This window comes from Streptomyces sp. NPDC126503 (genome assembly GCF_040302405.1).
Taxonomy (GTDB): domain Bacteria; phylum Actinomycetota; class Actinomycetes; order Streptomycetales; family Streptomycetaceae; genus Streptomyces; species Streptomyces gulbargensis.
Genome location: NZ_JBEORS010000015.1, coordinates 1 through 54543, shown reverse-complemented (window position 1 = coordinate 54543; position 54543 = coordinate 1). Strand labels below are relative to the sequence as shown.

Here is a 54543-nt window from a genome sequence, read left to right as displayed (position 1 = left end):
TAGGCCTGGGCCCGTTGGTACTCCGGATGACCGGTCCACTGTCCGAACTCACTCACCCGCAGCTTCGGGTCGCCGGCCGCGTCGCGTGCGCGGCGGATGCGTGAGGCCATCTGCCGTACGTCTGCCCGCGCCTTCTTGTAGGCCTGATGCTCGGGGCGGCCTTGGCCGAGATAGGTGGCCGCTGTCATCTCCAGGTCGGACACCAGGACGTCGGTGTTCTTCATTTCCTTCGCGGCCCATCTCAGCAGGGTCGTCAGGCGGGACACGGAGAAGTAGGGGTTACCGGGGCTGACCATGAGGACCAGGTGCTGCCGCCCGGCGAGGATCCGGGCGCAGCTGTCGCTGCTGGGATCCACCTCCACCAGGTCACCGTCCACGGCTTCCCCTTGTCTCACTTGCACGGCGCTTCTCACTCGGAGTATTGATTCTACTTCTCTGCGTGACGGCGGGCTCGGTGGTGACCGCCGTTACGGTTCGAAGCGGCCCTTCTGCCGACCGTCTTCCTGGTGCAGCAGGTGTCGGTGTCGCGACCGGCGCCCGGTGTGAGCGGGCGCCGGAGGGGGCTGTGGTGTTTGCGCCGCCTGCCGTAGCCCTCGCGTGCGGCCCTGGAGGGAGACGGCGAGCGTGAAGGGCATGAACAGGCATCCTGCGTCCGGCGCCACGGCAGCGGCCACCGCGTGCCGGCTCGCCTCCCGTACTCGGCCCGCTCGCCTTGACGGTCGCCGTGGACGGTAGAGGAGAGGCGACGGCGGCCGGTGAGGCAGCGGCAGGTCCGCAGCGCCATCCGCGGGCGCTGGAGACGCCGACGCTGGTGGTGAGCGCGCTGCTGTCCGGGCTCGGCGCGGTCATCGGCCTGGTGCTGATCACCAGTCTGGGCGTGGCCTGCAACACGGCCGTCATCGGTGCGCTGCTGGCGATGCTGCTGGGCCGTCTACCGATCGCGGCGCTGTCGGGGATGCGCAGTCGGCACCGGCAGAACCTGGTGCAGTCCGCTGTCTCCGGTGCCACGTTCGCCGCGGCGAACTCGCTGATCGTGCCGGTCTCGGTGCCGTTCCTGCTGGGCCGCGCCGATCTGGTGTGGCCGGTGCTGGGTGGAGCTGTGATCGGTCTGGCGGTCGACAGCTGGGTGCTGTACCGGACCTTCGACTCCCGGCTGCTGCCCGCGTCCGGCGCCTGGCCTCCCGGGATCGCGGCGGCCGAGACCATCGAGGCCGGTGACCGGGGCGGGCGCAAGGCGCGGCTCCTCGCGATCGGTGCGGCCACCGGGGTGGCGGGCAGTGTGTGCGGGTTGCCGATGAGCGCGGCCGGAGTCGCCTTCCTCGGCAACATGTGGGCCCTCGGCATGTTCGGCACCGGGCTTCTGGCCGCCCAGTACGCACCCGGTCTGCTGCGGATCGACCTCGCGGCTCTCTACATCCCGCACGGACTGATGATCGGCGCCGGGGCCGTGGCACTGATCCAGGCGCTGCTTCTGCTGCGCGCCCGCCGCGGTGACCACGATCCGGCCGGGCCGGCCAGGGATTCCCGGTACGGGAAGGTCTTCGCCGCGGAGGTGCGCACCGTCGACGACCGGCATCTTCGGCGCGGCCTGCGCCAGGGCCTGGTGCTGTTCACGGCCGGGGCGGCACTGGTGGCGCTGGCCGGGGGGCTCGCCGCCGACATGAGCGGGCTCGCCCTGGCCGGCTGGGTCCTGTTCGCCGGCACCGGCGCCCTGGTGCACCAGCTCATCGTGGGCCTGGCGGCGATGCACTCGGGCTGGTTCCCTGCCTTCGCCGTCACCCTGATCTTCCTGATCCTCGGACTGCTGCTGCACCTGCCTCCGACGGCGCTGGCGCTGCTCGTCGGATACGTCGCCGCCACCGGCCCGGCCTTCGCCGACATGGGCTACGACCTCAAGGCCGGCTGGCTGCTGCGTGCCGAAGCCGTGCCCTGGCTGCCGTTCGAGCACGACGGACGCCGCCAGCAGTACCTGGCCCAGCTCATCGGCTTCACCGTCGCCCTGACGGCTGTCGCCCTGCTGTGGCACCCGCTGTTCTCGCAGGGCCGTATCCCGCCCCTGTCGAAGGTCTACACGACCACGATCGAGACCGGCCTGGAGGACAGCGGCACCCTGGTGCGGCTGGGGGCGTGGGGGCTGTGCGGAGCCGTCGTCCAGTGGCTGGGCGGTTCCCAGCGGCAGCTGGGTGTCCTGCTGGCCACCGGCCTGCTGGTCGCAGCCCCCCAGGCAGGATGGCTGGTCCTCGGTGCCCTGGCCGTACGGGCGGTACACCGGGCCCGCATCCGGCGTGGCGACCACCTGGCCGCCACTCACCCGGACGACACCCTCGTCCTGCTGGGGGCGGGCCTGATCGCCGGAAGTTCGCTGTACGACGTCACCCGCCTGCGGGAAACTCTGTGATCACAGCCGGTAGTTTCTCGCCGCGGGCCGGCCGCACAGTCCCCGCAACGCCGCGCCATACGAGGTCGTGAAGGGGCCGGCCGGTGGGGGGAGCCTGACGCGTACGGTGTCACAGCAGCTCGAAATCCTCGAAGTCGAAGCCCGGGGCGACGACACACGAGACCAGGACCGGTTCGTCACCTGCCGGTTGTGCGGTCTGCCAGACGCCGGCGGGGACGAGGACCTGTGGCTTCTGCCCGTACTCGATGCCGGGACCCATCATGACGACGACCGCTTCCTCGGGAACAGCGTCGCTGCCGCCGAGCCGCAGGGTCAGCGGGCTGCCCCGGTGCCACAGCCACAGCTCGTCCGAACGCAGCCGGTGCCAACGGGAAACCTCACCGGGGTGAAGGAGGAAGTAGACGCCGGTCGCGAAGGCGCGAGGTCCCGCGAACCCCTCCGGAACCGTCGCCGACCCGGTCCGCCATGTGCGCCGGTACCACCCGCCCTCGGGATGCGGCTCCAGTCCAAGGTCCGTCACCAGACCGGAAATCTCACTCATGAGCGACCATCCTGACGCATGACGCCTCCTGGGCGGTCCTTCCCCGTGACAGACACGTCAGACGGCTGCCCCACCTCCTTCTCGGCTCCGGCCCCACACGCGCGGCAGACACAACGGGAGGGGCGGGGATTCGGTGGCCGGTTCGGGACCGTGCCTCGCTCGCGCCGCCGCTGCCGAGTACGCGCCGCGTAGTCGGGGCCAGGACCGGGTGGACGCCGAGCCGCCATGCGTGCGCCATACGGCACGGCCAGATCCGGCAGGAACACCGGGCATACGGCGCCGGGTCGGGGGTAGACGGCCGAGGTTGGCGGGGGTGCTTCGAACGTGAGGCGGTCTGGATGAACATGCTCGAACGCGGCGCGCGATCACGGCCGCTCGCGGGAAGTCCGGTGTCGGTCTCCGCTGCCTTCGAGGGCAGCGAGGAGATCGCTGTGGCCCGGGCCCTGGCCCGATCGTTCCTCGGCGAGGTCCAGGCGGTCGGCGCGGCGGAGGTGGGCGCCGGTGCGGTGGACGTCGTGCAGCTGGTGGTGAGCGAGCTGGTCACCAACGCCCGCAAACACGCCACCGGCCCCTTCCTGCTCACCCTGAAGGCCCAGAACGAGATCGTGGAGGTGACGGTCTGGGACGCCGAACCGCGCCTCCCCCTGCCCCGTCCCGCCGATCCGGGGCGGGTCGGCCAGCACGGGCTCGAGATCGTCATGGCCCTCTGTCGCAGCTTCGCCATCCACCGCGAACCCGTCGGCAAACGCATCACCGCCACCATCGGCCTGACGGACCCACTCGGAGACGAAACCGGCCGATAGAGCCGGTGAAGGGACCCTCCCCGCTCTCCTGGCCGGGGCGGCCGTGTGCCCCCGTACCCGCGGCCGGGGGAAGGGGATGCTCCCCATCCCCCTACCGGTGGCCTGGTCTGGGATGCCGGACGGGGCACTGTGGAAGGGGCGGACCTGTGGGATGTCCTGGCGAACGGTTGCGTCCCCCCGCCGTGCCGCCGGGTCCCGGCCTCCCCGTGTCTTCCGGCGAGTCGTTTGGTCAGGCGCCGCGGGGTGTGGCTGGACGGGTCGGTGAAGGAGGGGCGGGCAAGCAGGTGCAGCTCCTTCTGGTCGGGGGTCGGCCGCGAACCCGTCCGCCAGGAGCTTCGGTGTTCCGTAGATCCGTCCACCACGCGGACGGATCCGACCCCGCCCCCGGTCGCGTGTACAGGTCGCGGCCCCGGCCCGGCCACTCGTCCTTTGCGGGGCACGCTCGCAGCCATACAAAGGTTCGAGGCGGGTAGATGCCGGGCGTGAACGAGCCGACATCGCCGCGCCCGGAAGCCGAGGACCTGCTGACGGGGCTCAGCGTGGACAACCGCCGGCCGGAGCAGCCCGTGCTGCTGGACGGCTCCGGCGCCCCCATCCGGACCTGGCGGGAGAACTATCCGTACGACCAGAAGATCCGTCGCGCGGAGTACGAGCGGAACAAGCGGATCCTGCAGATCGAGCTGCTGAAGCTGCAACGCTGGGTGAAGGAGACCGGGGCACGGCTGGTGGTGATCTGTGAAGGGCGTGACGCGGCGGGTAAGGGCGGCACGATCCAGCGGTTCACCGAGCGGCTGAACCCCCGCGGGGCCCGGATCGTGGCCCTGGACAAGCCGACCGAGCGGGAGGCGGGCCAGTGGTACTTCCAGCGGTACGTCGCCCACCTGCCGGCCGCGGGCGAGATCGTCTTCTTCGACCGCTCCTGGTACAACCGCGCCGGCGTCGAGAAGGTCATGGGGTTCTGCACGCCCGAGCAGTACCAGCTGTTCCTGCGACAGTGCCCCGCCTTCGAGGCCATGCTCGTGGAGGACGGGATCCTGCTGATCAAGTTCTGGTTCTCGGTCTCGCGCGCCGAACAGCGCACCCGCTTCGCGATACGGCAGGTCGATCCGGTGCGGCAGTGGAAGCTCTCGCCCACCGACCTCGCCTCACTGGATCTGTGGGACGCCTACACCACCGCGAAGGTCGAGATGTTCCGCGCGACCGATACCGAGCACGCACCGTGGACCGTGGTCAAGAGCAACGACAAACGCCGCGCCCGCCTCGAAGCCATGCGCAGCCTGCTGTGGCGCATCGACTACGACCGCAAGGACGAGGCGGCGGTGGGACGCCCCGACGACCTCATCGTCGGGGCCGCCGACACCCTCCTGGAGGCGGGCGAGGAACCCACCGACCTCTCCCCCACCCCGCTCGCCGGTCCTCCCCTCGGCCCGGGCCTCCACCCCCACGACCCCGCTTCCTGAGCCGGGCGGGACAGGGCGGCCGGCTACAGCTCGTCGAGGTCGAGGGCCTCGGCCATCGCGCGGTAGCCGGCGTCGCCCGGGTGGAGGTGGTCGCCGGAGTCGTACGCGGGCAGCATCCGGTCCGGGTCCGCCGGGTCGGCGACGGCGCGGTCGAAGTCGACCACGGAGTCGTACGCGCCGGAGGTGCGGACCCACTCGTTGAACGCGTCGCGCTTCGCCTCGTTCTCCGGGGTGTCGTAGAACGAGCCCTTGATCGGCGTGAGGGTCGCGCCGACCACCTTGATGCCCTTGGCGCGGGCCTGGCGGATCAGTTCACGGTGACCGTCGATCAGCCGCTCGACGGAGACCTCCGGGGTCGGACCGCCGGGGAAGTCGGGACCGCTGCCGCCGATGTCGTTGATGCCTTCGAGGACGATCACGGTGCGTACGCCCCGCTCGGTCAGGACGTCCTTCTTGAACCGTTCGATGCCCTTCTCGCCGGCCCAGGTCGTGTCGTTGACGACCTGGTTGCCGCTGATGCCGTGGTTGAGGACGGCGCGCGGGGCGCCGGTGGCGGCGAGGCGTTCGGCCAGCTCGTCGGGGTAGCGGTTGTCGGCGTCCTGCGTGGCGCCGACGCCGTCGGTGATGGAGTCGCCGAAGGTGACGATCGCGTCCCGGCGGGGCGCCTTGCCGCCGAGGACCTCGACGCCGGTGAGGTAGTACCAGGAGGAGCTGGTCTCCCGGAACGCGGCGCCCGACACGTCGGAACGGTGGTCGCCGGTGGCGCGGTAGCTGGTGGCGCCGGCGGCGTGATGGAAGGTGGCCGGGCCGGTGTCACCCGCCAGGTGGAGAGTCACGGTGACCGATTCCAGGGCCTTGAGCCGCAGCGGCACGCCGTCACTGAGGACGGTGCCGCCCACCGGCACGGTGACGGAACGTCCCTGGCCGAACGTCAGGTGGCGCACCGTACCCGCCTGGACGGCACCGCCCTCGGCGGTGCGGGCGACCGTCGCTCCGGTGATGCGCAGCGGCGTCGTGCCGTAGCGGTTGGAGAGCTCGATCCGCGCGGCGGTGCCGCCGGCCGTGACCCGGACGACCTGGCGGACGGTGTGGTTCGAGAAGCCCTGCTCCGACCAGTTGGGGCCGAACGGCGCGCTCGGCGCCTGCGGCGAGGCCGCCCACGCGCCGCGCCAGGGGCCGGCGCCGTGGGCGGCGGGGGACGGGGCGGCGGTGGGCTTTTCGCCGGGCACGGCGGCCGTCGCGGTCGCCGTGAGGGGCAGGGTGGTGAGGGTGGTCGCGGCGAGCAGCGCGATGCCGGCGCGCCGCAGGGTGTTCGTGGTTCGCATGTCGGTCCCCGTGAGTTCGTGTCGTTGACGATCACTCATAAGCGGATGGCGAATCCGGTTATTCCTCGGGGAGTTGGAAAAGTTGGCCGGCCGACGGGACGGCGCGTGCGCGCGTACCGCCGCGGCCTGGTGACTCGGTCGCGCCCTCACCGCCGGCTGTCCGCCCCGGGCGGGCGCGCCACGCCTGCTCCCCCGTCCCCCGGACTCGGCGACCGGTCGGACGGGCCGGCCGCCAAGGAGATCAGCGGCTCGGCCAACTCGGCCTGACCGAGGGGCGGTCAGGCGGGAGACCGCCGCGTCGACGCGGGTGAGGGCTGGGCTGGGCGTTCCAGGCAGATGCCCTCCACGGCGCCCTCGAGGCGGACGCATTCAGTCCATTCGCAGGCGCGGTCGTCTCCCCATCCCGGCCGGCCGAGCAGGGCGGGGACCTTCTTTCGATCGGGCGGGCGGCAGGCTCGGTCGGTCGGCCAGTCGGTCGGTGGTCTCATCCGCCGAGGCCAACCGTCCGGTGCCCCGCCGCGAAACGGAGGCATCGGTCGGCCGTGGCACGATCGGAGCATGATCCAAGCGTGTCTGAACGGCGGGCGTACGGCACTGGACCACCCCCGGGTGCCCCTCACGCCGCAGCAGTTGGCAGCGGATGCCCGGCTCGTCCGCGCCGCCGGGGCTTCCTCCGTGCACCTGCACCCACGGGACGACCGGGGTGGGGAAAGCCTGGACGCGGACGTCGTCTCGGCCTCCGTGGGGGCGGTCCGCCGCGCCTGCCCCGGCCTGGAGATCAGCGTGTCGACCGGCCTGTGGATGTACGGCGGTGACGCCGCCGCACGCGAGCGCGCCGTGGCGGCGTGGGCCGCCGTCGAGCACCGCCCCGACGTCGTGTCGCTCAATCTGAGTGAGCCGGGCTTCGACCGCCTGGCCCGCGTGCTGGGCACGCTGGGCGTCGGCGTCGAGGCAGGCGTGTGGTCGCTCACCGATGCCGTACGACTACTCGAAAGCCCCGTCGCCGGCGCGTGCCGCCGGATCCTCGTGGAGATGATCGACCTCCCCACGGAACAGGCACTCGCCGAGGCCGACGCCGTCCTGCGGCGCCTGGCGGAGGCACAGCTCGCCGCCCCCGTTCTCCTGCACGGTGAGAACGACTGTGCCTGGCCGGTTCTGGACCGGGCCCTCGACCTCCGCCTGGAGACCCGCATCGGTCTGGAGGACACCCTCGCCGACCCGGACGGCCACGAGGTGGAGGGCAACGCCGCGCTGGTCCGCCACGCCGTCGAGCGTCTCGCTCGACGGACAGGCGCCGACTGACGCCGCGTCGCGTCGGGCGGATCGGCGTCAGGCGGCCGGCGGTACGCGGGACGGCACAGCGGAGGACGGGGGCCTGCCGACGAGCCATGACCGTCCGACGCGTCGGGACCGGTGGACGCGTCGTGACCGGTCTGCGGGGAGGTTCACGGCCGCTCGCGGTACGGCTCCCGGCCCCCTGGGGTCGGCTCCTTTCCGGCCACGGCCGCCCGGGCCCGTTGCCCCGGTGGCGGGCGAATGCTGAGGTCGTGCTGATCGCACAAGGGGGCACCATGACATCGGTGTTCTTGCGGTTGCTCGGCGGCATCGAGGTCCTGAGCGACGGCCGGGCGGTCGAGGTGGGCCACACGCGGCAGCGCTGCGTCCTGGCCGCCCTGCTCGTCGACGCGGGACGCCCGGTGACGGCGGACAGGCTGATCGACCGCGTCTGGGCGGACCACCCGCACCGACGCGCCAACGTCGCCTTCTACAGCTACCTTTCGCGGCTCCGCCGCGCGCCGGCCCACGCGCCGGATGCGGACATACGGCGGAACGCCCGGCCCGAGACGGTCGACCTCCACCACTTCCGCGCCCTGGTGTCCCGTGCCCGGGACACCGCCGACGACGAGCGGGCCATGAACGAGCAGGGCGGCTCGCGTCCGCCGGGAGCTTCGTGTGCGAGGGGTTCGGCCCACCTCGACACGGGACACGGCCTGCGGCGCGGTGCGCCGAGAGTCGAACAGAGCGGCCCTTGCCCGGAGGGCGGGGGGACGGGTCAGGCTCGGGCCTCCCTCGATCGAGTGACGTGATCACCGGTGACCGGACGACGTTGATCCGGCCATGAGGACGTTCACCGCCGCTCTCTCCAGGGCCGCACTCGCCGCCGCTCTCACCCTCGTCTGCGCCGCCACCGCGTCCCCCGTCTCCGCCCCGTCGCGGACGGGGAACGCCCACATCTGGCTCACCGTCACCCGCACCACCGCCGAGGGCGTCGCCCTCACCGGCGAAGCCTGGCTCGTCTGCCCCGGCCAGGGGAACATCGGCCACCACCCGCACCGCGAATCGGCGTGTACGGAGGTCGACACCGCCGACGGCGACTTCGACGCCCTCCCGGGCCTGGGCAGCGCCTTCTGCTCCAACGATGTCGTCGGCGTCGTCGCGACCGCGCACGGCTCCTACGAGGGCCGTCCGGTCCGCTGGGAACGCGCGTACACATCCGACTGCCACCTCGCCCTCGCCACCGGCCACGTCTTCGACTTCCCGACCGAGCCGAGCCGGACGTCCGTCCTTTGACGGGCAGGTGAGCGACGCCCGCGCGCACGGGTGGCCGGAAAGGGCGGCGCAGGTGGCGGCCGGGCCCGCCGGCCACGTGCCCGGCGGGGCGCTGTGTCAGATCACCGCGAGCCGGTCGACCAGCAGCTCCAGTCTGCGCCCCGCCTCCTCCGGCGGCAGCCTTCCGGCCCGGGTCAGGGTGGCCAGCCCGTGCAGCGCCGCCCAGAACACCTCGGTGAACAGTCCCGGGTGAACGCCGTCGCCGGCGACCTCCTCAAGGCTCTCCAACAGGGCGGCGAAACCGTCCTTCAGCGGTGCCGGAGTGTCCTCCTGCGCGAAGGCCAGACCGCCGTCGAGCTGGAACATGGCGTCGTAGACCGCCGGGTTGCGTTCCGCGAAGTCGAGATAGGCGCCGGCCAGAGCGGTCACCCGGGCGCGAGGGCCGTCCGCGGCGGCAGCCGCGGCCCGCAGCGCCGCGGCCATCTCGGCGGCGCCTTCGAGGGCGACGGCACCGATGATCTCGCGCTTGCCGCGAAAGTGGCTGTAGAGGACGGGCTGGCTGTACTCGATGCGCTCGGCGAGCCGGCGGGTGGTGACCGCGTCCCACCCCTGCCGCTCCGCGAGTTCGCGGGCCGTCGCCACGATGAGGCGCTCGCGGGCCGCTCGTTCGCGTTCCTTGCGTTCCTGTACCGACATGGCTCGATTCTAGCACTGCTAGACAATCGAGCGTCAGTATGGCTAGCGTTGCCTCATCACCTAGCAGCGCTAGATCCTGAAGGGGTCATCATGCTCGACGTACTCGAGGTGTTCACCACCGTGGCCGTGGGCGTGATGGTGGGGGTGGAGTTCTCCGTCGCCTTCGTCATCAACCCGATCCTCAACGCACTCCCCGGCGACAGCGGCCAACTCGGCCGTGCCCACGGGGGCCGGATGCTCGGCGCCGTGATGCCGGTCTGGTACATCACCTCGCTCGCCCTCGTCGCGGTCTGGGCCGTCGCCGGACGGCACCACCCCGGCACCGGCCTCGTGGTCACCGCGGGCGCCCTCCTGGCCGTCAGCGTGATCATGTCGGTCCTGCTGCTGGTGCCGATCAACAACCGGGGCAAGACGTGGACCCCCGAGAACCGGCCCGCCGACTGGAAACAGCAGATGAACCGCTGGGACCGCCTCCACTACGTCCGCGTCGCGGTCATCATCGCCTCGTTCGCCCTGCTGGTCACCGCCCTCGCCTGAGCCCCGGACCGACGCACGGGGGCCGTGCGCGCTTGCCGATGTGGCGCCCCCGACAGGCGCCTCGTCACACCTCGGCGGCAGGCGGGACGCCCCCGGCCCGGGGCTGAACCCAACCCTCGCGAACCGGGAGGACACCTTGACCTCAACCACAGTTGAGGGCCGAAGGTCGGGGCATGACCCCACACGACTCGAAGATGCTCCTCTTCCGGAACACGATGCGCATCACCGACGGCCACCTGGACGACTTCCGCGACGCCGTCTCCAAGGCCGTGGCCTTCGCGGAGCAGCACGGACCACAGCTGATGGTGCAGACCTTCGTGGACGAGGAACGCATGCGCGCCCACAGTTTCCAGCTGTACCGGGACTCCGACGCGGTCCGCCTCCACTGGAAGCTGGCGGACCCCTTCATCCAGGACGTCATGCGGCACTGCCGAGTGGAGCGCTTCGAGGTGTTCGGCGAACCGGACGCCGACGTCGCGGCGGGCGTACGTGCGGCGCTCGGCGAGCAGTGTGCCCTGACGTTCAGCCCGCGCATCGCCGGCTTCGTCCGCTTCCCCACCGGCCTGCGCGCCTAGTCCCGGCCGCCCTTCTCGGACGCGGCCCTCCTCACATGCCTGCGTCCCGCGCGTACCCGAATGGAAAGGCAGCGGCCTGACGCGAACCCGCAGGTCAAGTCCCCTCCTCGCTGGAAGACAGCGCGTCCCGCAACAGGGCCGTCGCGTCCCTCCGCGATGTGCCTCCGCCCGGACGCGTCCTCGCCGTACCAGCGCAGGTACCGCCTTTCCACGCCTCCGGAGTGAGGAACCCGCCAGGCGGTTGTCTGATTCCGTCCGTTCGGGGTACTCGCCTGGTCACGCGACGGGCCCTCCACGACCCGTCGTCACCGAGCAGTACGGAGCGGGAGGTGATCACCGTGTCGACCATGCAGCAGCCACCTTCGGTCGGCCCCGGCCGCAGCAGCCCTCACGGCGCCGACGAGCCGGTGAGTGAACTGGTGCAGCGGGCCTCGCATCAGCTCACGGAGTTGGTGCGCGGCGAGCTGAGACTGGCGCAGGCGGAGATGAAGGAGAAGGGCAAGCGCTACGGCAAGGGCGGTGGACTCTTCGGCGGCGCCGGAGTGGTCGGGTTCCTGATGCTGCAGGCGCTGGTCGCCACCGCCATCGCCGGGCTCGCGGTGGTGCTCCCGGTCTGGGCCGCGGCATTGATCGTCACGGCGGTCCTGGGCGTGATCGCCGCGGTGATGGCCCTGAGCGGCAAGAAGCAGGTCGACCGGGCAGCGCCTCCCCGACCGGAGCAGACCGTCGAAAGCGTGAAGGCCGATGTGGCCGAGATCAAGGAGAGTGCACAGCGATGAGCAAGCCGCCCCACGACAAGCGGAGTACTCCCAGCCCGGACGACCTGCGCGAGCAGGTCGAGGAGACCCGTCAGGAGCTCGGCCAGACGGTCGAGGCGCTGGCGGCCAAGGCCGACGTCAAGGCCCGCGCCCAGGAGAAGGCGGCCGAGGTCAAGCAGCAGGCCGCCGACAAGGCCGGGGAGCTGAAGGCCAAGGTCACGGAGACCGCGACCCAGGTGCAGCACAAGATTCCGGACCCGGTGATCGACAAGGCCGCTTCGGCCGCCGAGCAGGCCCGGGCCAAGGCGGGCCAGGCCGCTCACCTGCTCCAGGAAAAGACGCCCGAACCGGTGCGGCAGAAGGTGGCCCAGGGGACCCAGATGGCACGGACCAACCGCACCCTGCTGCTGGCGGCAGCGGGGGTCGCCGGTGTGGTGTGGCTGGTGTGCCGCCGCTCGAAGGGCTGACCGGCCTTGGTTCGGCTGTCCCTGGTGGAACCGGCCGCCCCCTGAACCTGCGCAGCACGGGCGTCGGTTCTGCCGTCGCAACTGGCTCGACGCCAAGCGGAGCGGACAGGGAGCGAGGGCCGGGCGGAGAGCGTGGTGCCGGCCTGCGTGAAGGCGGGGCCCGCCCTGGGAATGCGCCCGGGGCGGCCCCCTCTCGTTCCCGACCGCCGACCGACATTCCTATCCGGCACCTTGAACCTTGGCCTCGCCGGTTCGCCGTGGCCGGCACGCGCCGGTGGCCACCGTCGACTCGTACCGGTCGGCGGGCTGCCACAGGACGCACGTGGTTCCGTAGGGTCGGCCGGACGGAAAGGCGAAGGGCCCGTTCCGGAATACTGGAACGGGCCCTTCGTCGTGTCGGGGTGCGGGGGTGGCGTCCTCCGGCTCAGTCGGTGGACAGCGCTTCGAGGAGGTCACCGACCTTCGGCTCGGGCAGGGCGCGGGCGACGTCGGCCTGGGCGACCATGCCGACGAGCCGGTGGCCGTCGATCACCGGCAGCCGGCGCACCTTGTGGGAGGTCATCGTCCGGAGGATCTCGTCGGCGTCGTCGTCCGCGCCGATGGTGACCGCCTCCCCCTGTGCGAACTCCCCGGCCTTCACCTGCGCCGGATCCTTCCCCGCGCCGAGCACCTTCACGACGATGTCACGGTCGGTGAGCATGCCCTTGAGCTTGTCGTCGGTACCGCAGATCGGCAGCGCACCGACGCCGAGCTGGGTCATCTTCTTCGCGGCTTCGAGGACCGTCTCCTCAGCGCCGATGCACTCGGCACCCTCAGTCATGATCTCGCGGGCGGTCGTCATCTCGCTGTCTTCCCGTCTGTTGCCGTTGGTTCCGTGTCTTCCGGCGCCCCTCGCGTGTGAGGGGCGCCAGGGTTCACGCGTGCCCGGTACGACGGCCTTGTAACGTCTTCGTCCTGCCCTCACCCCAGTGCAGTACGGGCGCGGCGCCGGGCACTCCGCCCACGGGTGGCGGGCGTCAGCCGGTGGTCGCTACCCGTACGGTCACCCGCTTGACGCCGACCACGACGCGGTAGCGCTCGCGGGCCGCGAAGTCGGCGAGGCTCCACACGGTGGGTGTGCCGGCCTCGGCGCAGAGGTGCAGCACCGCGTCGTCGCCCACCCACACGCCGACGTGGGCGCCATAGGCGTCGTCGGACGCGCTGAAGAGCAGCAGGTCGAGTGGAACGGGAACCGGTACCCGGACTGTGCTGCCGGTGTCCGACCACAGGTCGCTGGAACGCAGAGGCGGCGGGAGAAGTCCGCAGTGCCGGAGGACCTCGTAGGCGAAGAGTTGGCAGTTGGCGCCGTGGGCGAGGCCCGGCCGGCGGGCGACCGCGGCCGATCCCGGGAAGCGGGAGCCGTCGTACCGCACGGTCCAGAAGTCGGCGGGCAGCCGGGCGAGGATCGGTTCCATGCGGCCATGATGGCCCGTGGACAGGGGGCGGTCAGGCGCCTCCGGGCGTACGGCCGTGGCGGAGGCGCCTACGCAATCGGAGCGCGCGCTGTGGTTGCGCCGTGGCCCTCCCCCCTGCCGGCGATTTTCGCAGGCGAAGATGCCGGACGCCGAGGCGGAGGCGGTGCCGTGGCCGGGGGACGGCGGGTCGGTGCCGGTAGATTCTGGCCCCATGGTTGACGACTGGCGCACGGATCGGATCGGAAGCGCTCTGCGCGGCGCGAACCCCACGGTTCTGAGGCGTTTGGACGCGGGATTCGCCGCGATCGGCGACGTGCAGTTCCTCCCGGGGTACTCGGTGCTCCTGGTGGATGACCCCGCGGTGGAAAGACTGTCGGACCTGTCCAGGGAGAAGCGGCTTGCCTTCCTCTCCGACATGGATCGGCTCGGAGAAGCCGTTGAACAGGCATGCCGTCGTAGGGATGCGTCCTTCCGGCGGGTGAACCTGGAGATCTTGGGGAACACCGACGGCTTCCTGCATGCGCACGTGTGGCCCCGGTTCGGGTGGGAGCCGGCCGCGTTGCTGCGAAGGCCCGTGTGGCTGTATCCCCGTGACAGGTGGACCGAGCAGCAGTACGCACTCGGTCCGCAGCACGACCCCCTGCGAAAGGCGATCGGAGAGGGGCTGGACCGTCTGGGCGCGGCAGGCTGCTGAGACCCGGCCGGAGGGAGAGGGATCCGCCGTCTTCCAGAGCCCCGCACGGTGGAGGGACGCTCCTCGTGAAGGCCGAGGGTGGGACGAGCCGGGGGCTGGAGCCGTCAGCTGCGGTCGCAGGCGTCGTTCAGGAGGTGGTCGACGTGGCGCTGGAGGACGTCCAGCGCCGTGGCAGGTGAGTGGTGGCCGGCGAGGACGTGGACCGTGAGGCCGTCGGCCAGGGCGAGGAGCGTGTGTGCTTCGCGGTCGGGGTCGAGGCTCCGGGCGAATTCCCCGGACTCCTGGCCGTAGCGCACGAGCCAGGTGATGAGGGCGTGCAGTTTGGCATAGGTGTCGTGCAGGACGGCGGTCAGTCGCTCGCCGGCGGGGGCGTGGGCGACGAAGGCCAGCCAGACGTGGGCCTGTTCTCTCGACGGCTCGTCCAGCAGGGCGAGTTCGGCCAGGCTGTGGGCGAGCAGGGTCGACGCCGCCTGGGGGGCGGAGGAAGCCTCGATGCGCTCGTTGGCACGTTCGCTGACACGCTGGGTGATGTGCTCCAGGGCGAAGAGAAGCATGTCCTCCTTGGTGCGGAAGCACCGTTGGACGGCACCCATGGACACGCCGGCCTGGGCGGCGACGTCGCGGAGGCTCACGGCCTCCATTCCCGAGCGCGCGATCAGGGCGCAGACCGCCTCGGCGATCTGTCGGCGTCGGCCCTCGTAGTCGACCTGCTTCGGCACGGCCCGCTCCTCCTCACGTTCTGATGCACTTGCATCATATCCCGTGCGCCTGCACGATGTGATGCGAACGCATCGGAACGGTGCGTGAAAGCGGGAAGGGAACGCTCCTCATGGCGAATCAACTCAGGAAGTCGGACAGCGGTACGGGGCAGGGGCTGCTGTGGCTGTTCGGCACCATCCTCGTCGTCCAGGGCTTCGGCTCGGCCCTCACGGAGGCCGGGTGGGACACGAGCTTCGGTGTCGCCGGCCTCATCCGAGCGGCCCACATGCCGGTGTGGACCACTCTCCTGGTCGGACTCGCGGGTGTGGTCCTGCTCGGAGTGGCGGCACGCCGTCACCGCGCCAGGAAGCGAGCCGGACGCCGTTCGTGACGTCGTCCGTTGCGTCGTCCACCGGTCGGCCCGAGCGAGCCCGGGTACTCGGATACTGCCGGGGCGAGCACGGGTGGCGCGCGGCTCAAGGGCACTTCGCCGGCAGGGCGCGGGCGGGTGAACCGGCCGGTCCGGCGCCGGAGCCGTACGCCGTGCGCCGGCGGGGGACGGGACCGGGCCGGTGGGGGCCCGGTCTTCCCCGGCGGGCGGGGCATCGGTCGCATGAGAACTACGTCCAAGGTCGTGGCCGCCTGCGTCCCGGGCCCGATCCGGCAACGCGCGGCGAGGGCATAGCGTGCGGTCTGCTCCGGATGGTCCGCGCGGAGGGAGAGAGCATGAACACCGCGGCACCGGTTTCGCTGGTCACCGGCGCCAATCGGGGGATCGGGCGCGAGACCGCGCGTCAACTCGCGGTCCTCGGCCACACCGTCCTGCTGTGTGCCCGGCGTCAGGAGGATGCCGAGCGTGCCGCCGCCGACCTGGCCCTCGGCGGGCCCGGCACGTGGGTGCCGCACCGACTGGACGTGACCGACGCCGCGGGCGTCACGTCCCTCGCCCGCCGGGTGGAGGCGGACTTCGGGCGCCTCGATGTCCTCGTCAACAACGCCGCCGTCAACTACGACACCGACCAGCGGGCGGTCTCCGCCGACCTCGACGACGTACGGCACACCCTCGAGACGAACCTCTTCGGTGCCTGGCGCACCGCGCAGGCGTTCCTGCCGCTGCTGCGCCGCTCGGCCCACGCCCGTGTGGTGAACGTGTCCAGCGGGTCCGGGTCCTTGGAGCACATGTCCGGTGGAACTCCCGCCTACGGAGTCTCGAAGGCGGCGCTCAACGCTCTCACCCGCAAGCTCGCCGACGAACTGAACCCCGAACGGATCCTGGTCAACGCCGTCTGCCCGGGGTGGATCGCCACCGACATGGGCGGCCCGGGCGGGGGCCCCGTCGAGCAGGGCGCCGCCGGCGTCGTCTGGGCTGCCACCCTGCCCGACTCCGGACCGACCGGCGGCTTCTTCCGCGACGGCGAGCCCCTGGCCTGGTAGACGCCTCTCCGGCCGGCCCCCGAGGCTCTGACGAGGCCCCGGCGGTAGGGAGGAAGGCTGGGCCGGGCCTCGCCCCGGGACGCGTCCGGCGGAAGCCGGCCGGACGGTCCACCGCGTCGGCCCCGGCTCGGTCGCAGGAGCTGTCACACATCCGGGGGCCTGCTCGTCCTCTCCTGTATGAACGACGAAACGACAGCGGCAGCCGCGGAGTTCCAGCGTCTCCGGCCGCGGCTCATGGGCATCGCGTACGGGCTTCTCGGCAGCGTGGACGAGGCCGAGGACGTGGTGCAGGACGCCTGGCTGCGGCTTTGCGGGACGGAGTGGGGGGCGATCAGGGACCTCACCGGCTGGTTGATCGTGACGACTTCCCGGTTGGCCCAGGACGTGCTGAAGTCCGCCCGGCACCGTCGCGAGGCCTACGTCGGTCCGTGGCTGCCGGAGCCCTTGATCGGGAGCCTCGGGGAAGGGGGCGCCGTCGACCCGGTGGACCGGGTGACGCTCGACGAGTCGCTCGGCATGGCGATGCTGGTCGTGCTCGAGTCGCTGACGCCGGCCGAGCGGACCGCGTTCGTCCTGCACGATGTTTTCGGCCTCGAGTTCTCCGAGGTGGCCGAGGCCGTGGGGCGCACGCCGGCCGCGTGCCGCCAGCTCGCCTCCCGTGCCCGGAAGCGTGTGGCCGCGGGAGCCCCCCGCTTCGAGGTGACGGCCGAGAGTCGGCGGCATGTCGTCGACGCGTTCGCCGCCGCGTGCCGCGAGGGCGACATCGCCGGGCTGCTCGGCCTCCTCGACCCCGGCGTGGTGCTGCGGGCCGACGGCGGCGGGGTCGTACGGGCCGCCCGCCGCCCCGTGGTCGGAGCGGAGAGGGTCTCCCGCTACCTGGCCGGGATCTCCCGGAAGTCGCCGGGGCGGTTCACCGTCGTCGCGGTCAACGGCCTCCCCGGGCTCGTGTGGTCGAAGGACGGCACCGTCGTCGGTGTCCTGTCGGTCACGGTCGACGGCGGCCGGATCACCTCGGTGGACCTCGTCCGCAACCCGGAAAAGCTGACGCGTACCCACCTCGCGGCCGACGCGACCGAAGCCACCGACATGACCGACGCGACCGTCACTGCCGAAAGGTGACGAGCGACGCCAATCCCCCATCCCCCCGCACGACAGGAGCAGACGTCGACATGTCCGAGAACCCTGGAATTCTGATCGTGGGCGGCGGATTCGCCGGTGCCTGGGCCGCGGCCGCCGCCACCCGCGCCGTGCGCGCGGCGGGTGCCCGCCATCCCGTCACCCTCGTCGCGCCCCACGACGATCTCGTGATCCGGCCCCGCCTGTACGAGGCCGCGCCGCACCGGATGCGTGTGCCCTTGGACCGCTTCCTCTCCCCCATCGGTGTCCGGCGCGTCAAGGCCACCGTCACCGGAGTCGACACCGCCGCGCGGTGCGTCACGGCCCGTTCCCGGGACGGCGCCGAGGCCCGGTGGCCGTACGAACGCCTGGTCCTGGCCACCGGCAGCCGGCTCACCGCTCCCCGCGTCCCCGGGGCCGAGCATGTGCACGCCGTGGACACGATGGAGACGGCGGTCGCCCTCGACGCGCACCTGCGCGCCCTGCCCGACGGGCCCGTCACCGCAGGCCGGTACACCGCGGTCGTCGTCGGCGCCGGCTTCACCGGACTGGAGGTGGCGACCGAACTGGTGACGCGCCTGCGCGCGATCGCCGCACCTCAGGGGGCGCGGGACGAGGTCCGCGTGGTGCTCGTCGACCGTGGCGAGAGTGTCGGTCTCGGCACCGGGCCCCGGGCCGTGATCGAGGGAGCGCTGCGGGAGCTGGGCGTCGTCACCCGCATGTCGGTGACGCCCGTGGACGTCGGCAAGGACGGCGTGCGGCTCTCCGACGGCAGCCGCATCCCCGCCCGTACGGTGGTGTGGACCGCGGGCGTCGAGGCCGGCGGGGTCGCCGCGTCGCTCCCTGGAGCCCGCGACGGCCTCGGGCGGCTGAAGGTGGACCCGTACCTCCGGGTCGGCGGCGTGGACGGGGTGTACGCGGCGGGCGACGTGGCGGCGGCCGTGGTCGAGGACGGTCACCTCACCATGCCCAGTTGTCAGCACGCCATCCCCATGGGCAAGTACGCCGGTCACAACGCCGCCGCCGATCTCCTCGGCGGGTCGCAGGCCGCGTTCGCCCCGAAGGGTTACGTGACGTGCCTCGACCTGGGTGCCGCCGGTGCCGTCTTCACCACGGGGTACGAACGCAGGGTCGAGCTGACCGGTGCGGAGGCGAAAGCGCGCAAACGGTTGATCACCGAGCGGTGGATCTGTCCGCCCCTGGACGACCCGGGCCTGATCCTCGAGGAAGCCGATCACCTGGTTCTCACCGGCGGCCGGCGGGTCTCCTGAACGTCCGGCGGCGAGCCGGCCCGAGGCCGGGCCCGAACGCTCGCCGCCGGCTTCCTCGTCGCGCCGGTGCAGGGGTGACCTCGGCGGAGGCCGGGCCGGTGACGGCTCCGGCCGACCATGTTTCCGGCCGGCGTGCGGGGCGCGCCGGCCGGCCTACGCCGGCTCGATCCGTACGGGCTTTTCGAGAAGGGTGAACGACTTGGGCGTACCACCGGGCTGCGGCTTGCCCTCCTTGTGGCCCACGATCCGATAGCCGGCGTCGACGTAGTACGCCGTCAGCCGCGCGTTGCCGGCCAGGCAGTCGAGGCGGACCGACGCGCGGCCCGCCCGGGCCACGCGGTGCTCCGCGGCGCCGAGCAAGTGGCGTCCCGTCCCGGGCGGCACGCTTCCGTGGTCCACCATCAGCCGGTGCACGTAGCCCGCCGTGGGCGGCTGCGGCCCCCAGGCGTCCTCGTCCTCCCACCAGAGTTCCCAGGCTCCGACCACGCGGTCGCGGTCCTCCGCGAGCCACACCTCCCCCCGTTCCATGATCCGGCGGAAGTGGTCCTCGCCCAGCTCTCCGGGCTGCCACTGGCCCCTGACGCCCCGGGCGAGCATCCATCGGGCCGCGTCGTCGCGCAGCCGCACGACGGCGGCGAGGTCGGCGTCCCCGGCGAGACGGAAGCGTAGATCGTTCACGCCGGGATCTTCGCACAGGCGCCCGTCCCCCTTCGTACGGCGACAGCCGCAACGGGGCCGCGCACGAGCGGGGTTCGGACCACGAGCAACCTAGCGGCCCGCAGCGCCGCGTGAGGTGTGCAGGGCCTTCTTCAGGAGTTCTCCGAATTCGGCGGGGTGGGTGGTCAGGCCGGTGTGCCCGCCGGGGAAGCGCAGGAGCTCCGCGCCGACGCGCTCGGCGAGGAACGTGGCCGCGCGGTGCGGGAGTTCGCCGTCCGAGTCCTGGCCGCAGGCGACGGCGAGCCGGTCCGACAGGGCGCGCAGTCGTGGCAGGTCCGGGTGGTGGAGCATGAAGCCGGGCACGATGCGGCCGATGAAGTAGGGCAGGTCGGCCATGGTCCGCTCGGCGCGGGCCGCTGCGTGGGAGGGCAGTCGGGGGCGTTCGGGCGCGGTCCGCGGTGCGGTGGGGTCGCCGTCCTTCTTCAGCCCGGCCGCGAACACGGCCAGCGCGGGCATGAGGCCCTGGGTGCGCAGCGCGTCCTGAACACGGTCGATGAACACGCGGTGTGCGGCGGCGTCCGGCAGGAGCTCCACCACCGGTGGTTCGTGCGCCACGACACGCTCGACGCGGTCGGGGTGGGCGGTGAGCAGATGGAGGGCGGTGATCGCCCCCGAGCTGGAGCCGAAGACCCGGGCGGGTTCTCCGGGTGAGAGCTCGTCGATCAGTCGGAGAGCGTCGTCGGCGTGCTCGGGAACCCGCTGCCCGGCCCCGGCGTCGTCCAGGGGGCTGCGGGACAGGCCGCGCGGGTCGTAGGTGGCGACGGTGTACGCGGGGGCCAGGGCGTCGGCGACACCGTCGAAGGCGGCCGCACCGCCCGAGCCTCCGGGTATCAGCAGGAGGAGCGGGCCGTGGCCGCGTACTTCGTAGTGCAGGGTGGCGCCGGGCACACGCAGGCGGCCGGGGGTGGGCTCGGTCATGCGGAGCCTCCTTCTCGAGCGGAGGGCCAGTGCTCCAGGAGGGTGTGGAGCGCGTCCAGGGAGCGGTCCCAGGACTCCTGCGGCGTACGCTCGTGGGCGAAGCCGCCCGCCGCCTCCAGGGCGACGAAGCCGTGGAACGTGCTGCGCAGCAGCCGGACCGCGTCCGTCAGGTCGGGCTCGGTCAGGCCGTAGCCGCGCAGCATGCCGTAGGTCAGCTCGACCGCCCGGCGCGGTCCGGCCGCCCGGGCGGCCAGCTCCGGGTCGATCTCGATCGGGGTCTGCGTCGCCGCGTAGCGGCCCGGGTGCCGGTGGGCGTACGCGCGCCAGGCGTCGGCGAAGGCGAGCAGCGCGTCCTTGCCCGCTCGGCCGGCGGTCGCCTCCGCGATGCGGAGGGTCTTCTCGTCCGCCGCCAGCAGCGCGATCCGGCCCCGCAGGTCCTGCAGGTTGCGCACGTGCGCGTAGAGACTCGCGTCCTTCACGCCCAGCCGCCGTGCCACCCGCGCCATGGTCACCTGCTCGAAGCCCACCTCGTCCGCCAGTTCGGCGCCGGCGGTGGTGACACGCTCCGCCGTCAGTCCGGCACGCACCATGCGCCCTCCCTTCCTAGGAGTCCTAGTTTAAACCTAGGAGTCCTAGGAATGCCAAGTGTTTCGATGCCCGCGGCGGCTGCCTCCTGTGCGGGCCGAGGCCCGCATGTCACGGCAACGGGCGGACCAGCCACGCCACTTCACCGGCCTCCTGCTCCGTGGTCACGCGGTCCTGCTCGAAGCCGAGCTTCTCCAGCACGCGGAGGGACGGGGCGTTCCAGGTGCCGACGGTCGCCCAGAGCCGCTTCCGCCCGGTCGCGGCGGCGGCGCCGAGCACCGCGCGGGCCGCCTCGGTGGCGTAACCCTGGCCGTGCGCGCGCCGGAAGAGCTCGTACGCGATCTCGGGCTCCTCCAGGGTGGAGCGGCCGGTGATCAGTCCGCAGTAACCGATGAAGTCGCGCTCGTGGCGGCGCTGGACGGGCAGCAGGGCGATCCCCGTGGTCCGGGTGGCGGCGAGGAGTTCTCCGATGGCGGTACGGATCCGCTCCACCGGCGGCTTCTCCTTGCCGCGCTCGGCGAGGAGGGCGGAGAACTCCTCGGCGTCCGACAGGGTCCACGGCCGCAGGATCAGCCGCTCGGTCTCCAGGTGGAACGGCATCGTCTCGTATGTCGTCATGCCCCCACTCTCCCCCTTCCGCCCCCGCTCTCCCCCATCTGCCCCCGCCGGTGGGGGCGTTCGGGCCCGGTCCCGTGCCCGAGGCGGGCCCGAGGCGGCGCGCCCGAGGCCGTCTCTCTCAGATCGGAAGTTCCGTTCGGAACGCCGTCGCCGCGGTGCCGCTGATCGAGACGTCCGGTTCGCCGGCGGTGGTGGTGTGGACGTCGACCCGGACGTCCCCGGGGCGGCCCATGGCGGCTCCCTGCCGCCCGGTGAAGGACAGGCGGCCCTCCGGCGCGGGCACGATGCCGTGCCGGAGCAGGTACGCGCCGAGGGGGCCGTGGCCGTTGCCCGTCACGGGGTCCTCGGGGATGCCGATCGCGGGGGCGAACATCCGGGACCAGGTGAGCAGGCGCGCGTCGCCGGTGGCTCGGGCGAAGACGAAGAAACCGTTGGTGTCGAGGGTGCGGCTGAGGGCCGTGAGGGCGGCGGGGTCCGGCCGCAGGGCGTCCACGGCGGCGCGGTCGCGCAGTCCGACCAGGACCTTGGCGTGGCCCGTGGAGACGATCTGGACCGGGCCGTCGCCGGACAGGTCCCCGGGTGCGGCGCCCAGGGCGCGCAGCAGCCGTTCGACCTGCGGGCCGTTCAGTTCGGGGCCGAACGCGGCCACTCCCTGGTGCATGTGGATCCGTACGCGCTCGCCGTCACGGTCGACACGCACCCGCTGCCGCAGGCCCGTGCCCGTCTTCTGCACCAGTGGGCCGGAGGGCAGTGCGTACTCGACGGCGCGGGCGAAATGGGCGGCGACAGTGGCGTGTCCGCAGGTGGGGACCTCGGTCGTGGGGGTGAAGAACCGTACGCGCACGTCGTGGTCGGGGGCGTCGGCGCGCAGGACGAAGGCGGTCTCCGAGTTGTTGAGTTCCCTGGCCACGGCGAGCATCTGCGCGTCGGTGAGGTGGTCGGCCGTGAGGACGACGCCGGCCGGGTTGCCGCTGAACGGAGTGGGGGTGAAGGCGTCGACCTGGTAGAGGATGCTCACCGGTCCTCCGTTCCGTCGGCGGCGGTGGCGACCGCGGAAGGCACGACGGCCCCGAGGGCGGCGATGGCGTCCGCGGCCGGGCTGCCGGGGTGGTCGCCGGCCGCCGCGTCGGCGGCGAGCCGGACGAGGGTGCGGACGGCGCAGCCGGTGCCGCCGCTGGGCGTGTGGCCGTGCGGGCCGCCCTCGTTGAAGGCGGGACCTGCGATGTCCAGGTGGGCCCAGGGGACGCCGGCCGGGACGAACTCCCGCAGGAAGAGACCGGCCACCAGTCCGCCGCCCATCCGAGCACCGTAGTTGGCGATGTCCGCCACCCGCGAGTCCAGGCTGCCGCGCAGTTCCTCCGGCAGCGGCATCGGCCACGCCCGCTCGCCCGCGTCCCGGGCGGCGGCCAGCACCCGGTCGCGGAAGGTGTCGTCGTCGCCCATCACCGCGAAGACGTGGTCGCCGAGGCCGAAGCGTGTCGCGGCGGTGAGCGTGGCGACGTCCACGAGCGCGTCGGGCTGTTCCTCGGCCGCCCGTACGAGGGCGTCGGCGAGCACCAGACGGCCCTCGGCGTCCGTGTTGAGCACCTCGACGGTCCGGCCCCCGTACATCCGCAGGACGTCGCCGGGGCGCAGGGCGGAGCCGGAGGGCATGTTCTCGGCGAGTGCGAGCCAGCCGTGACGTTGACGGCGAGGTCCAGCCGGGCGGCGGCCAGGACCGCGGCGAGGACGGCCGCAGCCCCGGACATGTCGCGTTTCATGATCTCGTTGGCGCCGACGGGCTTCAGTGAGATGCCGCCCGAGTCGTAGGTGATGCCCTTGCCGACGAAGGCGAGCGTCGTCGTGGCGCGGGGGTGGGTGTGGGCGATCCGTACCAGCCGGGGCGGTCGTACCGAACCCTGGCCGACGCCGAGGATGCCTCCGTAGCCGCCGGCGGCGAGCGCGTGCTCGTCGAGCACCTGGACGGCGAGGCCGTGTTCCCGTCCCGCGGTGACCACGGCGGTGGCGAAACTCTCGGGATACAGGTCGTTGGCGGGGGTGTTGACGAGGTCGCGGGCCCGGTTCACCTCCTCCGCCACGGTGCGGGCACGCCGTACGGCGGCCTCCGCGACCGCGCGGAGGCCGGCGTCCGCGAGCACGGTCGCCTCGCGGACCGGCGGCGTCGGGCGGGTGGTGCGGTACGCGGTGAAGGTGTAGGTCCCGAGCAGGGCCCCCAGTGCCACCGCCTCCACGTCCTCACCGGTCCGGGCCGGCAGGGCCAGGGCGATCCGGTCGGCGCCGGCCAGGGTGCGCGCGGCTTCTCCGGCGGCGCGGCGCAGCGTCTCGGCGCCGTAACCGTCGCGGTCGGCGGGGGCGGGCCCGAGGCCGACGGCGAGGACCAGGGCGCCGGGGATTCCGGCGGGGCCGGGCAGGCGGAGCGTCTCGCCGGGCGCGCCGGTCGCCCCGAAGGCGGTGAGACGGGCGCGTAGTTCACCACCGGCCGCTTCGTCCGTCGTCGCTTCCGTCGCCGGGACGGGACCGTCGGGGGTCTGGGCGACGCCGATCACGAGCCAGTCGGCGGGTACGGACGCGGCGGGGGTGGTGGTCACGGTCAGGGTGGTCACGGTCGTACGTCTCGTTCCTCGGGTGCGGGGCCGGGCTTCGGCCGGCCGGCGTTCGGGCGGCGGTGGTCCGGACAAGGGGGTTGTGGGGGGCGGGCGTTCGGGCGGGGGGAACCGGTCGGGTCCGCGTCCGGAGCCGGAGGAGCGGCCGGGGCCGGGGCCGGGGCTCGTGGTGGGAGGCGGGTCAGGGCCACCCCGGCGAGGACGACGGCCATGCCGAGGGCGATCCGGACGCCGAAGTCCTCGTGGAGCACGACGACTCCCAGCGCGACGGAGACCACCGGGAGCAGATAGCCGACGGTGGCCGTGCTGGTGGCGCCTTCGGCGGCGATGTTCCGGTAGGTGAGGTGGAAGGTGACGCCGGTGGCGACGACTCCCAGGACGGCGACGGCGACGAGCTGTCCCGGGGTGATGTCGACGGGGGCCAGGCCTCCGGCCACCAGGGTGGGGGCCGTGAGGGCGGTCGCGGCGAGGAGTTGGGCCGCGGACAGTGAGATCGTCGGGATGCCCCTGCCGACCAGGCGTCCCATGATCAGGAAGCCGACGGCGTAGCTGCATGCCGCGCCGACGACGGCGAGTGCGCCCCGGCCGCCCGCTCCGGTCGCCTGCCAGGGCGCCGAGATCAGGACGACTCCGGCGAAGCCGATCAGGAGTCCGGCCACGCGGGACGGCCGCGGGCCGCGCTCGGATCCGGTGACCGCACCCATGAGCACGGACCACAGGGGGGTGGTCGCGTTGAGGACGCCGGCGATCCCGGAGTCGATGCTCTGCTGGCCGAAGCTGAAGAGGGCGAACGGCAGGGCGTTGCAGAAGAAGGCGGCCAGGACGACACTGCCCCAGACCTGCCGGCCGCGTGGCAGCCGGCGGCCGGACCCCAGACAGACGGCCAGCAGGGTCACCGACCCCAGCAGGCAGCGGGCGAACGTCACCTGCACCGGGGCCAGCGCCTCCAGGGCCACCTCGATCCAGAGGAAGGTCGAACCCCAGAGGAGGGCGAGCAGGGCGATCCGCGCGCCTGCCCGGGTCCTGTCCATGACACCGTTCACCGTCAACTCCTTGATCAGTTGCTTTGAACGGTGCCGCACTCCTTTCGGAAGGACAAGAAAAAGGTTCTACGCCTTTGTTAAGTTGTCCTACATGATTGATGTGAGACGCATGCAGGTGCTCCGCGCCGTGATCACCAGCGGTTCCGTGACGGCGGCGGCCACACATCTCGGTTACACCCCGTCCGCCGTGAGCCAGCAGATCTCCGCCCTGGAGAGGGAGACCGGGAGCACCCTGCTGGAACGGGTCGGCCGGGGCGTCCGGCCGACGGAGGCCGGACTGCTGCTCACGCGGTACGCGGCGGTCATCAGCGAGCACCTCGCCGAGGCGGAGACGGCGCTGGCCGATCTGCGCGCCGGGCGCGAAGGCCGGTTGACCCTGCGCTACTTCGCCTCCGTGGGCCCGACCCTGCTGGCGCCCGCGCTGGCCCGCGTGCGCCGCGAGCATCCGGGGGTGGCCATCGATCCCCGCCTGGCCGCTCCGGACGACGCCTTGTCGGAGGTGATCCAGGGCGACGCCGACCTGGCCGTCGTCGTTCGGCCGCCGGCCGACGCCCGGCAGGGCATCCGCGTCGTCCACCTGCTCGACGACGCGTACCGGGCCGTTCTGCCCACCGGGCACCGGCTCGCCGCGAAGCGGGTGGTCGACCTGGCCGACCTGGCCGGCGAACCGTGGGTGAGCAGCGAGCCCCCCGGCCCGTGTCTTGCTCCCCTCGTCGACGCCTGCGCCGCGGCGGGCTTCAGCCCGGACTTCGCGGCCACCTCGGAGGACTACGCGACGGCCCAGGGGTTCGTGGCCGCCGGCCTCGGCGTCAGTCTCATTCCGGGCCTCGGCCTGAGTGCCCGTCATCCCGGCGTCGTCGTCCGGCGGGTCCGACACCCCGAGCCGGTCAGGGCGATCCACGCCGTGGTCCGGCACAGTTCCCTGGAGCAGCCCGTGCTGCGCACACTGCTCGACGCCCTGAGGGACTCGGGGCGGGAGTGACGGGGGTGCTCCGGATGGGGCGCGCGCCCGCGGGTCATGGTCCGGCCGTGTCTCCCGGCTCTTCCTGGGCACCGAGTCGTGACGGTCTCCGCCGGGCTCGTAGACTGATGACGTGGCATTCATGAGCACCCCGCACTGCTGCTTCCTCTGATGGGAAGGCGCTGAGGGCGACGCCGGACGGCGCCGCCCTCCTTGGTGTGCCTGCTGCGTGTACCCCGTCCCGATGCTGCCCGTTCTTTTCCGGGACAGTGACGCTCCGATCGCGCAGGCACGATCCCTTCCCCTCACCCCTTGCCAGGAGTGCCTCGTGCCCGTGTCTCTTCCCCCTGCCCTCGCCCTGTCCCTCGACCTGCTGCGCTGCCCCGCGTGCCGTACGCGCCGCCTGCACCCCGACCACGGCGCACTGCGCTGCCCAGTGGGCCATACCTTCGACATCGCCCGGCACGGCTATGCCGGCCTGCTGACGGGCACCCGCGCCATCAGCGGCGACGACGCGGGCATGGTTCAGGCCCGGGACCGATTTCTGTCCACCGGCGCGTACGCGCCCATCCGCGAAGTCGGGGCCCGCTTGGCGGCCGACGCCGTGTCCGAGCAAGGCACGGTGGTGGATGTCGGGTGCGGCACGGGCTACTACCTGGCCGGCGTACTCGACGAACTGCCCAGCGCCCGCGGTCTGGGGATGGACACATCGGTGCGCGCGCTGCGCTCGGCAGCCCGTGCCCACGACCGAGCCGCCGCGGTGGCTTGGGACGTGTTCCGCCCCTTCCCGCTGGCCGACGGGGCGGCCGAGGTCGTGCTGAACGTGTTCGCCCCACGGAACGCGACCGAGTTCCACCGCGTTCTGCGCCCAACCGGTCGGCTGATCGTGATCCGACCCACCGGTCGGCACTTGGCCGAGATGCGTGGCCAGATGCCCGCAATGGTCACGATCGACCCGGCCAAGGAGCAGCGCCTGCACCGAGCGCTCAACCCCCTCTTCGAGGCCGTCGTCACCGAGCAGGTGCAGTACTCCGTTCCCCTGACCAAGCCGGATGCCCTGGATCTGGTCGGGATGACGCCGAGCGCACGCCACGTGAGTCCTGCGGACCTCATCGGCGGCGGCGTCCTGCCCGATCGAGTCATCATCTCCGTGCTGGCCACCGCCTACCGGCCTCGGTGACCACGAGCGGGCGCACGCGCCTGCCGGCCGACGAGCAACGGTCACGCCTGGTGCCCTGCCTTCCCCGCGGCGCGGGGAAGGCAGGTCCGAAGACCTCGCGGTTCGCGGCATCCGCGCCGTGATTCCCGAGCGTGCCGATCAGCAGGCCGACCGCACGAGGAAAGGCCGCAGCGGCGGACCGCCCCGGACTCCGGACACCGAGACCTACAAGCGCGGGAACGTCGTGAAACGATCACTGAGAGGCACGACCTAGGCGGGCTCTTCGGGAAGCTCGCCGAAGCCCAGGTCCTCGTCCTCCTCCATGGCGGCGCCCGCGAAACCGCTCATGATCTGGTCCAGGTCGATCTCGGTGGCCCCGGCGGGGGCGGTGGGCCGGGTGCCGCCGCTCATCTTCACGCTCAGGCCGAACTTCGCCCCCTTCGGGGCCTCGGCCAGTTCGGTGAGGTCGACGTACACCTCGAAGAGCGCGCCGTTCCTGAGCGTGAAGTCGGCGGTGACCTTGCCGTCGGGGGCTTCCTTGAGGTCCTCGTCCGAGGGAAGGCCCGTACCGACCGGCAGGTCCTTGGCGAACGGGCGGATCTCACCGACCAGGTCGGTGATCAGGGTACGGAAGGGCGCGGAGGCGGTGATGTGCTCGGTGCCGTCCTCGCCTCCGGCCGTGGTGAAGTCGACGTCCCGGGCGACGACTTCGCGGACGGACTCCAGGAGCTTCTTCTGCGTCTTCGGGTCCAGCGAGGGCCCGGCCGGCGGCTCGCCACTGCCCCCGTTCGGCTCCTCCCCGGCCTCGTTCAGCTCCTCTCCGGCCTCTTTCATGGCGTCCGTACGGAACTTGACCCACTCGCCTTCGAGGGCCTTCTTGAGGCCCGCGGCTTCCGGGGGCAGCTCGTCGGCCGTCGGCAGGGGGCCGTCCAGGGCCCCGGTGAGCGCTTCGACGTCGGCGCGGAGGTACGTGTAGTCGCCGACGGTCCGGTACTCGAGCAGGTCGCCGTCGGGGTTGGTGACCTTCAGGGCGGTGCCGATGACGTCCTTCTCCCCGGATTCGGCGAGCGGTTTCGTCGACTCCACCGTGAAGCTGAGCGTGGCCTCGCTGAGCAGTTCGGCGGTGTCCTGCGGTATCTCCGTCCCCGGGGCGGGGTCGGACTCGCCGTCCAGCCGTTTGATGGTCGCGGCGTCGGTGTCCAGGTCCACCTCGAAGGAGATCGACTTCTCCTGGCCCAGCTTCTCGAAGGCCTGGTCGAGCTTCTGGCCGGCGGACAGCTGCTGCACCGTGCCGCAGGCCGCCGTGCCCGCCAGGACGGCTCCGGCGATCGCGGTGGCGGTCAGGGTCTTGCGTAGGGCGGTGATGATGGTCTCCTCGTCGTCCCGATCACTCTGTGATCGTTCATGAGACTCGCCGCGAGGCCGCATGGTTGCCCTGCCGGGGCGTCGGTTCCCTGGTAGCGGTCTCGGTCTCGCTCTCCGGGCACGGTTTCCCCCGGCTTGACCCTCACGCCGCGTGAGGCCGGAGGGTGGGGCCATGAGCGACCACTACAACGCGTTCGAGATGAGTCCCGTGCCCGCGCCCGGCCCGGAGGCGGTGGCACCTGAGCCGTTCCGCGGCATCTACGGGATGCCCGCCTTCGTGACGATCCCCACGGAGGATCTGGTGGCGTCGGCGGATTTCTGGGTGCGCGGGCTGGGGTTCTTCGAGCTGTTCGGCATTCCGGGCACGCTCGTGCACCTGCGCCGCTGGGCCTTCCAGGACGTACTCCTCGTGTCGGCGGCGGGCGTTCCGGACCGGGCACCGGCCATGAGCGTCAGCTTCGCCTGCGTACTCGACCAGATCGACCCCCTCGTCGAGGCCTGCCGCGCGGTGCGTCCCGACGCGGTCGACGGGCCACGGGACACCCCGTGGAACACCCGCGACGTGGAGGTGATCACGCCGGAGAACGCGCGGATCGTCTTCACCGCGGCGAGACCCTTCGATCCGGCCGGTCAGGAAGCACGGAACCTTGCGGCGATCGGGATCACTCCGCCCCCGGGCACAGGACACGGTGACAATGAGAAGCGTGAATGAGGCAACGGCGCCCGACGGCCTGACGGTCGGCCAGGTCTCGGAGCGTCTGGGCGTGACGGTGCGGGCGCTGCACCACTGGGACGAGATCGGCCTGGCGCGGCCGTCGCTGCGGACGGCCGCCGGCTACCGGCTCTACACCGCCGGTGACCTGGAACGCCTGCACCGCGTCGTCGTCTACCGGGAGCTGGGGCTGAGCCTGGACCGGATCAGGGCCCTCCTGGACTCGACGGCCACGGACGTGGCGGGCGCGTTGCGCGCGCAGCGCGCGCACGTCGCCGCCCGGATCGACCGCCTGCGGCGGCTGAGCGCGGGGCTGGACCGGATGATCGAGGCCCACGAGCGCGGCCCGCTGCTGACGGCCGAGCAGCAGGCCGTGATCTTCGGCCCCCGGTGGGACCCGGACTGGCCGGCCGAGGCACGTCGGCGGTACGGCGGCACGACGCAGTGGCAGCAGTACGCCGAAGGCGCGGCCTCACGCGGGCCGGAGGAGTGGCAGGCCGTCGCCGACGCCATGGCCGGTTTCGAGCGGGACCTCGGGGAGGCGATGGACGCCGGTGTCGTACCCGGCGGCCCGGAGGCGGAGCGGCTGGTCGAACGGCACCGCGACGTCTTCGCCCCCTACTTTCCGCTCACTCGGCGGATGCAGGTCTGCCTCGGCCGCACGTTCGAGACCGATCCGGGTTTCGCCGCCCACTACGACGGCATCCGCCCCGGCCTCGCCGCCTGGTTCCGTCTCCTCATCGACGCCGGTGCGCGCGCCCACGGGATCGACCCGGACACCGCGACGTGGGAGTAGGGCAGCGCATCGCGGGCGTGGCTCGCCGGCGCGGAAGCGGCCCGCGCGGGCACCGCTCCTCCTCGCCTCCCGGCTCAGCGGCCGCCTCCGGCCCCCACGAGGCCCGGAGGCGGCCGGACGGCGTCACTCCCTGGATGCTCCGACGTGCCGTGCGACGCCTTAGGGTGAGCGGTTGTGAGTACGGACATTCATGGAGGGATCGAGTTCCGCCATCCCGGTGTCGACGCCGGTTACCACGACGGTGAGCCGTGGGTCAGGGCGATGGCTCTGTGGCCGCTGTACGACGACAGTGACCACGCGGCCTTCGGCTGCCTGTTCGGGGCGTGCAACGACGCGGGCTTCCGCCCCCTCGCCGCCGGCCGCGGGCTGCCCGCCGACCTGTCGGGAGAACTGCGGGCCGTGTTGGAACCGCCGGTGCGGACCGGCGAGTTCCACGGCGCGACCTGGGCCGACTGGGCGGAGATCGCCCGGCTCGATCCCGGCACCGTACCCGACTCCCCCTTCACGGGCCGTCTGTCGTGGTCGAAGGTGTCCCGGCCTTCCCTGGTGTACCAGCGGCTCGTGCCCGACCGGTGGCCCGCCGAGGTGGTCGACCTGGTGGGCCCGCCGCCGGCCGGCCTGGACCGTGCGGCGCGCCTCTCCGAGTGGAGCAGCGGGGACCTGCTCTGCCGGTACGAGCCGCTGACCGCCGGTGCCCTGCTGGGTGCCGGTTCCCCCTGGTCGCACGTCTTCGCCGTGATGAAGGCACTGGCGGACCGGTTCGGCGAGAAGGCGGTCCGGCTCGTCGTCGCCTTCGGCTGACCCCGAAACCGGGCAGGGCACGACAGGGGCCCGTGGCCATGATGCTCGTCACTTCAGGGAGGCCCCGGGTACGGCATCCGCGATCATGCCGGGATGGACGCTCGTTTCGTCGGTATCCCCGAGCTGGTCGAAGTCCCGGACGTGGCCGTCGTGGTCGATGTCATGCGCGCCTTCACGGTCGCCCCCTGGGCTTTCGCGCAGGGGGCGGAGAAGATCGTTCTCGCCGGGTCGCTCGACGAGGCCCGGGCGCTCAAGGCTCGTCACCCGGGTTGGCTGGCGCTGAAGGACGGTCCGCCCGCGCCGGGGTTCGACGCCGTCAACTCCCCCGGGATGCTGCGGGCCGTGGACCTCGGCGGCCGGACGGTGGTGCAGAAGACCACGGCCGGGACGGTCGGCGCCCTGGCGGTCAAGGAGGCGTCACTGGTGCTGTGCGCCGGCTTCGTGGTGGCGGAGGCGACGGCTCGGCTCCTGCGGAGCCGCGGGTGTGACGGCGTCACGTTCGTGGTCACCGGCGAGGACGGGCAGGCCGACGAGGACCTGGCGTGCGCCCAGTACATCGCCCGCAGGGCGGCCGGGACGGAGACGGACGCCACCGGGTTCCTCCGCCGGGCCGGTGTGTCACGTGCGGCCGCCGAGCTGACGGAAGGGGTGCGCCAGGGTGTCCACCCCGACGATGTCGCGCTCTGTCTCGAACTCGACCGGTTCCCCTTCGCCGTCGTGGCCGCCGTGGAGGAGGGACTCCTGGTCCTGCGTCCGCGTGCCGTGCCTCTGCCGATCGACGGATCATCGACGAATCTTCGCTGATGGACGGGTGCTCGCGCTGACGTTCCCGGGCCAGGAGGGGCGCCGGGACCAGACGTTCAGACCCGGGCGACCAGGGCGTAGCGTTCGTCGGACACCGGCCCGCCCCACAGGGCGGTGTCGGCGCCGAGGGGGTGGATGCGGAGGTCACGGACGAGCGGGCGTACGGCGTCGGCCAGTTCGTCGGCGCGGATGCCCCGATGCCAGGGAAGGGACTCGGCCCCCGCCACGTACGCTGCGTCGCCCTGTCCCGTCTCGCGCCAGCGGCCCTCGATGAGGAGCAGCACACCGCCGGGGCGGAGGCGGGACACCCACGTGTCGAGGGCGGCCGCCGGGTCGGGCAGCGTCCACACCAGGTGGCGCGAGAGCAGCACGTCGAACGTCTCCTCCCCCGTGGGCGGCGCCGCGGCGTCGCCGACCAGGAACCGGCCCGGGAGGCCCGCGGCGGTCAGCTTCGCCCGGGCCGCCTCGACCATGCGGGGCGCGAGATCGACACCGGTCACCCGGTGCCCGGCCCCGGCCAGCAGCTCCGCGAGCGAGCCGGTGCCGCAGCCGACGTCCAGTACGTCGGACGGGGTGGACGGCAGACAACGCGACAGCAGGTCCGACCAGGCGGCCCGGGCCTCCGGTGCCCGCAGGCCGTGGTCGGGTTCCTCGTCGAAGTCCCGGGCGGCGGCGTCCCAGTAGGCGGTGATGGCGGCGGTGGGGTGCGTCATGCGGCGATCCTGCCAGCCACCACCGACAGTCCGGGACGGCGCTTCGGCGGCGCGGGGCCTCCGACGCCCGGAGCCGTACGGGGGTGGCGGCCAGAACCGTCCGGGCCGGGGGCCGGGGCGTGTCCGCGAGGCCCGGCAGGTTTCACCCCGTCAGGTCTTCCGGCCGGATTCCGCGGCATGCGGGACGCCGACCGCACCGGTCTGTGAGGATGAGTGCCATGCCGAAAGCAATGTGGAAGGACATCGTCATCGCCGAGAGCGACGACACGGTCGTCGTCGAGGGCAATCACTACTTCCCCCGGGCCTCGTTGCGCGAGGACGTCCTGCGCGACTCCGACACGCGCACGTACTGTCCGTGGAAGGGCCAGGCGTCGTACTACACCCTGGAGTCGTCCGGGAACCGCAGCGAGGACGCCGTCTGGTACTACCCCGACCCGAAGGACGCGGCCGCGATGGTGCGCGATCGCGTCGCCTTCTGGAAGGACGTCGAAGTCCTCGACTGAGCACCCGCGCGACAGGTCCGCCGTCCGCACCCCCTAGGCTGGGGGAATTCCACGGGCGAAGGGAAGGGGGCGGGATGGGGCGCGCGACGCGTTTCCTCGGTCGTCTCCTTCCCGGGCTGCTGTGCGGGGTCTGGTCGCTGCTGATGGTGGCTCCCGTCTCCGGGAGCGAGGCGGGCGTCCTGCCGACCGGGCACTTGGCGGTCGCGTCCCTCGCCGCCCACGCGGCGTCCGGGGACTCCTCGTCCACCGCTCACGCCGGGCCCGGTGCCGCTGACGCGCAGCCCGAGGTCTCGTCGTCCGCCGTCGCCGAGCTGCCTCCGGTGGTGGAGCACTCCGTGCGCTTCCCCGCGCCGCCGGTGGCTCCGCCCGTGATGCGGCGGGAGCCCGACCTGCCCGCGCGGGGCGCGGTCGTGAGGGAGGCGCGCCGGGAGCGTGCGCCGCCCGGGGGTTCGTACGGTTCACGGGTTCCGCGCGGGCCCCCCTCCACCCGGCACAGCTGACGTTTCCGGCGCCGCTGTCGTCCGGGTCTTCGGTATGTCCGGGCCCGGGGTTTTCGACGGCCGTGCGCTTCCGACCTCTCCGCCGGTACCGGCGCACCGAGCAGTCGCCGTGCGCCCCGTACCCGCGCCGCCCGTGGAGTACCCATGTCTTTTCCCGTCGCGCTCCGGCGCGCGCTGCTCGCGCTCGTCGTCGTCGCGCTCTCCCTCTGGACCGTTCTGACCACGCCGCCCCGTCTCGGGCTCGACCTGCGGGGCGGCACCCGGATCGTTCTCGAAACCCGGCACACCCCGCAGGTCCGCGCCGACGCCGCGGCCACCGACCGCACGCTGGAGGTGTTGCGCAAGCGGGTCGACGGGCTCGGTGTGGCCGAGCCGTCGCTCGCGCGGTCCGGCGAGCGCCGGATCGTGGTGGAACTTCCCGGTGTGCGCGACCCCCGGGAGGCCGCCGAGGTGATCGGCCGTACCGCCCAGCTGACCGTGCACGCCGTCACCGGAACCGCTGCCACCGGCACGGCGCCCGCCGCCAAGAAGGGCCGGGTCCTCGCCGACCCGGACGCGCCCGGTGCCTTCCTCGCCCTGTCCGCGCCGGTGCTCACGGGTGAGGGGGTGAAGAGCGCCGAGGCCGTCCTCGACACGGTCGGCGGCCGTGGCTGGACCGTCGACCTCGCCTTCCGGGACAAGGCGGCGGACGAGTGGGCGCGCCTGACCGGCAAGGCGGCCTGCGCTCCGGCCGGAGACCCCGCGCGGAGGGTCGCGATCGTCCTCGACGACCGGATCGTGTCCGCGCCCGGCGTGGAGGCCGGCGTGCCGTGCGGTGCGGGCATCGCCGGCGGGTCCACGCAGATCACGGGCGGCTTCTCCGCCGGCGAGGCCCGGGATCTCGCCGCGCTCGTGGAGGGCGGCGCGCTGCCCGTGCCGGTGACCACGGTCGAGCAGAGCACCGTGGGGCCGACCCTCGGCGCCGAGGCGATCCGCGCCAGCTTCCTCGCCGCGCTCATCGGCCTGGCCTGCACAGGAGTCTTCGTCGTCGCCGTCTACCGGCTCCTGGGACTTCTCGCCACGCTCGCCCTGCTGCTGTACGGACTGATCTCGTACGCCGCCGTGCTCGCCCTCGGCGCCACGCTCACCCTTCCCGGGCTCGCCGGGTTCGTCCTCGCGATCGGCATCGCCGTGGACGCCAACGTGCTCGTCTTCGAGCGGGCGCGGGAGGAGTACGGGGCCCTGGGCCGGACCGCCGTGCGCGATCCGCGGCGGCCGGTGACGGCGGCCTTCGGCAAGGTGTGGAGCGCCGTCGCCGACGCCAATGTCACCACGCTCCTCGCCGCCGGACTCCTCTTCGCGTTCGCGACCGGGCCGGTGAAGGGCTTCGGTGTGACGCTCGCGATCGGCGTGGTGGCGTCGATGCTCACGGCGATGGTGATCACGCGGATCTTCGCCGACCTGGCGCTGGCGCTGCCGGCGGTGCGCCGCCGGCCGTCGATCACCGGTATGGCCACACCGGGGCGGCTGCGGACCCGGCTCACCCGGCGGGTTCCCCGCCTGATGGCCCGCCGGCGCCGGTGGTTCGCGGCGAGTGCCGGGCTGTTGCTGCTCGCGCTGGCCGGCATCGCGGGCCGGGGAGTGGAGTTCGGTGTGGAGTTCACGGGCGGCCGGGTCGTGCAGTACGCGGCCGTCCGTCCCGTCGACGCCGACGAGGCGCGCTCGGCCGTCGCCGCCGCCGGGTTCCCGGACGCCGTCGTCCAGAACACCGGCGACGGGGACCGGGAGGTGTCCGTGCGCGTCCGGCAGACCGGCGACGCCGAACAGGACGAGATCCGGCGGGCCGTCGCGAGCCTGGCGGGGCCGGTCACGGTCGAGCGGGACGAGCGCGTCGGGCCGAGTCTCGGCGGCGAGCTGCGGACCCATGCGTTGCTCGCGCTCGGTCTCGGGGTCCTCGCGCAGTTGGTGTATCTGAGCGTCCGGTTCCGCTGGACGTACGCGGCGTCGGCCGTGGCGGCGATGGCGCAGGACGTCCTGCTGGTGATCGGCCTGTTCGCCTGGCTCGGCAAACCGGTGGACAGCGTCTTCCTCGCGGCGCTACTCACCGTGGTCGGCTACTCGGTGAACGACTCCGTGGTGGTCCTGGACCGACTGCGCGAGCTGCGGCGCAAGGGGGGCCGCATTCCGACGGCCGACCTCGCGGACCGGGCGGTCGCCCAGACCCTGCCGCGTACGGTCAACACCGGTATGGGGGCGCTGTTCGTGCTCGTGGCGCTCGCCCTGCTCGGCGGGGACTCGTTGACGGACTTCTCCGTCGCCCTTCTGGCGGGCGTGGTCCTGGGCATGGCGTCGACGGTGTTCACGACCCTGCCCCTGGCGGTCTCGCTGGAGGGCCGGCACCCGGCGCCGGTTCCGGTCCGGGCGTCCCGACGGGAGCGGGCGGGGTCGGGGGCCGTCGTCTGACGTGACGGGGGCGGCGCGTGCCCGGGGGGCCGTGGGCGGGGGCGTGCGGTGGGCACGCCGTGGCATGTCGGGCGCGGCGCCCCCGTCGCCCGTCACCGGGGCGACGGCAGAGGCGCTCCCCCGCGCCACCGCGTCGGCCTGACCCTCCGTCAAGAACACCGTGGTCGTCGCTGGTTCGGAACGCTGACGCCGCTACGCGGGCCGGTGCCCGCCCCCGCCCGCCTGCGTCGACCACCGCCGGAGCCAGGCGCCGACCGCCGTGTAGTCGTCCTCGGTGAGACCGACACGGGCATCGACGCGGTGCAGGAGGGCGGGCCCCTGATGGTGGGCGGCCACCCATGCCCGGTCCGCGTCCCTGATCTCGTCGTCGACCCACACGAACGGCCGCCCCGCCGCGTACGTGACCAGGGTGCGGGTCTTCCAGTGGAGTCCGGCGCGTTCGTCCCGCTCGTCGAGGGCGGACGGCTCCGGCCAGGTGAGCACGGGAAGCGGCGCGAGACCGAGCAGAGGAGCGAGACACTCGTTCGCGTCCTGCATCCAGGTCGTGGCCCAGACGATCGCACACGGCAGCGCGGCCAGCTTCTTTCCGTGTGCGGGATCCAGACGGGACACCAGCGGGTTGGCGGCGGCTGCCGGCACATGGCCGGTCGCGAAGGACGGATACCGTCCGTTTTCCGCCCCGAACGGGATGAGCGGCCCGTCGACGTCGAGGAACAGCAGCGGAAGCCGCCCGGGATCAGTCATATCCGCACAGGATAGCGACCACGTGCGGTCAGGTCGTCGTGGAGGTGATCCGCCAGGCGATCATGCCGGTGCTTCCGGGTGCTCCCGTGACGGAGAGCGGCAGTTGCGCGGGGGCGTGGTCGACGCGGTGGTGCACGGGCACGGTGTCGCACACCGCGGGGCGCAAGGTGGTGCGGTCGACGACGACGGTGACCGTTCCGGTCCCTGCGCAGACGACGGAGACCGTGTAGGACGTGCCCCGGGTGAGCGGGGAGCGGTGGTGCACGCCGTCACGGACGCGTTCGAGGCCGGATTCCACGAAGGCCGGGTCCTCTTCCGGGGCCGTCGTCGCCAGGGCGGCCGTGGCGCGGGCGCCCTGCGTGCGTTCCTTCGCCGCCGTCGCCGACGGCTGCTGCCGCTGCTGTTGTGCCGAGGCAGCCGGTGGGGTGGGGCGCGGGTCCGGGGGGCCGTCGGTGGTGCAGGCGGTGGTCAGGGTGGTCAGGGTGGTGAGGAGGACAAGGGCCGAGGCGGCGGTTCTGCGTGTTCCGGAGCGCATGGTTTCCCCCGTGGTGACGTCCGTGCGAGGCCACCCGCCGGGTCGGTGAGGCGGCCGTAGGGGGAACGTAACCGGGGGCACGGGGGCCCCGGGCGGAGAACGTGATCTTCTGAGGGAGATCTGAGGTCCGCGGGAGCGCATCCGGCCCGGCAAGGGGGCCGGGCCGGGTGCGGCGCCGTCGAGTGGGGGCCCGCTCAGGCTTCGGTGCGCCGTTCGGGGCGGCTGCCGTGAGGCAGCGTCAGGGACATGACGTCGCTGGGGCGTCCAGGGCGACGCGGCGCCGGCGGCCCCCGGGGCACGATCACCGCCGTCCCCGGTGTGAGTGCGACGGCCTCTTCCTGGTCGCCCGGGCGCTCCGGGCGGAGCAAGAGCCGGATGCCTCCGTCGAGGCAGGAGACGACTTCGTCCGCCTCGGTGTGGATCTCCCCGTGGTCGCCGTGGACGTCGGCGTCGGTCTCGACGTGGAAGGTCATCAGCTGCCGGCCGTCCCGCTCCGGGTCGAACACCGGCTGCTCGGCGCGCACCCGGGCGTCGGGGCGGATGTGGAGGGAGAAGGAGGAGAGGTCGATCGGGGTCACGGTCATGGTGGTGGCTTTTCCCGGATGCCCGGGCGGCGCGCCGTCAGAGGAAGCGGTGGAGGATGTGGAGTCCCACCGGTCCGTGCCGGGGGTGGTCGAAGGCCGCCGGGACGGTGCCGAGGACGGTGAAGCCGAGCGACTGCCACAGGCGCAGGGCCGGGTTGGTCTCCACCACCGCGTTGAAGACCATCGCCGTGTAGCCGTCGCGGCGTGCCTCGTCGAGCACGTGCGTGGCCAGGAGGCGGCCGATGCCCCGGCCGGCGTGGGCCGGGGACACCATGAAGCCGGCGTTCGCCACGGTCCGTGCCGGGCCGCCGTAGTTCGGCCGTACGGAGGCGGAGGCGACGATCCGGTCCGGCGCGCCGGCCGCTTCCGGGTCCTCCACGACGAAGACCCGTGAGCCCGGCGCCATCCACAGGGAGCGGGCGGTGGCCTCGTCGGCCCGGGGGTCCCAGGCGTAGGTGTCGCCCGCGGCGACGATCTCGTGCCAGAAGGGCCAGATGAGCGGCCAGTCCTCGGCGACCGCGTCGCGCACCCGCAGCCGTGTCCGCCCGCCCGTGGTTCCGTCACCCACCGCACGCTCCTGGTTCCCGGGCGGGGTCCGGTCGCCCCCGTGCCTCCCGCCTTCATGATGCACGGGGCCGGCACGCGGGCGGGGCACCCGTGACGCGCGGGCGGGGTGGCGCGTTGAACGTCGCGGCGTTCCAGCAGGACGCCTGCCGACGGGAGATGAGGAGGACCGGCGATGACGACGGCGGAGACGAGCATGGCCGACCGGCTGGGCTTCACCCAGGGCCAGACCGTTCGGGAGATCGGCCACGCCCAGGACAGCGACGCCGATCTGCGGCATTCCGTCGAGGAGTTGACGGGCAAGGAGCTGGTCGGGGTGGGGACGGGCGGTGTGGCCGACGCCGTACTGATGTGGTGGCGGGACGACGACGGCGACCTCGTCGACGGCCTCCTCGACGCCCTGACCGACCTCTCCGAGGACGGCGTCGTGTGGCTGCTGACACCCAAGACGGGCCGGGTGGGGCATGTGGAACCCAGTGACATCGCCGAGTGCGCGGCCACCGCCGGGCTGGTGCAGACCGGTTCCGTGCGGGCGGCGGTGGACTGGCAGGGGACCGAGCTGCGTACGCCGAAGGCGAGGCGGTCCGGCAGGAGCGCCTGACGGGTGGGACCGCGCCGCCGCCGGGCGCCGCGGTCCGGTCCTGGACCGCGACGCCGGGCCGGGACCCCGCCGGGCGCGTCGTGGCGGTCGGGTGGGCCTGACCCGGCCGGGATGCCGGTGCGGGTAGGGTCAGCGGGGCGGGAGGACCGGGTCGGAGAGTGGGAGTGACGGGTGAAGCGGCCGACGATTGCGGACATCGCGCTCCGCGCCGGAGTGTCCAAGGTGGCCGTCTCCTACGCGCTGAACGACCAGCCCGGGGTCTCCGACGCCACCCGTGCCGCGATCAAGGCGATCGCCGAGGAGCTGGGCTGGCGGCCCAACAGTGCCGCGCGGGCGCTGACCGGGGCGCGGGCCCAGGCGGTGGGCCTGGTGGTACGGCGGCCGGCGTCCACGCTCGGTACCGAACCCTTCTTCATGGAGTTCATCAGCGGGATCGAGCACGTCCTCTCCGACCGGGCCCACGCCCTGATGCTGCAGATGGTCGACAGCGAGGCGCGGGAGATGGAGACGTACCGGCGCTGGTGGGGCGAACGCCGGGTCGACGGGGTCTTCCTGGTCGATCTGCGGGACGGTGATCCGCGCGTACCGGCGATCGAGGCGCTCGGGCTGCCGGCCGTCGTCATCGGCCCGCCGCACACGGCCGGTTCCCTGCCCGCGGTGTGGTCGGACGACGCCGAGAGCGTGCGCGAGACCGTGCGGTACCTGACGGCGATCGGGCACCGGCGCATCGCGCGGGTGGCCGGTCCCGCCGATCTCGCGCACACCGCCGTACGGGACGCCGCCCTCCGGGAGGGATGCGCGGAGGCGGGGCTGGCCGAGCCGGAGATCCTGCACACCGACTACACCGGTGACGAGGGGGCCCGGGCCGCCCGCCGGCTGCTCATCGCGGCGGAGCGCCCCACCGCCATGATCTTCGACAACGACATCATGGCGGTCGCGGCGCTGTCCGTCGCGCAGGAGCTCGGCCTCGTCATCCCCCGCGACCTGTCCGTCGTGGCCTGGGACGAGTCCCCCCTCACCCAGGTCGTCCGGCCTCCGCTCTCCGCGCTCGCCCGCGACATCCCGGCGTACGGGGCCGGGGCGGCCCGTACCCTGCTCGCCCTCCTCGCGAACGAGCCGGTCGGCAACGTGCAGGAGGAGTACGCGCGGTTCGTGCCGCGCGGCAGCACCGCCGCGCCCCCGGCCTGAGCCACCGCCGGCCTGACCGGCCCGCGTGCGGCCGGGTCCGCGGCGCCTGCCCGGTCCGTCACTTCGTCGCGCCCTGCGCGAAGCCGTTGTAGATCCAGCGCTGCAGCAGCAGGAAGATGACGAGCGTCGGCAGGATGACGAGGATCGCACCCGCCGAGATGGCCTCCCAGTGCGCTCCGAAGGGGCCCTTGAAGCGGAAGAGGGCGGTGGAGATGGTGCCCAGGTCCTCGGAGTGCAGATAGAGGAAGGGGATGTAGAAGTCGTTGTAGGTGGTGATCCCCTTGATGATGACGACGGTGGCGACGGCCGGTTTGAGCAGCGGAAAAATGATCTTCCGGTAGATGGTGAAGGCATTGGCCCCGTCGAGGCGGGCCGCCTCGTCCAGGGAGCGCGGGATGGAGCGGATGAACTGCAGGAAGATGTACACGGAGACGATGTCCGTGCCCATGTAGAGCAGGATCGGGGCCCATCGGGTGTCGACCAGGCCGAAGCCGTTGACGACCTGGAAGGTCGCGACCTGGGTGGTGACGGCCGGTACGAGGGTGGCGACGAGGAACAGCGCCATGACGGCCTTCTTGGCGCGGAAGTCGAAGCGGTCGACCGCGTAGGCCGTCATCGAGCCGATGATCACGGTGCCGGTGAGGGAGAAGAGGAGGATGAAGGCGGTGTTGCCGAAGGCGGCGAGCAGATGGCCGTCGGTGAACGCGGTGGCGTAGTTGCGGAAGTTGAGCCAGTCGCCCGGGAGCGAGAGCGCACCTCCCTCGGACACCTCCTCGGACGTCTTGAGCGAGGTGAGGAGGACGACGGCCAGGGGGAGCAGGACGACCATCGCCGCGGCGATCAGCGACAGGTAGGTCAGCACGGTCCCGGCCCTGGGCAGGCGGCGGGAGGTCGGGGCGGGGGTCATACGAGATCCACCTTGTCGTCGGGGACGAGCCGGCGCTGGATCCAGGTGATGAGCAGGATGAGCGCGAGCAGGACCACGGCCGCGGCGGAGGCCAGGCCGGTCTTGTTGAACTGGAAGGCGAGCTTGACCGTCTGGATGACGAAGGTCGACGTGCCGGTCGCCCCGCCGGTCATGATGTAGGGGATCTCGAAGACGGACAGGGAGCCGGAGATCGCCAGGATGACGCTGAGGCTGAGGACGGGCTTGATGCTCGGGGCGATGATGTGGCGGAACTGCTGCCACCGGTCGGCGCCGTCGAGCTGGGCCGCCTCGTAGAGCTCGCCCGGCACGGACTGGATGGCGCCCAGGAAGAGGACGAAGTTCAGGCCGGTGAAACGCCAGACGGACACGCCGGCCAGGGAGATGTTGGCGGAGGTGGGGTCGCCGAGCCACGGGTGGTCGGTGGTCACGCCCAGCCACGCCAGGACGGAGTCCAGGGTGCCGCCGTCCTGGAAGAAGTACAGGAAGACGAAGCCGATCGCGACGCCGTTGATGAGGTAGGGGAAGAAGAGGACGCCCTTGAAGAAGTTGCGGAACCGCAGGTTGAAGCTGAGGACCGTGGCGAAGTAGAGGGCGACGCCGATCTGGAGGACGGAGGCGGCCAGGTAGTAGCCGCTGACGAAGAAGACCCGGAAGATCTCGGGACGCGTGAAGATCTGGACGTAGTTGTCCACGCCCGTGAACTCCCGGTGGGGGCTCACACCGTCCCAGTCGGTGAAGCTGTACGAGATCATGCTCGCCACGGGCACGTAGGTGAACGTGAGGAGCAGGGCGAGGGGGACGGCGAGGAAGAACCACGGGGTGGCGCGGCGCAGGGGCGAGTGACGCCAGGAGCGGGGCGCGGCCGGGGTACGGCGGGCGGGCGCCACTTGCGTACGGGCAGGGGGCAGGGCCGGCCTACGGGCAGCGGTCCCGGCCTGCGTACGGGCAAGGGGAACGGCCGGCTTTCCGACGGCGGGGGCGGGCGGGGCGGCGGAGGTGGGAGCCGAAGCGGTCGGGGGCGGGGCGGTCCGGTCCCGAGCGGCGGGCGGCGTCGCGCGGTGCGGCGCGGAGGCGGGGCCCGGGCCGGGCGAGGCCGGCCCCGTGGCCGGTTCCGTCCGCAGGTCGTCCCGTGCCGCCCGCCGGGGCCCGCCGGCCTGGTCGGTGCGCGGGGAGTTCGGGGGTTTCTCGGTCATGTCGGCCTTTCGTGTCCGCGGCTGCGGGAGGGAGAGGTCCCGGCCGCCACCGCGCGGCGGCGGCCGGGGCCCGCGTTCCACCGGGGTCAGGAACGGGCGGTCCTCGCCGCCTCGTCCCACTTCTCGTTCAGGTCGGCGAAGAAGTCCTGGAGGCTGCCGTCCTGGGCGCCGCGGGCGGTGTCGATGAGCTTCTGCCGGTAGTCGGGCTTGTTCAGGCCGATCTCGGCGGCGTTGTCGATCTCGTTGACCGCGGCCGTCTCCGCCTCGGACCGCTCCACGAACCTGACATCGTTGTCAACAAAGTCCTTGAGGGTGGCCGGCATGGGGGCCGCCTTCACCGCCGGCACCGCGCCCTCGCGCTCGGAGTAGCCGGACTTCTCGGTGAACCAGTCGATCCAGGCGCGCGCCGCCGGCTTGTTCTCGGAGTGGGCGCTGACGGCCTGCTGGTAGTCGGAGACCAGGGTCGCGCAGAACGCGCCGTTCTTCTGGGCGGGGAAGGGCATGAAGCCGATGTCCTCGGCGGAACCGCCGGCCTGCTTCGCCGCCGCCCGCATCTGGGTGATCGACCAGGAGCCGAGCATCATGCTGCCGATCTTCCCCTCGGCGAGCAGGGCCTTGGAGGTCTCCCAGTTGGTCGTGGTGGGGTCCTTCTCGGCGAGGCCTTGCTTCACGATGTCGTGGACGAGGGAGTCGATGGTGTGCAGCTCGCCGCCGGCCTTCCAGGGCGACACCGGACCGGCCAGTTTGTCGGTCGCCTTGGCATCACAGGTCACCGATCCCACGTTCGAGGTCCACTGGACCATCGGCCAGCCGTCCTTGAAGTTCGTGTAGTACGGCACGGCGTCGGTGTTGTCCCCGATGGTCCGCAGGGCGGCGAGGAACTCCTGGGGGGTCCTGGGCCAGGCGGTGACGCCGGCCTTCTTCCAGAGGGCCTTGTTGTAGACGAAGCCGTTGGCGGTGCCGAACTGGGCGATGCCGTAGACCTTGCCGTCCACCTCGGTCTTGTCGCTGAAGCGGTACTTCCGGGCGAGTTCGCCGGCCGGACCGAGGGGCGCGAAGAAGGACGGGTAGTCGTTCTTGGCCACCGCCGCGGGGATCATCAGCACGTCACCGTAGGTCTTGGTGTTCATGCGGATCTTCACCTCCCCCTCGTAGTCGGTGATCCCCTCGAACGTCACCTTCACCTTGGGGTAGACCTTGTTGAAGTCGGCCGCGTACCGCTTGAGCGTGCCGTCCTGGACCAGGTCGGTCCGGTGGGTCAGGACCTTGATCTCCCCGGAGACCCCGGCGGGGTCGGCCGGCGCCGCCGCGATCTCCCCGGTGGCGGCTCCTCCGCCACCGCATCCCGCCACGGCGAGTGTCGCGGCGGTCAGAAGCGCGCCCGTGAGCGCCTTCGTCTTCCCCATGTGCCCAACTCCTTCAGGGTTACGGCTCAGGTCAAAGTGGGATGTCGGCACTATGACAGGAGCGTGTGAACCGGTAAAGCTCCGGTTTCCCGCGTGATGCCCAATCGTTACCCGGCCCGGGATCCTGAGCCGGAATCGCGGCTTTCGAGGGCTCTCTTCTGCACGGTGGGGTGAGCAGAAGGAGCTTTACCGGTTCATGGACAGTGCGGGCGAGCGCGGCTAGGTTGTCGGCGTCGTACACACATCCCCCGCCGCGCCGGGCGATTGGAGCCGCACACATGAAGGACGTCACCCAGCTGACCGAGGGCTGGAGCCTGCGCCACGAGGACGCACTGCTCCCGGCCCGCGTTCCCGGCTGCGTCCACACCGACCTGCTCGCCGCACGGGTCATACCCGACCCCTTCATCGGCCGGAACGAGACGGAGATCGCCTGGGTCGGGCGCCAGGGGTGGTGCTACGTCGCCGAGTTGGCCCACGGCAGCCGGCACGAGCGCACGGAGCTGGTCTTCGAGGGCCTGGACACCGCCGCGGAGATCGCGCTGGCCGGCGAGGTCCTCGGCAGGACGCGCAACATGCACCGGGTCCATCGCTTCGACGTCACCGGCCGTACGGGCCTCCTGGAGGTGCGCCTCGACTCGGCGTACGCGGAGGCGGAGCGGGTCCGCGCGCTCACCGGGGAGCGGCCGAACGTCTACCCCGAGCCCTTCCAGTACATCCGCAAGATGGCCTGCTCCTTCGGCTGGGACTGGGGGCCGACCGTCGTCACGGCGGGCATGTGGCGGCCGGTGCGGCTGGAGCACTGGTCGACCGCCCGGCTCGCCGAGGTCCGTCCGGTCGTCACCGTCGACGGCCTCCCCGCCGACGGCACTCCCGCCGGCGCCGTCACCGGCCGGGTCGAGGTACGGGTGAGGGTGGCGCGCACGGAGCGCGGTACCGGCCGGCCGCTGACGGTCCGGGCCACCGTCCGGAGCGGCGGGCCGGAGGCGGGGGCCGGGAGCGCGGCCGGCACGTCGCGGGCCGCCGAGGTCTCCTTCACCGGTGACGAGGCGGTACTGCGCCTGGCCGTGTCCGACCCGGAGCTGTGGTGGCCGCGCGGGTACGGCGAACAACCGCTGTACGGCCTGGAGGTGACGCTGGCCGACGAGGAGGAGGGTCCGCTCGACGCCTGGCGGCGCCGGATCGGCTTCCGTACCGTCGTCCTCGACCGGTCGGCGGACGCGCACGGAAGCGGCTGCACCTTCGTCATCAACGGGGTGCGGATCTTCGCCCGGGGGGTCAACTGGATCCCGGACGACGTCCTGCCCTCCCGCATGACGCCGGAGCGCTACCGGACCCGCCTCACACAGGCCGCCGACGCCAACGTGGACCTGGTCCGCGTCTGGGGCGGCGGCATCTACGAGGACGACGCCTTCTACGACGTCTGCGACGAACTCGGCCTGATGGTCTGGCAGGACTTCCTCTTCGCCTGCGCCGCGTACCCCGAGGAGCAGCCACTGCGCGGGGAGATCGAGGCCGAGGCCCGCGACAACGTTGTCCGGCTCATGCCGCATCCCAGCCTGGTCCTGTGGAACGGCAACAACGAGAACCTCTGGGGCTTCCGCGACTGGGACTGGGAGAAGCCGCTCGCGGGCGACTCCTGGGGCGAGGGGTACTACCTCGGCCTGCTGCCGAGGATCGTCGCCGAGCTGGACCCGTCCCGGCCGTACACGGCGGGCAGTCCCTGGTCGGGGTCCTGGGAGCACCACCCCAACGACCACCGGCACGGCACCCACCACTCGTGGGAGGTGTGGAACCGGCAGGACTACGCCGCGTACCGGGCGAACGTTCCCCGTTTCGTCGCCGAGTTCGGCTGGCAGGCTCCGCCCGCCCTCGCGACGCTCCGCCGGGCCCTGCCCGGCGAGCGGCTCGCCCCGGACTCCCCCGGCATGCTCCACCACCAGAAGGCCGAGGACGGCAACGGCAAGCTGAACCGGGGCATCGCCCGTCACTTCCCGCTCCCGGAGGGCGACTTCGACCGCTGGCACTACCTGGCGCAGGTCGTCCAGGCACGGGCGGTGGCGGCGGGCATCGAACACTGGCGGGCCCACTGGCCGGTGTGCGCCGGCACGGTGGTCTGGCAGCTGAACGACTGCTGGCCGGTGAGTTCCTGGGCGGCGATCGACGGGGACGGCCGGCTCAAGCCGCTCCACCACGAGCTGCGCCGGGTCTACGCGGACCGGCTGCTCACCCTGCTGCCCGACGAGGAGGGGCCGGTGCTCGCCGTCGACAACCAGGCGGGCGCGCCGTGGCACACGACCGTCGGGGCACGCCGGATGCACGCGGAGGGCACCGTCCTGGCGAAGGCCGGCATCCCGGTGGAGGTGCCGCCGCGGTCGGTCGCCCGGCCGGTGCTCCCGGCGGAGCTGCTGCCCGCGCCCGGGTCGGCCGAGGAGTTCCTGGTGGTCGACGCGGACGGCCTGCGCGCGGTGCACTTCCCCGTCACCGACCGGGAGTTCGCCTATCCGCCGGCCGACTACGGTCTCCGGCTGGAGACCGTGGCCGGCGCGGACGGTGACGCGGGGGCCCGTGCCGGAGAGGCCACGTCCTTCGACGTGGTGGTGACGGCGCGGACCCTGGTGCGGGATCTCCTCCTGCAGCCCGACCGGCTCGGCCCCGGGGCGACGGCCGACCGGGGGCTGCTCACGCTGCTTCCCGGCGAGGAGGCCGTGATCCGGGTGAGCGGCTGCGGGGACGTCACCGTCGAGCAGGTCCGTGCGGCCCTCTTCTGCGTGGCCCCTCGGTGAGCGGCCCCGCCCCACGGATCACCATCAACGACGTGGCGGCCCGGGCCGGGGTGTCCAAGGGCGCCGTGTCGATGGCGTTCAACGACCGTCCCGGGGTCTCCCGGGCGACCCGGGAGCGGATCTTCCAGGTCGCCCGGGAGCTGGGGTGGGCTCCGCACCGGACGGCGCGGAGCCTCTCCGGGCGGCGGGCGGGCATCGTGGGCCTGGTGATCTGCCGGCCCGCCCGCCTGCTCGGTCTCGAGCCCTTCTACATGGAGTTCGTCTCGGGGATCGAGAGCGTCCTGACGGAGCGGGCGCACGCGCTGCTGCTCCGTCTGGTCCGGGACCTCGACGAGGAGGTCGCCGTGTACGAGGAGTGGTGGCGCGGCAGGACGATCGGCGGGGGGATCCTGGTGGACTTCCAGCAGGAGGATCCCCGGATCCCCGCGCTGCGGGCGCTCGGACTGCCCGCGGTCGCCGTCGGGCATCCGTCGCTGACCGGGGGCTTCCCCTCGGTGTGGACGGACGATGCCACGGCGGCCGCGGACGCGGTGCGGTACCTGGCGGCGCTCGGCCACCGGCGCATCGCCCGGGTCGGCGGCCCGGCGGGGCTCGGGCACAGCGCGATCCGGGCGCGGGCCTTCGGGGCCACGATGGCGGAGCTGGGCCTCGACGGCCGCCGGCAGGTGGCGACGGGGTTCGCGGGCGAGGAGGGGGCCCGGGCGACCCGCGGGCTGCTGATGGCGCGGGACCGTCCGACGGCGATCGTGTACGACAACGACATCATGGCCGTCGCGGGGGCCGCCGTGGCCGCCGAGATGGGGCTCGCCGTTCCCGACGACGTGTCGCTGCTGGCCTGGGACGATTCGCAGCTGTGCCGGCTCACGCACCCGCCCCTGTCGGCCATGAGCCATGACGTGCACCGCTTCGGCCAGGAGGTCGCGCGGGCCCTCTTCGAGGTGATCGAGGGCGCGTGGACCGGGGCGCTCCAGGTGCCGACGCCGTCCCTGACCCCGCGCGGGTCCACGGGGCCGCCCCGGCCGGGGCGCGGTGGGTGAGCGGGAGGGGCCGTACCCGGTCGGGGTACGGCCCCTCTCGTGCGGCCCCGCCGGGGCCGTGCGGTCAGCCCTTCGCGCAGGGGACGCCGTTGAGGGTGAAGGCGGCGGGGGCGCCGTTGCCGCCGGTGGACGAGGCGCTCAGGCCGAAGCTCACGCTGCCGCCGGGCGGGATGGTCTCGGTCCAGGGCTCGGGGGTGGCGCGGACCTGGTTGCCGTTCTGGACGACCTTGGCGTTCCAGGCGGACCGGACCGTCTGGCCGCCGGGGAAGGCGAAGTCGAGCCGCCAGCCCTTGATGGCCTGGCTACCGGTGTTGCGGACGGTGACGTCGGCGTTGAAGCCGGTGCCCCAGTCCTGGAGCCGGTAGCCGACGGCGCAGGTGCCGGTGGCGGGGCCGGAGGGAGTGGTGACGGTGACGCCGGCGGAGCGCGGCGAGCGGTTGCCGGCGGCGTCACGCGCGTACACGGCGAAGGTGTGGGTCGACGAGGGCGTCAGGCCGGTGAGCGTGACGCCGGTCGCCGGGGTGCTGGTGACGGCGGTTTCCGTCGTGCCGTCGAGGCGGACGACGTCGTAGGCGGTGACGCCGGTGTCGTCGGTCGCGGCGGGCCAGGTCAGCCGGGCGCCGGTGGCGGTCACGTCGGTCGCGGTGGGTGTGCCGGGGGCGGACGGCGGGCGGGTGTCGCTGCCTCCGGTCCCTCCGTAGACGCTCGCCTCGCGGGAGGTCTGCCGGATGCCGTCGGTGCCGTGGAACAGGCGCTGTCCCCAGGGGGTGAGGCGGGCCGGGTCGAAGCCGGTGGCGAGGTCGAGGTACTCCACTCCCCCGCCGTTGCCGCTCCACGACCAGCCGAGGTAGCCGAGGTCCAGGTGCCGCGCGGCGGCCATGATGGCGTCCTCGTCGGGGTTGCCGTCGGAGTGGTCGTGGCCGAACTCGCCGACCACGATGGGCAGTCCGCGGGCGACGAAGCTGTTCAGGTAGGCCTGGACCTCGGCGGCCGTGTCGTACACGCCGTACATGTGGACGGAGAAGACGGTGTTGCGGTCGGGGTCGGCGGCGAAGACCGCCGGCGCGTTGTCGCGCATGGTGTTCGACCAGTCCTGGCCCCAGTTGGGGGCGTCCACCATCAGCGTGTGGTCGAAGCCGGCCGCGCGCATACGGGTGATGGCGTTCCTGGTGTCCTCGGTCCAGGCGCTGTGACCGGTGTTGCCGTGCGGTTCGTTGCCGAGGTTCACGATGACGTACTTCTCCTGGCCCTTGAGCGCGTCGGCGACCTCCAGCCAGTAGTCGACGGCCTCCGAGAGGGAGACGGCGCCGGCCTGTTCGCCGTAGCCGGTGGTGTCGTGGGCCTCCAGGACGCAGACGAGCCGGTTCGCCTTGCACCCGGCGACGACGTTCGCGACGTCGGCGGTGTCGTTCTTGGTCCAGCGGTCGCCGGTGCTGAGCACGACGCGGGCCGAGTTCGCGCCGAGCGCCTTGAGATCGGCGAGGGCCTTGGCGGTCGTGGCGGGATACCAGGTGTGGGCGTGGTTGACGCCCCGGAGGACGAAGTCGGTGCCGTTGGCGTCGAGGAGGCGGCCGTCCGAGACCTGGAAACCGGGGGCGGACGCCTCTGCCGTACGGGCCGTGGCGGGGGTGGCGAGCGTCGCGGCGGCGACCGCGAGCAGTGCTCCCGCCGCGAGGGCCGATGTTCTCTTCATGTGGGGTGCTCCCAACTCGGTGGCCCGCCTGGCCCGGGTGTACGCGCCGGGGCATGGGTCTGCCGGACGGACGCGGGCCGGGGCGTGCGGGCCTGCCTGACATGGAGGGTGCGTGCGGCCGGCCCCGTGGGACGGCGCGCCGGAGGACGCGGCGAGGGGCCGGAGGCTTCCACCGCCCGGTGTGGTGCCGCGGCTCTTTCACCGGGTGGCGGGAGGAGGCCGGCCGGCCGGGTATCGCGTCCTCTCCTCGCGTGGGTGGCGGGGAGGACGCGCGGGGCCGGCGACCGATGACGAGGCTAGAGGGGGAACAGGAGGAAAACAACAGCGAGAACATAACCGGTTAAGTGCGCGGACCCCTTCCCGTCGAGCGCGCTGTCGCCGGGCGGGAGGAGGAGACGCCGGAGGGCGTTTCCACGAGGAGGGCGGTACGGGGCGGACCGGCCGTTCCCGCGGCGGCGGCCGCACCGATCAGGCCGGCGTCGAGCGCGAGCGCGGCCGGCACGACCGCCAGGTCCCTGGTGAAGTCGAGGACGGCGTGGTCGGCGAGGTGCCGGCGGAGCGGACCGAAGAGTGTCTCGCCGGACTCCGCGACACCGCCGCCGATCACCACGAGGTCGAGCTCGACCAGGGCCGCCGTGGCCGCGATCGCGGCGGCCAGGGCTTTGCCGGCCCGGTCGAACGCCGCCCGCGCGCCCGGATCGCCCGCGCGGGCCGCGCCCGCGGCCGCCGCGGCCGTGGGGGCGGCACCGGCCGGCGGGGTCCACCCGGCTTCCAGGGCGTGGGCGACGATGGCGGGTCCGGCGGCGAAGCGCTCCACGCAGCCCCTGGCGCCGCAGGGGCAGAGGGGCCCGTTCTGGTCCACGGTGATGTGGCCGATGTGCCCGGCGTTGCCCGTGGCGCCCGCGTGGAGTCTGCCGCCCAGTATCAGGCCGCCGCCGACGCCCGTGGAGACGACCATGCACAGGGCGTTGTCCACGCCTCGGGCCGCCCCGGCCCAGTGCTCGGCCGCCGCCATCGCCACGGCGTCGCCCACGAGGACGGTGTGGATCCCGGCCGGGACCCGCGGGTGCGCCCGCACCCGGTCGACCAGGGGAAAGGCGCGCCAGGCCGGGATGTTGACCGGGCTGACCGTACCGGCGGCGGTGTCGACGGGGCCCGCGCTGCCGATGCCGAGGCGGGTGAGACCGCCCCAGGCGGGGTGCGCGGCCAGTTCGTCCAGGACATGGAAGACCGCGGCCGTGAGCTCCTCGGCGGACCCCCGGGCGGGAGTGGCGTGCTGCGCCCGGGCCACCAGGCGCCCTTCCCGGTCGACCAGAGCCCCGGCGATCTTGGTCCCGCCGATGTCGAGCGCTCCGTACACCCGCGCGTTCATCATCGCAGTTCGCCTTTCCGTGGACGAGGAGAGGAATGGGTCATGAATGCCGACGTACTCTCGCGCCGAACTGACAACGTTGTCCAATTAACGGGTTCAGTTAACCCCGGGTTTAGTAAAACCCTCTCCTCGGACGCCGCCCCGCCTGGACGGCACCACCGAATCCCCGCATGCTCGGCCCTGTCGTCAACCTCTGAACGAAGGACCTCTGCCGCCGTGAGTGATTTCCCGGCCTTTCCGCCCGGCTTCGAGTTCGGCGCCGCCACCTCCGCGTACCAGATCGAGGGCGGGACGCGGGCGGACGGGCGCGGCCCGTCGATTTGGGACACCTTCGCCCGCCGCGGCGGTGCCGTCCTGGACGGCACCAGCGGGGAGACCGCCTGCGACCATTACCACCGGCACCGGGAGGACGTCGCCCTCCTCGCGGGGCTCGGAGTCGACACGTACCGCTTCTCGATCGCCTGGCCCCGGATCCAGCCCACGGGCAGGGGGCCGGTGAACACCCCGGGGCTCGCGTTCTACGAACGACTGGTCGACGACCTGCTGGAGGCGGGGATCACCCCTGTCGTGACGCTCTACCACTGGGACCTGCCCCAGGCGCTGGAGGACGGCGGCGGCTGGCGGGTACGGGACACCGCCGAGCGGTTCGCGGAGTACGCGGAACGGGTGGCGGAGCGGCTCGCAGACCGGGTACCGCGCTGGATCACCCTCAACGAGCCCTGGTGCAGCGCCTTCCTCGGGTACGCGAACGGGGAGCACGCGCCCGGCGCGGCCGAGGGGACACCGGCGCTCGCCGCCGCCCACCACCTGCTCGTCGGCCACGGCCTCGCCCTGGGCGCGCTGCGCGCCGCCGGCGTCCGGGAGGTGGGCATCGCCCTCAACCTGGACCACGTGACACCGGCCGGCCCGGGCCCCGCCGACGCGGCCGCCACCCTCCGCGCCGAGACACAGCGGAACCTGATGTGGACCGAGCCGCTGCTGCTGGGCCGGTACGCGGCCTCGGAGGCCGACACCTGGGGCGAGCTGATCGAACGTCAGGAGTTCCGCCGGGACGGCGACCTCGCGCTCGTCTCGGCCCCGCTCGACTTCCTCGGCATCAACTACTACACCCCCTCGACCGTCCGCGCGGCGCCCTGGCGCGAGCCCGATCCGTCCCGCCGCACGGCGGCGGACAACCGCTTCGAGGCGGTGCCCGTCACAGGCGTGCGCCACACCGCCATGGGCTGGCCGGTCGTGCCCGGCTCCCTGTACGCACTCCTGACGTCGCTCAGGGACCGCTACGGCGCCGCCCTCCCGCCGGTTCACATCACGGAGAACGGCTCCGCCGAGCACGACGTCCCCGGACCCGACGGCGTGGTGGACGACGCCGACCGCGTCGCCTACCTGGACGGCCATCTGCGGGCCGTCGCCGAGGCGGTCACGGACGGCGTCGACGTGCGCGGCTACACGGCCTGGTCGCTCCTGGACAACTTCGAGTGGGCCTACGGGTACAGCAGGCGGTTCGGGCTCGTCCACGTCGACTTCCCGACCGGGACGCGCACCCCCAAGGCCTCGTACCACTGGTACCGGTCGGTGATCGGGGCGGCGGAGCGCGGGCGGTCCGTCCGGCCCGAGGGCGTCAGGGCCGGACGGGGGCAGGTCAGGGCAGCGGGGTGCCGCCCGTCGCGTTGACGATCTCTCCGGTGATGTAGCTCGCCGCCGGTGAGGCGAGGAAGACGTACGCGGGCGCCATCTCGGCCGGCTGGGCCGCGCGCCCCAGCGGTGACTGGGCGCCGAAGTCCTTGACGTCGGGCATCGTGGCCGGAATCAGCGGGGTCCAGACGGGGCCGGGAGCGACGGCGTTCACGCGGATGCCCCGCTCGGCCACCATCTGGGCCAGGCTGTGGGTGAAGGAGATGATGGCCGCCTTCGTCATCGCGTAGTCGAGCAGGTGCGGGCTCGGCTGGTAGCCCTGCACCGAGGTCGTGTTGATGACGCAGCCGCCGCGGGGCATGTGCGCGAGGGCCGCGCGGGTCAGCCAGAACATGCCGTACAGATTGGTCTTCATCACCCGGTCGAACTGCTCCGTGGTGATGGCCTCGATGCCGTCGGGCTGTGCCATCTGGTACGCGGCGTTGTTGACGAGGAGGTCGATGCGGCCGAACTCGCCCACCGCCCGCTCGATCAGGTCCCCGCACTGCCGCTCGTCGCGGATGTCGCAGGCGACCGGCACGGCGGTGCGCCCGGCCTCGCGGACGAGCCGGGCCGTCTCGGCGGCGTCGTCCTTCTCCTCCTCCAGGTGGGTGAAGACCACGTCCGCGCCCTCCCGGGCGAACGCCAGGCAGACGGCCCGGCCGATGCCCGAGTCCCCGCCGGTCACGACCGCCACGCGGCCCCGCAGCAGGTCGTGCCCCTGGTAGGACTCCTCCCCGTGGTCGGGGCGCGGGTCCATGGCCTCGGTCGTCCCGGGGTGCTCCTGTTCCTGTTCCGGCTGCGGCGGGCGGGGGTGCCGCGTCTGCGGGTCGGGGACGCGCGTCTCTTCGTCGGGGGACATCCCTTGCTCCTGGTCTCCTCGCTCGGCAGTACGGGGGTTCGACTACCCGGGGGCGGCCGGGACATCCCCCCGTGTGCGGGTTTCGCCTGATCGGGCGACCGGACCGCCCCTCCGGCGCGGCCGGCCCGCGTACGTCGGGCGGGTGCGGGTACCCGCTGCGGCATGGTGGATCGCAATGCCCCTCGTGAACCCTTGCCGGAGCCGCCCGAGCCGTCGCCCGGGCGCCGCACGCCGTCGGAGCACCCGACGACCGAGCCGTCTGCGTCACCGGACCGGCCGGCCGCGCAGCCGCGGCGCGCGTCCGGGGCGCCTCCGGCGCCCGAGGACGTCGGGCCGGGCCCGGAGGTCGAGGAGCGTGCGCCCGACTCGCCGAGCGAGCTGCCGGGCCGGTCCTGGCTCGCGATCCTCAAGGGGTCGGTGCGCGAGTTCGCGTCCGACGAGCTGACGGACCGGGCCGCCGCCCTCACGTACTACGGCGTGCTGTCGGTCTTCCCCGCCCTGCTCGTGCTGGTCTCCCTCCTCGGCGTCAGCGGCCGGTCCACGACGGACCGGGTCCTGGACAACCTGCGCGAGCTGGCGCCCGGCCCGGCCCGGGACGTGCTCGGCCGCGCCGTGGAGAACCTGCAGGGCCACACCGGTACCGGAGCCGTCATGGTCGTCGTCGGCCTGGTGGTGGCCCTGTGGTCGGCCTCCGGGTACGTCGGGGCGTTCATGCGCGCCGCCAACCAGGTGTACGACGTGCCCGAGGGCCGCCCGGTGTGGAAGGTGCTGCCGCTGCGGCTGGGGCTGACCGCGGTGCTCATGCTCATGGCCACCGCGAGCGCCCTGATCGTGGTCTTCACCGGTGACGTGGCGCGGCGGGCCGGCGATCTGCTGGGGGTCGGCGACACCGCCCTGACCGTGTGGTCGATCGCCAAGTGGCCGGTGCTCGTGCTGCTCGTGGTGGTGATGATCGCCCTGCTGTACGGGGCGAGCCCGAACGCCCGGACCGGTGGCTGGCGGTGGATCACGCCCGGCAGCGTCCTCGCCCTGGTGATCTGGATGGCGGCCTCGGCGGGCTTCGCGCTCTACGTGGCCGAGTTCGCCTCGTACAACAAGACCTACGGGACGATGGCCGGTGTCATCGTCTTCCTGGTGTGGCTGTGGATCAGCAACCTGGCGGTGCTCCTCGGCCTGGAGTTCGACGCCGAGACGCTGCGGCAGCGGGCGGTCGCGGGCGGGATGCCGCCGGACGAGGAGCCGTACGTGGAACCGCGTGACACCCGTTCGTGGAGCGAGGAGGACGTGCGTTCCTTCCGTAAGCCCTGAGGGCCCGGGACAGCGACGAGAGGGCCGGTGCCCACCCGGGAGCGGGTGGGCACCGG

The 54543-nt window shown here is 72.8% G+C and carries 55 protein-coding genes and 2 pseudogenes (1 of these 57 only partly in view); 31 read left to right on the top strand and 26 right to left on the bottom strand.

The genetic code is table 11. The features are described from left to right. Positions 1-377, bottom strand: partial view of a tRNA-dependent cyclodipeptide synthase gene (locus ABTY40_RS20125; RefSeq protein WP_352060759.1) — the 5' portion only. Its footprint begins 310 nt before the window's first position; 377 of the gene's 687 nt are visible here — the first part of the coding sequence; its start codon is at positions 375-377; its stop codon lies beyond the left edge, outside the window. A gap of 347 nt (positions 378-724) precedes the next feature. On the opposite strand from ABTY40_RS20125, the gene ABTY40_RS20120 reads away from it, so the two are divergent. Continuing rightward, complete coding sequence (locus ABTY40_RS20120; protein ID WP_352060758.1) at positions 725-2398, top strand: OPT/YSL family transporter; 1674 nt, start codon at positions 725-727, stop codon at positions 2396-2398. Positions 2399-2507: 109 nt separating this feature from the next. Here ABTY40_RS20120 and ABTY40_RS20115 read toward each other — a convergent pair whose 3' ends face one another. Continuing rightward, positions 2508-2939 (bottom strand): cupin domain-containing protein, encoded by a 432-nt coding sequence (locus ABTY40_RS20115; RefSeq protein ID WP_352060757.1) that lies wholly within the window; start codon positions 2937-2939, stop codon positions 2508-2510. A gap of 338 nt (positions 2940-3277) precedes the next feature. On the opposite strand from ABTY40_RS20115, the gene ABTY40_RS20110 reads away from it, so the two are divergent. Further along, positions 3278-3742, top strand: coding sequence for an ATP-binding protein (locus ABTY40_RS20110; RefSeq protein WP_352060756.1), 465 nt, complete (start codon positions 3278-3280; stop codon positions 3740-3742). 482 nt (positions 3743-4224) lie between these two features. Continuing rightward, complete coding sequence (ppk2, locus tag ABTY40_RS20105) at positions 4225-5202, top strand: polyphosphate kinase 2 (RefSeq protein WP_352060755.1); 978 nt, start codon at positions 4225-4227, stop codon at positions 5200-5202. A gap of 23 nt (positions 5203-5225) precedes the next feature. On the opposite strand, the gene ABTY40_RS20100 is transcribed toward ppk2, so the two are convergent. After that, a complete protein-coding gene (locus ABTY40_RS20100) occupies positions 5226-6527 on the bottom strand; it encodes an SGNH/GDSL hydrolase family protein (protein ID WP_352060754.1) in 1302 nt (433 codons plus the stop codon). 558 nt (positions 6528-7085) lie between these two features. On the opposite strand from ABTY40_RS20100, the gene ABTY40_RS20090 reads away from it, so the two are divergent. From ABTY40_RS20090 to ABTY40_RS20080, 3 genes are all read left to right on the top strand, one after another. Continuing rightward, entirely contained in the window at positions 7086-7829 is a 744-nt protein-coding gene (locus ABTY40_RS20090; protein ID WP_352060753.1) for a 3-keto-5-aminohexanoate cleavage protein, read from the top strand. Positions 7830-8098: 269 nt separating this feature from the next. Beyond that, positions 8099-8614: an AfsR/SARP family transcriptional regulator gene (locus ABTY40_RS20085; protein ID WP_352060752.1), complete on the top strand. Its 516-nt coding sequence runs from the start codon at positions 8099-8101 to the stop codon at positions 8612-8614. A 31-nt stretch (positions 8615-8645) separates the two neighbouring features. Then, positions 8646-9098 (top strand): SSI family serine proteinase inhibitor, encoded by a 453-nt coding sequence (locus ABTY40_RS20080; RefSeq protein ID WP_352060751.1) that lies wholly within the window; start codon positions 8646-8648, stop codon positions 9096-9098. Positions 9099-9194: 96 nt separating this feature from the next. Here the strand turns inward: ABTY40_RS20080 and ABTY40_RS20075 are convergent, their stop codons facing one another. After that, the gene (locus ABTY40_RS20075) at positions 9195-9773 is read right to left on the bottom strand and encodes a TetR/AcrR family transcriptional regulator (protein WP_352060750.1); all 579 of its coding nucleotides are present in this window, start codon (positions 9771-9773) and stop codon (positions 9195-9197) included. 90 nt (positions 9774-9863) lie between these two features. Here ABTY40_RS20075 and ABTY40_RS20070 point away from each other — a divergent pair, with 90 nt between their 5' ends. From ABTY40_RS20070 to ABTY40_RS20055, 4 genes are all read left to right on the top strand, one after another. Further along, positions 9864-10310 carry an anthrone oxygenase family protein gene (locus ABTY40_RS20070; protein ID WP_352060748.1) on the top strand — a complete coding sequence of 149 codons (447 nt, stop codon included), beginning with the start codon at positions 9864-9866 and terminating at the stop codon, positions 10308-10310. Between the two features lie 173 nt (positions 10311-10483). Continuing rightward, the gene (locus ABTY40_RS20065; protein ID WP_352060747.1) at positions 10484-10885 is read left to right on the top strand and encodes a hypothetical protein; all 402 of its coding nucleotides are present in this window, start codon (positions 10484-10486) and stop codon (positions 10883-10885) included. 347 nt (positions 10886-11232) lie between these two features. Further along, complete coding sequence (locus ABTY40_RS20060; RefSeq protein WP_352060855.1) at positions 11233-11664, top strand: phage holin family protein; 432 nt, start codon at positions 11233-11235, stop codon at positions 11662-11664. Continuing rightward, positions 11661-12110: a DUF3618 domain-containing protein gene (locus ABTY40_RS20055; RefSeq protein ID WP_352060746.1), complete on the top strand. Its 450-nt coding sequence runs from the start codon at positions 11661-11663 to the stop codon at positions 12108-12110. The genes ABTY40_RS20060 and ABTY40_RS20055 overlap by 4 nt, the downstream gene beginning before the upstream one ends. 424 nt (positions 12111-12534) lie before the next feature. Here ABTY40_RS20055 and ABTY40_RS20050 read toward each other — a convergent pair whose 3' ends face one another. Both ABTY40_RS20050 and ABTY40_RS20045 read right to left on the bottom strand, forming a co-directional pair. Further along, positions 12535-12951 (bottom strand): CBS domain-containing protein, encoded by a 417-nt coding sequence (locus ABTY40_RS20050; RefSeq protein ID WP_352060745.1) that lies wholly within the window; start codon positions 12949-12951, stop codon positions 12535-12537. A 175-nt stretch (positions 12952-13126) separates the two neighbouring features. Beyond that, positions 13127-13564 carry an NlpC/P60 family protein gene (locus tag ABTY40_RS20045; protein WP_352060744.1) on the bottom strand — a complete coding sequence of 146 codons (438 nt, stop codon included), beginning with the start codon at positions 13562-13564 and terminating at the stop codon, positions 13127-13129. A 211-nt stretch (positions 13565-13775) separates the two neighbouring features. Between ABTY40_RS20045 and ABTY40_RS20040 the strand changes: the two genes are divergently transcribed. Beyond that, on the top strand, positions 13776-14258 hold the full coding sequence (locus ABTY40_RS20040) for an HIT family protein (protein ID WP_352060743.1): 483 nt from the start codon (positions 13776-13778) through the stop codon (positions 14256-14258). Between the two features lie 104 nt (positions 14259-14362). Here the strand turns inward: ABTY40_RS20040 and ABTY40_RS20035 are convergent, their stop codons facing one another. Then, a complete protein-coding gene (locus tag ABTY40_RS20035; protein ID WP_352060742.1) occupies positions 14363-14977 on the bottom strand; it encodes a TetR/AcrR family transcriptional regulator in 615 nt (204 codons plus the stop codon). Between the two features lie 110 nt (positions 14978-15087). Between ABTY40_RS20035 and ABTY40_RS20030 the strand changes: the two genes are divergently transcribed. The 4 genes from ABTY40_RS20030 (at position 15088) to ABTY40_RS20015 (ending at position 18778) form a co-directional block, all read left to right on the top strand. After that, positions 15088-15348 carry a hypothetical protein gene (locus ABTY40_RS20030; RefSeq protein WP_352060741.1) on the top strand — a complete coding sequence of 87 codons (261 nt, stop codon included), beginning with the start codon at positions 15088-15090 and terminating at the stop codon, positions 15346-15348. Between the two features lie 335 nt (positions 15349-15683). After that, positions 15684-16391 carry an SDR family oxidoreductase gene (locus ABTY40_RS20025; protein WP_352060740.1) on the top strand — a complete coding sequence of 236 codons (708 nt, stop codon included), beginning with the start codon at positions 15684-15686 and terminating at the stop codon, positions 16389-16391. 177 nt (positions 16392-16568) lie between these two features. After that, the gene (sigJ, locus tag ABTY40_RS20020; protein WP_352060739.1) at positions 16569-17510 is read left to right on the top strand and encodes an RNA polymerase sigma factor SigJ; all 942 of its coding nucleotides are present in this window, start codon (positions 16569-16571) and stop codon (positions 17508-17510) included. Positions 17511-17560: 50 nt separating this feature from the next. Further along, entirely contained in the window at positions 17561-18778 is a 1218-nt protein-coding gene (locus tag ABTY40_RS20015) for an NAD(P)/FAD-dependent oxidoreductase (RefSeq protein WP_352060738.1), read from the top strand. A 153-nt stretch (positions 18779-18931) separates the two neighbouring features. On the opposite strand, the gene ABTY40_RS20010 is transcribed toward ABTY40_RS20015, so the two are convergent. The 7 genes and pseudogenes from ABTY40_RS20010 to ABTY40_RS19980 form a co-directional block, all read right to left on the bottom strand. Further along, positions 18932-19456, bottom strand: a complete 525-nt coding sequence (locus tag ABTY40_RS20010; protein WP_352060737.1) for a GNAT family N-acetyltransferase — start codon at positions 19454-19456, stop codon at positions 18932-18934. A gap of 90 nt (positions 19457-19546) precedes the next feature. After that, positions 19547-20413 carry an alpha/beta fold hydrolase gene (locus ABTY40_RS20005; protein WP_352060736.1) on the bottom strand — a complete coding sequence of 289 codons (867 nt, stop codon included), beginning with the start codon at positions 20411-20413 and terminating at the stop codon, positions 19547-19549. Further along, entirely contained in the window at positions 20410-21003 is a 594-nt protein-coding gene (locus ABTY40_RS20000; RefSeq protein ID WP_352060735.1) for a TetR/AcrR family transcriptional regulator, read from the bottom strand. The genes ABTY40_RS20005 and ABTY40_RS20000 overlap by 4 nt, the downstream gene beginning before the upstream one ends. A gap of 106 nt (positions 21004-21109) precedes the next feature. Further along, complete coding sequence (locus ABTY40_RS19995) at positions 21110-21616, bottom strand: GNAT family N-acetyltransferase (protein ID WP_352060734.1); 507 nt, start codon at positions 21614-21616, stop codon at positions 21110-21112. Positions 21617-21734: 118 nt separating this feature from the next. Continuing rightward, positions 21735-22634, bottom strand: a complete 900-nt coding sequence (locus ABTY40_RS19990; protein ID WP_352060733.1) for a PhzF family phenazine biosynthesis isomerase — start codon at positions 22632-22634, stop codon at positions 21735-21737. Between the two features lie 92 nt (positions 22635-22726). Beyond that, a pseudogene (locus tag ABTY40_RS19985) lies at positions 22727-24219 on the bottom strand (leucyl aminopeptidase); the annotation flags it as partial. Further along, a complete protein-coding gene (locus tag ABTY40_RS19980) occupies positions 24216-25250 on the bottom strand; it encodes a DMT family transporter (protein WP_352060854.1) in 1035 nt (344 codons plus the stop codon). The gene ABTY40_RS19980 and the pseudogene ABTY40_RS19985, both read right to left, overlap by 4 nt. A 103-nt stretch (positions 25251-25353) precedes the next feature. On the opposite strand from ABTY40_RS19980, the gene ABTY40_RS19975 reads away from it, so the two are divergent. From ABTY40_RS19975 to ABTY40_RS19965, 3 genes and pseudogenes are all read left to right on the top strand, one after another. Next, positions 25354-26244: a LysR family transcriptional regulator gene (locus tag ABTY40_RS19975; protein ID WP_352060732.1), complete on the top strand. Its 891-nt coding sequence runs from the start codon at positions 25354-25356 to the stop codon at positions 26242-26244. 307 nt (positions 26245-26551) lie between these two features. Continuing rightward, entirely contained in the window at positions 26552-27403 is an 852-nt protein-coding gene (locus tag ABTY40_RS19970) for a methyltransferase domain-containing protein (protein WP_352060731.1), read from the top strand. Positions 27404-27506: 103 nt separating this feature from the next. Further along, a pseudogene (locus tag ABTY40_RS19965) lies at positions 27507-27635 on the top strand (IS5/IS1182 family transposase); the annotation flags it as partial. A gap of 17 nt (positions 27636-27652) precedes the next feature. Here the strand turns inward: ABTY40_RS19965 and ABTY40_RS19960 are convergent. After that, positions 27653-28810: a hypothetical protein gene (locus ABTY40_RS19960; RefSeq protein WP_352060730.1), complete on the bottom strand. Its 1158-nt coding sequence runs from the start codon at positions 28808-28810 to the stop codon at positions 27653-27655. A gap of 109 nt (positions 28811-28919) precedes the next feature. On the opposite strand from ABTY40_RS19960, the gene ABTY40_RS19955 reads away from it, so the two are divergent. From ABTY40_RS19955 to ABTY40_RS19940, 4 genes are all read left to right on the top strand, one after another. Then, positions 28920-29459, top strand: coding sequence for a VOC family protein (locus ABTY40_RS19955; protein WP_352060729.1), 540 nt, complete (start codon positions 28920-28922; stop codon positions 29457-29459). Next, positions 29452-30255, top strand: coding sequence for a MerR family transcriptional regulator (locus ABTY40_RS19950; protein ID WP_352060728.1), 804 nt, complete (start codon positions 29452-29454; stop codon positions 30253-30255). Before ABTY40_RS19955 ends, ABTY40_RS19950 begins: the two co-directional genes overlap by 8 nt. 174 nt (positions 30256-30429) lie before the next feature. After that, on the top strand, positions 30430-31056 hold the full coding sequence (locus tag ABTY40_RS19945) for a hypothetical protein (protein ID WP_352060727.1): 627 nt from the start codon (positions 30430-30432) through the stop codon (positions 31054-31056). Positions 31057-31149: 93 nt separating this feature from the next. Next, on the top strand, positions 31150-31860 hold the full coding sequence (locus ABTY40_RS19940) for a 2-phosphosulfolactate phosphatase (RefSeq protein WP_352060726.1): 711 nt from the start codon (positions 31150-31152) through the stop codon (positions 31858-31860). 56 nt (positions 31861-31916) lie between these two features. On the opposite strand, the gene ABTY40_RS19935 is transcribed toward ABTY40_RS19940, so the two are convergent. Beyond that, on the bottom strand, positions 31917-32573 hold the full coding sequence (locus tag ABTY40_RS19935; RefSeq protein WP_352060725.1) for a class I SAM-dependent methyltransferase: 657 nt from the start codon (positions 32571-32573) through the stop codon (positions 31917-31919). A gap of 218 nt (positions 32574-32791) precedes the next feature. On the opposite strand from ABTY40_RS19935, the gene ABTY40_RS19930 reads away from it, so the two are divergent. The 3 genes from ABTY40_RS19930 (at position 32792) to secD (ending at position 36018) form a co-directional block, all read left to right on the top strand. Next, positions 32792-33076, top strand: a complete 285-nt coding sequence (locus tag ABTY40_RS19930; protein ID WP_352060724.1) for a DUF427 domain-containing protein — start codon at positions 32792-32794, stop codon at positions 33074-33076. A gap of 74 nt (positions 33077-33150) precedes the next feature. Continuing rightward, positions 33151-33576, top strand: coding sequence for a hypothetical protein (locus ABTY40_RS19925; protein ID WP_352060723.1), 426 nt, complete (start codon positions 33151-33153; stop codon positions 33574-33576). Between the two features lie 144 nt (positions 33577-33720). Further along, positions 33721-36018, top strand: coding sequence for a protein translocase subunit SecD (gene secD, locus ABTY40_RS19920; RefSeq protein WP_352060722.1), 2298 nt, complete (start codon positions 33721-33723; stop codon positions 36016-36018). 192 nt (positions 36019-36210) lie between these two features. Here secD and ABTY40_RS19915 read toward each other — a convergent pair whose 3' ends face one another. From ABTY40_RS19915 to ABTY40_RS19900, 4 genes are all read right to left on the bottom strand, one after another. Next, the gene (locus ABTY40_RS19915; RefSeq protein ID WP_352060721.1) at positions 36211-36762 is read right to left on the bottom strand and encodes an HAD domain-containing protein; all 552 of its coding nucleotides are present in this window, start codon (positions 36760-36762) and stop codon (positions 36211-36213) included. Positions 36763-36790: 28 nt separating this feature from the next. Further along, on the bottom strand, positions 36791-37297 hold the full coding sequence (locus ABTY40_RS19910; protein ID WP_352060720.1) for a DUF6023 family protein: 507 nt from the start codon (positions 37295-37297) through the stop codon (positions 36791-36793). 194 nt (positions 37298-37491) lie between these two features. Next, positions 37492-37881 (bottom strand): cupin, encoded by a 390-nt coding sequence (locus ABTY40_RS19905; RefSeq protein ID WP_352060719.1) that lies wholly within the window; start codon positions 37879-37881, stop codon positions 37492-37494. 37 nt (positions 37882-37918) lie between these two features. Continuing rightward, on the bottom strand, positions 37919-38416 hold the full coding sequence (locus ABTY40_RS19900; protein ID WP_352060853.1) for a GNAT family N-acetyltransferase: 498 nt from the start codon (positions 38414-38416) through the stop codon (positions 37919-37921). 204 nt (positions 38417-38620) lie between these two features. Here ABTY40_RS19900 and ABTY40_RS19895 point away from each other — a divergent pair, with 204 nt between their 5' ends. After that, on the top strand, positions 38621-39046 hold the full coding sequence (locus ABTY40_RS19895; protein WP_352060718.1) for a DUF3052 domain-containing protein: 426 nt from the start codon (positions 38621-38623) through the stop codon (positions 39044-39046). A gap of 171 nt (positions 39047-39217) precedes the next feature. Beyond that, positions 39218-40234 carry a LacI family DNA-binding transcriptional regulator gene (locus tag ABTY40_RS19890; RefSeq protein ID WP_352060717.1) on the top strand — a complete coding sequence of 339 codons (1017 nt, stop codon included), beginning with the start codon at positions 39218-39220 and terminating at the stop codon, positions 40232-40234. Positions 40235-40292: 58 nt separating this feature from the next. Here the strand turns inward: ABTY40_RS19890 and ABTY40_RS19885 are convergent, their stop codons facing one another. The 3 genes from ABTY40_RS19885 to ABTY40_RS19875 all read right to left on the bottom strand — a co-directional run bounded on the left by ABTY40_RS19885 (position 40293) and on the right by ABTY40_RS19875 (position 43761). After that, on the bottom strand, positions 40293-41141 hold the full coding sequence (locus ABTY40_RS19885) for a carbohydrate ABC transporter permease (RefSeq protein ID WP_352060716.1): 849 nt from the start codon (positions 41139-41141) through the stop codon (positions 40293-40295). Continuing rightward, positions 41138-42070, bottom strand: a complete 933-nt coding sequence (locus ABTY40_RS19880; protein WP_502990632.1) for a carbohydrate ABC transporter permease — start codon at positions 42068-42070, stop codon at positions 41138-41140. The genes ABTY40_RS19885 and ABTY40_RS19880 overlap by 4 nt, the downstream gene beginning before the upstream one ends. Before the next feature lie 371 nt (positions 42071-42441). Continuing rightward, positions 42442-43761, bottom strand: a complete 1320-nt coding sequence (locus ABTY40_RS19875) for an ABC transporter substrate-binding protein (protein ID WP_352060714.1) — start codon at positions 43759-43761, stop codon at positions 42442-42444. 278 nt (positions 43762-44039) lie between these two features. Between ABTY40_RS19875 and ABTY40_RS19870 the strand changes: the two genes are divergently transcribed. Together ABTY40_RS19870 and ABTY40_RS19865 are read left to right on the top strand one after the other, a co-directional pair. After that, positions 44040-46544, top strand: coding sequence for a glycoside hydrolase family 2 protein (locus ABTY40_RS19870; RefSeq protein ID WP_352060713.1), 2505 nt, complete (start codon positions 44040-44042; stop codon positions 46542-46544). Beyond that, positions 46541-47581, top strand: a complete 1041-nt coding sequence (locus ABTY40_RS19865) for a LacI family DNA-binding transcriptional regulator (protein WP_352060712.1) — start codon at positions 46541-46543, stop codon at positions 47579-47581. The genes ABTY40_RS19870 and ABTY40_RS19865 overlap by 4 nt, the downstream gene beginning before the upstream one ends. A gap of 64 nt (positions 47582-47645) precedes the next feature. On the opposite strand, the gene ABTY40_RS19860 is transcribed toward ABTY40_RS19865, so the two are convergent. Both ABTY40_RS19860 and ABTY40_RS19855 read right to left on the bottom strand, forming a co-directional pair. Next, positions 47646-49274, bottom strand: coding sequence for a cellulase family glycosylhydrolase (locus ABTY40_RS19860; RefSeq protein ID WP_352060711.1), 1629 nt, complete (start codon positions 49272-49274; stop codon positions 47646-47648). 340 nt (positions 49275-49614) lie between these two features. Continuing rightward, positions 49615-50646 (bottom strand): ROK family protein, encoded by a 1032-nt coding sequence (locus ABTY40_RS19855; protein ID WP_352060852.1) that lies wholly within the window; start codon positions 50644-50646, stop codon positions 49615-49617. Positions 50647-50862: 216 nt separating this feature from the next. Here ABTY40_RS19855 and ABTY40_RS19850 point away from each other — a divergent pair, with 216 nt between their 5' ends. Further along, positions 50863-52317, top strand: coding sequence for a GH1 family beta-glucosidase (locus tag ABTY40_RS19850; protein ID WP_352060710.1), 1455 nt, complete (start codon positions 50863-50865; stop codon positions 52315-52317). On the opposite strand, the gene ABTY40_RS19845 is transcribed toward ABTY40_RS19850, so the two are convergent. Further along, positions 52286-53179, bottom strand: a complete 894-nt coding sequence (locus ABTY40_RS19845; protein ID WP_352060709.1) for a glucose 1-dehydrogenase — start codon at positions 53177-53179, stop codon at positions 52286-52288. The genes ABTY40_RS19850 and ABTY40_RS19845 overlap by 32 nt on opposite strands. 162 nt (positions 53180-53341) lie before the next feature. On the opposite strand from ABTY40_RS19845, the gene ABTY40_RS19840 reads away from it, so the two are divergent. Continuing rightward, on the top strand, positions 53342-54487 hold the full coding sequence (locus tag ABTY40_RS19840; RefSeq protein ID WP_352060708.1) for a YihY/virulence factor BrkB family protein: 1146 nt from the start codon (positions 53342-53344) through the stop codon (positions 54485-54487). Positions 54488-54543 lie beyond the last annotated feature (56 nt).

Bases quoted from the DNA above. Each gene is read 5' to 3' on its own strand.
- ABTY40_RS19895 (WP_352060718.1), top strand. From the start codon at position 38,621: ATGACGACGGCGGAGACGAGCATGGCCGACCGGCTGGGCTTCACCCAG.
- ABTY40_RS20060 (WP_352060855.1), top strand. From the start codon at position 11,233: ATGCAGCAGCCACCTTCGGTCGGCCCCGGCCGCAGCAGCCCTCACGGC.
- sigJ (WP_352060739.1), top strand. From the start codon at position 16,569: ATGAACGACGAAACGACAGCGGCAGCCGCGGAGTTCCAGCGTCTCCGG.
- ABTY40_RS20075 (WP_352060750.1), bottom strand. From the start codon at position 9,773: ATGTCGGTACAGGAACGCAAGGAACGCGAACGAGCGGCCCGCGAGCGC.
- ABTY40_RS19870 (WP_352060713.1), top strand. From the start codon at position 44,040: ATGAAGGACGTCACCCAGCTGACCGAGGGCTGGAGCCTGCGCCACGAG.
- ABTY40_RS20050 (WP_352060745.1), bottom strand. From the start codon at position 12,951: ATGACGACCGCCCGCGAGATCATGACTGAGGGTGCCGAGTGCATCGGC.
- ABTY40_RS19935 (WP_352060725.1), bottom strand. From the start codon at position 32,573: ATGACGCACCCCACCGCCGCCATCACCGCCTACTGGGACGCCGCCGCC.
- ABTY40_RS20000 (WP_352060735.1), bottom strand. From the start codon at position 21,003: ATGGTGCGTGCCGGACTGACGGCGGAGCGTGTCACCACCGCCGGCGCC.
- ABTY40_RS20110 (WP_352060756.1), top strand. From the start codon at position 3,278: ATGAACATGCTCGAACGCGGCGCGCGATCACGGCCGCTCGCGGGAAGT.
- ABTY40_RS19905 (WP_352060719.1), bottom strand. From the start codon at position 37,881: ATGACCGTGACCCCGATCGACCTCTCCTCCTTCTCCCTCCACATCCGC.
- ABTY40_RS19930 (WP_352060724.1), top strand. From the start codon at position 32,792: ATGCCGAAAGCAATGTGGAAGGACATCGTCATCGCCGAGAGCGACGAC.
- ABTY40_RS19840 (WP_352060708.1), top strand. From the start codon at position 53,342: ATGGTGGATCGCAATGCCCCTCGTGAACCCTTGCCGGAGCCGCCCGAG.
- ABTY40_RS20045 (WP_352060744.1), bottom strand. From the start codon at position 13,564: ATGGAACCGATCCTCGCCCGGCTGCCCGCCGACTTCTGGACCGTGCGG.
- ABTY40_RS19960 (WP_352060730.1), bottom strand. From the start codon at position 28,810: ATGCGGCCTCGCGGCGAGTCTCATGAACGATCACAGAGTGATCGGGAC.
- ABTY40_RS19910 (WP_352060720.1), bottom strand. From the start codon at position 37,297: ATGCGCTCCGGAACACGCAGAACCGCCGCCTCGGCCCTTGTCCTCCTC.
- ABTY40_RS19995 (WP_352060734.1), bottom strand. From the start codon at position 21,616: ATGACGACATACGAGACGATGCCGTTCCACCTGGAGACCGAGCGGCTG.
- ABTY40_RS20085 (WP_352060752.1), top strand. From the start codon at position 8,099: ATGACATCGGTGTTCTTGCGGTTGCTCGGCGGCATCGAGGTCCTGAGC.
- ABTY40_RS19980 (WP_352060854.1), bottom strand. From the start codon at position 25,250: ATGGACAGGACCCGGGCAGGCGCGCGGATCGCCCTGCTCGCCCTCCTC.
- ABTY40_RS20070 (WP_352060748.1), top strand. From the start codon at position 9,864: ATGCTCGACGTACTCGAGGTGTTCACCACCGTGGCCGTGGGCGTGATG.
- ABTY40_RS20005 (WP_352060736.1), bottom strand. From the start codon at position 20,413: ATGACCGAGCCCACCCCCGGCCGCCTGCGTGTGCCCGGCGCCACCCTG.
- ABTY40_RS19855 (WP_352060852.1), bottom strand. From the start codon at position 50,646: ATGAACGCGCGGGTGTACGGAGCGCTCGACATCGGCGGGACCAAGATC.
- ABTY40_RS19860 (WP_352060711.1), bottom strand. From the start codon at position 49,274: ATGAAGAGAACATCGGCCCTCGCGGCGGGAGCACTGCTCGCGGTCGCC.
- ABTY40_RS20030 (WP_352060741.1), top strand. From the start codon at position 15,088: ATGGCGAATCAACTCAGGAAGTCGGACAGCGGTACGGGGCAGGGGCTG.
- ABTY40_RS19885 (WP_352060716.1), bottom strand. From the start codon at position 41,141: ATGACCCCCGCCCCGACCTCCCGCCGCCTGCCCAGGGCCGGGACCGTG.
- ABTY40_RS19875 (WP_352060714.1), bottom strand. From the start codon at position 43,761: ATGGGGAAGACGAAGGCGCTCACGGGCGCGCTTCTGACCGCCGCGACA.
- ABTY40_RS19975 (WP_352060732.1), top strand. From the start codon at position 25,354: ATGATTGATGTGAGACGCATGCAGGTGCTCCGCGCCGTGATCACCAGC.
- ABTY40_RS19845 (WP_352060709.1), bottom strand. From the start codon at position 53,179: ATGTCCCCCGACGAAGAGACGCGCGTCCCCGACCCGCAGACGCGGCAC.
- ABTY40_RS20055 (WP_352060746.1), top strand. From the start codon at position 11,661: ATGAGCAAGCCGCCCCACGACAAGCGGAGTACTCCCAGCCCGGACGAC.
- ABTY40_RS20025 (WP_352060740.1), top strand. From the start codon at position 15,684: ATGAACACCGCGGCACCGGTTTCGCTGGTCACCGGCGCCAATCGGGGG.
- ABTY40_RS19940 (WP_352060726.1), top strand. From the start codon at position 31,150: ATGGACGCTCGTTTCGTCGGTATCCCCGAGCTGGTCGAAGTCCCGGAC.
- ABTY40_RS20100 (WP_352060754.1), bottom strand. From the start codon at position 6,527: ATGCGAACCACGAACACCCTGCGGCGCGCCGGCATCGCGCTGCTCGCC.
- ABTY40_RS20090 (WP_352060753.1), top strand. From the start codon at position 7,086: ATGATCCAAGCGTGTCTGAACGGCGGGCGTACGGCACTGGACCACCCC.
- ABTY40_RS19915 (WP_352060721.1), bottom strand. From the start codon at position 36,762: ATGACTGATCCCGGGCGGCTTCCGCTGCTGTTCCTCGACGTCGACGGG.
- ABTY40_RS20065 (WP_352060747.1), top strand. From the start codon at position 10,484: ATGACCCCACACGACTCGAAGATGCTCCTCTTCCGGAACACGATGCGC.
- ABTY40_RS20040 (WP_352060743.1), top strand. From the start codon at position 13,776: ATGGTTGACGACTGGCGCACGGATCGGATCGGAAGCGCTCTGCGCGGC.
- ABTY40_RS19955 (WP_352060729.1), top strand. From the start codon at position 28,920: ATGAGCGACCACTACAACGCGTTCGAGATGAGTCCCGTGCCCGCGCCC.
- ABTY40_RS19925 (WP_352060723.1), top strand. From the start codon at position 33,151: ATGGGGCGCGCGACGCGTTTCCTCGGTCGTCTCCTTCCCGGGCTGCTG.
- secD (WP_352060722.1), top strand. From the start codon at position 33,721: ATGTCTTTTCCCGTCGCGCTCCGGCGCGCGCTGCTCGCGCTCGTCGTC.
- ABTY40_RS20015 (WP_352060738.1), top strand. From the start codon at position 17,561: ATGTCCGAGAACCCTGGAATTCTGATCGTGGGCGGCGGATTCGCCGGT.
- ABTY40_RS20080 (WP_352060751.1), top strand. From the start codon at position 8,646: ATGAGGACGTTCACCGCCGCTCTCTCCAGGGCCGCACTCGCCGCCGCT.
- ABTY40_RS20115 (WP_352060757.1), bottom strand. From the start codon at position 2,939: ATGAGTGAGATTTCCGGTCTGGTGACGGACCTTGGACTGGAGCCGCAT.